At 50.9% G+C, this 57479-nt stretch carries 56 protein-coding genes (1 of these 56 cut by a window edge); 28 read left to right on the top strand and 28 right to left on the bottom strand.

The features are described from left to right. Both J4685_RS13640 and xanP read right to left on the bottom strand, forming a co-directional pair. Window positions 1–561 carry the start of an AsmA family protein gene (locus J4685_RS13640; RefSeq protein ID WP_000766662.1) on the bottom strand. The gene continues 1149 nt to the left of window position 1, outside the view, so the window shows 561 of its 1710 coding nt (coding positions 1–561); it begins with the start codon at window positions 559–561; its stop codon lies off the left edge, out of view. 120 nt (window positions 562–681) lie between these two features. Continuing rightward, window positions 682–2073 carry a xanthine/proton symporter XanP gene (gene xanP / locus J4685_RS13635; RefSeq protein WP_000115428.1) on the bottom strand — a complete coding sequence of 464 codons (1392 nt, stop codon included), beginning with the start codon at window positions 2071–2073 and terminating at the stop codon, window positions 682–684. A gap of 227 nt (window positions 2074–2300) precedes the next feature. Here xanP and gltS point away from each other — a divergent pair, with 227 nt between their 5' ends. Beyond that, window positions 2301–3506 carry a sodium/glutamate symporter gene (gene gltS / locus J4685_RS13630; protein WP_000462250.1) on the top strand — a complete coding sequence of 402 codons (1206 nt, stop codon included), beginning with the start codon at window positions 2301–2303 and terminating at the stop codon, window positions 3504–3506. Between the two features lie 35 nt (window positions 3507–3541). Here the strand turns inward: gltS and recG are convergent, their stop codons facing one another. The 5 genes from recG to gmk are packed head-to-tail and all read right to left on the bottom strand — an operon-like array spanning window position 3542 to window position 9406. Then, window positions 3542–5623, bottom strand: coding sequence for an ATP-dependent DNA helicase RecG (gene recG / locus J4685_RS13625; protein WP_000016738.1), 2082 nt, complete (start codon window positions 5621–5623; stop codon window positions 3542–3544). A 5-nt stretch (window positions 5624–5628) separates the two neighbouring features. Then, window positions 5629–6318, bottom strand: coding sequence for a tRNA (guanosine(18)-2'-O)-methyltransferase TrmH (gene trmH, locus J4685_RS13620; RefSeq protein WP_001068432.1), 690 nt, complete (start codon window positions 6316–6318; stop codon window positions 5629–5631). Window positions 6319–6322: 4 nt separating this feature from the next. Then, window positions 6323–8434 carry a bifunctional GTP diphosphokinase/guanosine-3',5'-bis pyrophosphate 3'-pyrophosphohydrolase gene (gene spoT / locus J4685_RS13615; RefSeq protein ID WP_046598864.1) on the bottom strand — a complete coding sequence of 704 codons (2112 nt, stop codon included), beginning with the start codon at window positions 8432–8434 and terminating at the stop codon, window positions 6323–6325. 18 nt (window positions 8435–8452) lie between these two features. Next, window positions 8453–8728 (bottom strand): DNA-directed RNA polymerase subunit omega, encoded by a 276-nt coding sequence (gene rpoZ, locus J4685_RS13610; protein ID WP_000135058.1) that lies wholly within the window; start codon window positions 8726–8728, stop codon window positions 8453–8455. A gap of 54 nt (window positions 8729–8782) precedes the next feature. Next, window positions 8783–9406, bottom strand: coding sequence for a guanylate kinase (gene gmk / locus J4685_RS13605; RefSeq protein ID WP_000046966.1), 624 nt, complete (start codon window positions 9404–9406; stop codon window positions 8783–8785). A 256-nt stretch (window positions 9407–9662) separates the two neighbouring features. Between gmk and ligB the strand changes: the two genes are divergently transcribed. Beyond that, window positions 9663–11348 (top strand): NAD-dependent DNA ligase LigB, encoded by a 1686-nt coding sequence (ligB, locus tag J4685_RS13600; protein ID WP_001241850.1) that lies wholly within the window; start codon window positions 9663–9665, stop codon window positions 11346–11348. Here the strand turns inward: ligB and J4685_RS13595 are convergent. After that, window positions 11345–11962: a trimeric intracellular cation channel family protein gene (locus tag J4685_RS13595; protein ID WP_000924334.1), complete on the bottom strand. Its 618-nt coding sequence runs from the start codon at window positions 11960–11962 to the stop codon at window positions 11345–11347. The genes ligB and J4685_RS13595 overlap by 4 nt on opposite strands. 247 nt (window positions 11963–12209) lie before the next feature. Beyond that, window positions 12210–13094 (bottom strand): HARLDQ motif MBL-fold protein, encoded by an 885-nt coding sequence (locus J4685_RS13590; protein WP_001083231.1) that lies wholly within the window; start codon window positions 13092–13094, stop codon window positions 12210–12212. Between the two features lie 73 nt (window positions 13095–13167). On the opposite strand from J4685_RS13590, the gene J4685_RS13585 reads away from it, so the two are divergent. Further along, on the top strand, window positions 13168–14070 hold the full coding sequence (locus J4685_RS13585) for a LysR family transcriptional regulator (protein ID WP_001050861.1): 903 nt from the start codon (window positions 13168–13170) through the stop codon (window positions 14068–14070). 49 nt (window positions 14071–14119) lie between these two features. Here the strand turns inward: J4685_RS13585 and J4685_RS13580 are convergent, their stop codons facing one another. Further along, on the bottom strand, window positions 14120–14983 hold the full coding sequence (locus J4685_RS13580; RefSeq protein WP_000621352.1) for a YicC/YloC family endoribonuclease: 864 nt from the start codon (window positions 14981–14983) through the stop codon (window positions 14120–14122). A gap of 125 nt (window positions 14984–15108) precedes the next feature. Here J4685_RS13580 and rph point away from each other — a divergent pair, with 125 nt between their 5' ends. Together rph and pyrE are read left to right on the top strand one after the other, a co-directional pair. After that, on the top strand, window positions 15109–15825 hold the full coding sequence (rph, locus tag J4685_RS13575; RefSeq protein ID WP_001247078.1) for a ribonuclease PH: 717 nt from the start codon (window positions 15109–15111) through the stop codon (window positions 15823–15825). A gap of 78 nt (window positions 15826–15903) precedes the next feature. After that, a complete protein-coding gene (gene pyrE, locus J4685_RS13570) occupies window positions 15904–16545 on the top strand; it encodes an orotate phosphoribosyltransferase (protein ID WP_000806168.1) in 642 nt (213 codons plus the stop codon). Between the two features lie 77 nt (window positions 16546–16622). On the opposite strand, the gene slmA is transcribed toward pyrE, so the two are convergent. The 3 genes from slmA to coaBC form a co-directional block, all read right to left on the bottom strand. Next, window positions 16623–17219 carry a nucleoid occlusion factor SlmA gene (slmA, locus tag J4685_RS13565; RefSeq protein ID WP_000818595.1) on the bottom strand — a complete coding sequence of 199 codons (597 nt, stop codon included), beginning with the start codon at window positions 17217–17219 and terminating at the stop codon, window positions 16623–16625. A 107-nt stretch (window positions 17220–17326) separates the two neighbouring features. Then, on the bottom strand, window positions 17327–17785 hold the full coding sequence (gene dut, locus J4685_RS13560; protein WP_000976078.1) for a dUTP diphosphatase: 459 nt from the start codon (window positions 17783–17785) through the stop codon (window positions 17327–17329). Then, complete coding sequence (gene coaBC, locus J4685_RS13555; RefSeq protein WP_000050172.1) at window positions 17763–18983, bottom strand: bifunctional phosphopantothenoylcysteine decarboxylase/phosphopantothenate--cysteine ligase CoaBC; 1221 nt, start codon at window positions 18981–18983, stop codon at window positions 17763–17765. The genes dut and coaBC overlap by 23 nt, the downstream gene beginning before the upstream one ends. A gap of 175 nt (window positions 18984–19158) precedes the next feature. Here coaBC and radC point away from each other — a divergent pair, with 175 nt between their 5' ends. From radC to mutM, 4 genes are all read left to right on the top strand, one after another. Further along, window positions 19159–19824, top strand: coding sequence for a RadC family protein (gene radC / locus J4685_RS13550; RefSeq protein ID WP_000380130.1), 666 nt, complete (start codon window positions 19159–19161; stop codon window positions 19822–19824). Between the two features lie 217 nt (window positions 19825–20041). Beyond that, on the top strand, window positions 20042–20278 hold the full coding sequence (gene rpmB / locus J4685_RS13545; RefSeq protein WP_001519051.1) for a 50S ribosomal protein L28: 237 nt from the start codon (window positions 20042–20044) through the stop codon (window positions 20276–20278). 20 nt (window positions 20279–20298) lie between these two features. Then, window positions 20299–20466, top strand: a complete 168-nt coding sequence (rpmG, locus tag J4685_RS13540) for a 50S ribosomal protein L33 (RefSeq protein WP_001051798.1) — start codon at window positions 20299–20301, stop codon at window positions 20464–20466. 97 nt (window positions 20467–20563) lie between these two features. Then, the gene (mutM, locus tag J4685_RS13535; RefSeq protein WP_001114515.1) at window positions 20564–21373 is read left to right on the top strand and encodes a bifunctional DNA-formamidopyrimidine glycosylase/DNA-(apurinic or apyrimidinic site) lyase; all 810 of its coding nucleotides are present in this window, start codon (window positions 20564–20566) and stop codon (window positions 21371–21373) included. A gap of 27 nt (window positions 21374–21400) precedes the next feature. On the opposite strand, the gene coaD is transcribed toward mutM, so the two are convergent. Further along, window positions 21401–21880, bottom strand: coding sequence for a pantetheine-phosphate adenylyltransferase (coaD, locus tag J4685_RS13530; protein ID WP_001171888.1), 480 nt, complete (start codon window positions 21878–21880; stop codon window positions 21401–21403). 8 nt (window positions 21881–21888) lie between these two features. Then, window positions 21889–23166, bottom strand: a complete 1278-nt coding sequence (gene waaA, locus J4685_RS13525; RefSeq protein ID WP_000891592.1) for a lipid IV(A) 3-deoxy-D-manno-octulosonic acid transferase — start codon at window positions 23164–23166, stop codon at window positions 21889–21891. 408 nt (window positions 23167–23574) lie between these two features. On the opposite strand from waaA, the gene rfaQ reads away from it, so the two are divergent. From rfaQ to J4685_RS13475, 10 genes are all read left to right on the top strand, one after another. Then, a complete protein-coding gene (rfaQ, locus tag J4685_RS13520; protein WP_071601178.1) occupies window positions 23575–24645 on the top strand; it encodes a lipopolysaccharide core heptosyltransferase RfaQ in 1071 nt (356 codons plus the stop codon). After that, window positions 24642–25766, top strand: coding sequence for a glycosyltransferase family 4 protein (locus J4685_RS13515; RefSeq protein ID WP_001261577.1), 1125 nt, complete (start codon window positions 24642–24644; stop codon window positions 25764–25766). Before rfaQ ends, J4685_RS13515 begins: the two co-directional genes overlap by 4 nt. After that, the gene (gene rfaP / locus J4685_RS13510) at window positions 25759–26556 is read left to right on the top strand and encodes a lipopolysaccharide core heptose(I) kinase RfaP (protein ID WP_000229833.1); all 798 of its coding nucleotides are present in this window, start codon (window positions 25759–25761) and stop codon (window positions 26554–26556) included. The genes J4685_RS13515 and rfaP overlap by 8 nt, the downstream gene beginning before the upstream one ends. A gap of 55 nt (window positions 26557–26611) precedes the next feature. Further along, the gene (locus tag J4685_RS13505) at window positions 26612–27592 is read left to right on the top strand and encodes a glycosyltransferase (protein WP_001280097.1); all 981 of its coding nucleotides are present in this window, start codon (window positions 26612–26614) and stop codon (window positions 27590–27592) included. Between the two features lie 13 nt (window positions 27593–27605). After that, complete coding sequence (gene waaB / locus J4685_RS13500) at window positions 27606–28685, top strand: lipopolysaccharide 1,6-galactosyltransferase (protein WP_000683987.1); 1080 nt, start codon at window positions 27606–27608, stop codon at window positions 28683–28685. Window positions 28686–28690: 5 nt separating this feature from the next. Next, the gene (gene waaO / locus J4685_RS13495) at window positions 28691–29704 is read left to right on the top strand and encodes a lipopolysaccharide 3-alpha-galactosyltransferase (protein WP_000088490.1); all 1014 of its coding nucleotides are present in this window, start codon (window positions 28691–28693) and stop codon (window positions 29702–29704) included. 17 nt (window positions 29705–29721) lie between these two features. Then, window positions 29722–30732 (top strand): lipopolysaccharide 1,2-glucosyltransferase RfaJ, encoded by a 1011-nt coding sequence (rfaJ, locus tag J4685_RS13490; protein WP_000376862.1) that lies wholly within the window; start codon window positions 29722–29724, stop codon window positions 30730–30732. 22 nt (window positions 30733–30754) lie between these two features. Next, a complete protein-coding gene (rfaY, locus tag J4685_RS13485) occupies window positions 30755–31453 on the top strand; it encodes a lipopolysaccharide core heptose(II) kinase RfaY (RefSeq protein ID WP_000582809.1) in 699 nt (232 codons plus the stop codon). Between the two features lie 149 nt (window positions 31454–31602). Beyond that, window positions 31603–32412 (top strand): 3-deoxy-D-manno-oct-2-ulosonate III transferase WaaZ, encoded by an 810-nt coding sequence (gene waaZ, locus J4685_RS13480; RefSeq protein WP_000536022.1) that lies wholly within the window; start codon window positions 31603–31605, stop codon window positions 32410–32412. 99 nt (window positions 32413–32511) lie between these two features. Next, window positions 32512–33657 (top strand): lipopolysaccharide N-acetylglucosaminyltransferase, encoded by a 1146-nt coding sequence (locus tag J4685_RS13475; RefSeq protein WP_000591815.1) that lies wholly within the window; start codon window positions 32512–32514, stop codon window positions 33655–33657. 55 nt (window positions 33658–33712) lie between these two features. On the opposite strand, the gene rfaL is transcribed toward J4685_RS13475, so the two are convergent. From rfaL to rfaD, 4 genes are read right to left on the bottom strand one after another with little or no spacing between them, the layout of a single operon-like run. Beyond that, complete coding sequence (gene rfaL, locus J4685_RS13470; protein ID WP_000958455.1) at window positions 33713–34927, bottom strand: O-antigen ligase RfaL; 1215 nt, start codon at window positions 34925–34927, stop codon at window positions 33713–33715. A gap of 39 nt (window positions 34928–34966) precedes the next feature. Beyond that, a complete protein-coding gene (gene rfaC / locus J4685_RS13465) occupies window positions 34967–35920 on the bottom strand; it encodes a lipopolysaccharide heptosyltransferase RfaC (protein ID WP_001264608.1) in 954 nt (317 codons plus the stop codon). Then, entirely contained in the window at window positions 35920–36966 is a 1047-nt protein-coding gene (gene rfaF / locus J4685_RS13460; protein WP_000699208.1) for an ADP-heptose--LPS heptosyltransferase RfaF, read from the bottom strand. The genes rfaC and rfaF overlap by 1 nt, the downstream gene beginning before the upstream one ends. A 2-nt stretch (window positions 36967–36968) precedes the next feature. Continuing rightward, window positions 36969–37901, bottom strand: a complete 933-nt coding sequence (rfaD, locus tag J4685_RS13455) for an ADP-glyceromanno-heptose 6-epimerase (protein ID WP_000587771.1) — start codon at window positions 37899–37901, stop codon at window positions 36969–36971. Window positions 37902–38103: 202 nt separating this feature from the next. Between rfaD and kbl the strand changes: the two genes are divergently transcribed. The 3 genes from kbl to J4685_RS13440 all read left to right on the top strand — a co-directional run bounded on the left by kbl (window position 38104) and on the right by J4685_RS13440 (window position 41864). Beyond that, window positions 38104–39300 (top strand): glycine C-acetyltransferase, encoded by a 1197-nt coding sequence (kbl, locus tag J4685_RS13450; RefSeq protein WP_001213790.1) that lies wholly within the window; start codon window positions 38104–38106, stop codon window positions 39298–39300. A 9-nt stretch (window positions 39301–39309) separates the two neighbouring features. Next, on the top strand, window positions 39310–40335 hold the full coding sequence (gene tdh, locus J4685_RS13445; protein WP_000645990.1) for an L-threonine 3-dehydrogenase: 1026 nt from the start codon (window positions 39310–39312) through the stop codon (window positions 40333–40335). 494 nt (window positions 40336–40829) lie between these two features. Further along, window positions 40830–41864 (top strand): glycosyltransferase, encoded by a 1035-nt coding sequence (locus tag J4685_RS13440; RefSeq protein WP_000798197.1) that lies wholly within the window; start codon window positions 40830–40832, stop codon window positions 41862–41864. Here J4685_RS13440 and J4685_RS13435 read toward each other — a convergent pair. Genes J4685_RS13435 through gpmM form a run of 3 tightly spaced genes read right to left on the bottom strand, consistent with a single transcriptional unit; the run spans window position 41851 to window position 45654 of the window. Then, window positions 41851–42813, bottom strand: coding sequence for a divergent polysaccharide deacetylase family protein (locus J4685_RS13435; RefSeq protein ID WP_001135517.1), 963 nt, complete (start codon window positions 42811–42813; stop codon window positions 41851–41853). The two genes, J4685_RS13440 and J4685_RS13435, sit on opposite strands and share 14 nt — an antisense overlap. 3 nt (window positions 42814–42816) lie before the next feature. Further along, window positions 42817–44076 (bottom strand): murein hydrolase activator EnvC, encoded by a 1260-nt coding sequence (gene envC / locus J4685_RS13430; RefSeq protein ID WP_058814511.1) that lies wholly within the window; start codon window positions 44074–44076, stop codon window positions 42817–42819. 33 nt (window positions 44077–44109) lie between these two features. Further along, window positions 44110–45654 carry a 2,3-bisphosphoglycerate-independent phosphoglycerate mutase gene (gpmM, locus tag J4685_RS13425; RefSeq protein WP_000116576.1) on the bottom strand — a complete coding sequence of 515 codons (1545 nt, stop codon included), beginning with the start codon at window positions 45652–45654 and terminating at the stop codon, window positions 44110–44112. Window positions 45655–45901: 247 nt separating this feature from the next. Between gpmM and J4685_RS13420 the strand changes: the two genes are divergently transcribed. The 5 genes from J4685_RS13420 to cysE all read left to right on the top strand — a co-directional run bounded on the left by J4685_RS13420 (window position 45902) and on the right by cysE (window position 49099). After that, the gene (locus J4685_RS13420) at window positions 45902–46333 is read left to right on the top strand and encodes a rhodanese-like domain-containing protein (RefSeq protein WP_001156179.1); all 432 of its coding nucleotides are present in this window, start codon (window positions 45902–45904) and stop codon (window positions 46331–46333) included. Between the two features lie 85 nt (window positions 46334–46418). Further along, on the top strand, window positions 46419–46670 hold the full coding sequence (grxC, locus tag J4685_RS13415; protein WP_001273795.1) for a glutaredoxin 3: 252 nt from the start codon (window positions 46419–46421) through the stop codon (window positions 46668–46670). Between the two features lie 43 nt (window positions 46671–46713). Continuing rightward, complete coding sequence (gene secB / locus J4685_RS13410) at window positions 46714–47181, top strand: protein-export chaperone SecB (protein WP_000003370.1); 468 nt, start codon at window positions 46714–46716, stop codon at window positions 47179–47181. Then, on the top strand, window positions 47181–48200 hold the full coding sequence (gene gpsA / locus J4685_RS13405; RefSeq protein ID WP_001076596.1) for an NAD(P)H-dependent glycerol-3-phosphate dehydrogenase: 1020 nt from the start codon (window positions 47181–47183) through the stop codon (window positions 48198–48200). The genes secB and gpsA overlap by 1 nt, the downstream gene beginning before the upstream one ends. 77 nt (window positions 48201–48277) lie before the next feature. Further along, window positions 48278–49099, top strand: a complete 822-nt coding sequence (gene cysE, locus J4685_RS13400; RefSeq protein WP_001112110.1) for a serine O-acetyltransferase — start codon at window positions 48278–48280, stop codon at window positions 49097–49099. 82 nt (window positions 49100–49181) lie between these two features. Here cysE and J4685_RS13395 read toward each other — a convergent pair whose 3' ends face one another. Together J4685_RS13395 and J4685_RS13390 are read right to left on the bottom strand one after the other, a co-directional pair. Next, on the bottom strand, window positions 49182–50492 hold the full coding sequence (locus J4685_RS13395) for an MFS transporter (protein ID WP_001092104.1): 1311 nt from the start codon (window positions 50490–50492) through the stop codon (window positions 49182–49184). Window positions 50493–50565: 73 nt separating this feature from the next. Then, a complete protein-coding gene (locus tag J4685_RS13390) occupies window positions 50566–51762 on the bottom strand; it encodes an L-talarate/galactarate dehydratase (RefSeq protein ID WP_001218250.1) in 1197 nt (398 codons plus the stop codon). Window positions 51763–52080: 318 nt separating this feature from the next. Here J4685_RS13390 and J4685_RS13385 point away from each other — a divergent pair, with 318 nt between their 5' ends. Next, a complete protein-coding gene (locus tag J4685_RS13385) occupies window positions 52081–53085 on the top strand; it encodes a LacI family DNA-binding transcriptional regulator (protein WP_023211803.1) in 1005 nt (334 codons plus the stop codon). A 67-nt stretch (window positions 53086–53152) separates the two neighbouring features. Here J4685_RS13385 and trmL read toward each other — a convergent pair whose 3' ends face one another. The 4 genes from trmL to lldP all read right to left on the bottom strand — a co-directional run bounded on the left by trmL (window position 53153) and on the right by lldP (window position 57306). Next, a complete protein-coding gene (gene trmL, locus J4685_RS13380) occupies window positions 53153–53626 on the bottom strand; it encodes a tRNA (uridine(34)/cytosine(34)/5-carboxymethylaminomethyluridine(34)-2'-O)-methyltransferase TrmL (protein ID WP_000932334.1) in 474 nt (157 codons plus the stop codon). 64 nt (window positions 53627–53690) lie between these two features. Continuing rightward, the gene (lldD, locus tag J4685_RS13375; RefSeq protein WP_000586998.1) at window positions 53691–54881 is read right to left on the bottom strand and encodes an FMN-dependent L-lactate dehydrogenase LldD; all 1191 of its coding nucleotides are present in this window, start codon (window positions 54879–54881) and stop codon (window positions 53691–53693) included. Beyond that, complete coding sequence (gene lldR / locus J4685_RS13370; RefSeq protein WP_000635445.1) at window positions 54878–55654, bottom strand: transcriptional regulator LldR; 777 nt, start codon at window positions 55652–55654, stop codon at window positions 54878–54880. The genes lldD and lldR overlap by 4 nt, the downstream gene beginning before the upstream one ends. Then, the gene (gene lldP, locus J4685_RS13365) at window positions 55651–57306 is read right to left on the bottom strand and encodes an L-lactate permease (RefSeq protein WP_001055309.1); all 1656 of its coding nucleotides are present in this window, start codon (window positions 57304–57306) and stop codon (window positions 55651–55653) included. The genes lldR and lldP overlap by 4 nt, the downstream gene beginning before the upstream one ends. Window positions 57307–57479 lie beyond the last annotated feature (173 nt).

The raw sequence follows: 57479 nt of genomic DNA, 5'->3' as shown, positions 1-57479 counted from the left end.
GCCTTCAATAAGCACATTCGTGGCGGGAACGTCGTTTAACGTCAGCGAACCGGCGCTCAGTTGGATCTGGGCTTTATTGCCCAATACCCGACCGGCTTCGGGGCGCCAGGGCATAACGCCGCCGTTAACGCGCTGGGCGCTCAACCGCCATTCGCTACCGGGACTATTGAGCGCCATATTGCGAAGTTGCAGGCGGTCGGCCTCAAACGGGAAAGGGGCGGTTTGCACTGAAATATTCAGCGTGCCGTCCTGTAACAGAATCGTGTCGACATGCAGCGGCGCGGTTAACTGGCGAATGCTCAGACCGATATCTACGGTTTTCGCGACCAGGGTAGCAGGCTGACCATCACGACCAAAGGTCACATTCTCCAGTAAAAGATGGGATGGGGCGGAAAAACGATGATCCATCACGTCGAATGTGAGGTGATAACCGCTGTTCTCTGATACCCAGTTGCTGACATGATCTGCGCCCCAGCGCGTTTGCAGCAGAAAATAAAAGCCGAAAATCACCACTAAACAGGCGATCAGCACGTAGAGAAGCAACCTCCCAATCAATTTCATGGTCTTCCATCCCGTGAAATGCACATAGGGGATTTATGCACGATTTGCGTGCAATCCTCAAGACAGGAATGGTGAAAGAGCGTTACAGCAGCGGCGAATCGTGTCGCCGCCGCAGGGTTTTTACGGTTTTTCCGGCGGGAGAATCAGGTTCAGCACGATAGCCGTGATGCCGCCAGCGGCAATTCCGGATGAGAGCAGATTTTTCACCCATTCCGGCGCGAACTGCAGGATCTGCGGCTGTTGCGAGACGCCAAGACCCACGGCCAGCGACAGGGCGATAATCAGAATCGCGCGGCGGTTCAGCGGCTCACGCGAGACAATACGCACCCCGGAGGCGGCAATGGTGCCGAACATCACTAACGTGGCGCCGCCGAGCACCGGTTCCGGGATATGCTGCACAAAACCGCTTACCGCCGGGAACAGGCCGAGCACAATCAGCATCAGCGCGACGACAAATCCCACATAGCGACTGGCGACGCCGGTCAACTGAATTACGCCGTTGTTCTGACCGAAACAGGAATTCGGGAACGTATTAAATACCGCTGAAACAAATGAGTTCAGGCCGTTAGCCAGTACGCCGCCCTTTAGCCGTTTCATGTACAAGGGGCCGGATACCGGCTGCTCGGAGACATCAGAGGTGGCGGTGATGTCGCCGATGGTCTCCAGCGACGTAATCATAAAGACCAGCATCAACGGCAGTAACAGGTTCCAGTCAATGCCCAGACCATAATACAGCGGGGTCGGCACCATCAGGATATCCTGTGAGACCGGCGCGTTATTCTCAGGCAACATGCCCATAAACCAGGCCAAAAGATAGCCTGCCGCCATGGCAATAACCAAAGAAGCCACGCGCAGGTAGGGATTACGCTGCCGATTCAGCAAGATAATAATGGCCAGGACGACGCCGGCCAGCAGCAGGTTTTTCGGTGCGCCAAAGGTGTTGTCGCTCATGGCGGCATAGCCGCCGCCGATGGAGGTTAGCCCCACCTGAATCAGCGACAGGCCAATAATCATTACCACGACGCCGGAGACTAACGGCGTGATAATCCGGCGCGCCAGATGTAGAATGCGAGAAAGCACCATCTCGGTGCAGCTTGCCAGCATCAGCGTGCCGAACAGCGCCGCCATCATCGTCGGGACGTCCGCGCCGCCGGTTTTCAGCGCGGTACCGCCCATAATCAGCGGGGCGACAAAGTTAAAGCTGGTTCCCTGGATGGATAACAGCCCCGATCCTACCGGCCCCCACGCTTTGATTTGAATAATAGAGGCTACGCCGGAGGCGAACAGCGACATGCTGATAATGTGCTGCGTATCCTGCGCCGGTAAACCCAACGCCTGGCAGATTAACAGCGCTGGCGTGATTACCGCGACAAACATGGCCAGCAGATGCTGACAAGCGGCAAAAAGGGTTTGAGGGAGCGGCGGGCGATCTTCAAGACGGTAAATTAATTCGCTGTTTTGCGTCTGCGCAACCGGTTGCGCATCTGCCGGCTCGATGGCGTTAACGGACATCAGGGACATTCTCGTGGTGGAAAAGCGGTGATTTTATCTGACCAGATGGTAAAAGCAAACGATTGCGAGCGAATATTCTTAATATTTAAAAAAGATAAATGCACCTTTTTATATAACTTTTTGCCTTTTTCTGCTTAAAATCCATGCCGAAGACTCGCAAAGAGCTAAAAAACTGACTCAGGAAATGATTTGTGCGCACGTGTCACAGCGCACTACAGGAGCTTTAAATGTTTGAACTCGATACCTTATCGACCCTTGTCGCCGCCACGCTGGTGCTGCTACTGGGTCGCAAGCTGGTCCAGTCTGTCTCCTTACTGAAGAAATATACGATTCCGGAACCAGTGGCGGGGGGGTTACTGGTCGCGGTTGCTCTGCTTGTGCTGAAAAAAAGCGTCGGTTGGGAGGTCAACTTTGATATGACCCTGCGCGATCCGTTGATGCTGGCGTTTTTCGCGACGATCGGCCTTAACGCTAACCTTGCCAGCCTGCGCAAGGGGGGACGCGTTGTTGGCGTCTTCCTGGTCGTCGTGGTCGGATTACTGCTGATGCAGAATGCCATCGGTATCGGCATGGCGAGTCTGTTGGGGCTGGACCCGTTAATGGGGCTGATTGCCGGGTCAATTACGCTGTCCGGCGGACACGGTACCGGCGCGGCGTGGAGTAAACTGTTTGTCGAACGTTATGGTTTTGCCAATGCCACCGAAGTTGCGATGGCATGTGCAACCTTTGGCCTGGTGCTGGGCGGGTTGATTGGCGGCCCGGTAGCGCGTTATCTGGTGAAACACTCCACCACGCCGGATGGAATGCCTGACGATCAGGCCGTGCCGACAGCCTTTGAAAAGCCGGATGTGGGTCGTATGATCACCTCTCTGGTGCTAATCGAAACTATCGCCCTGATTGCTATCTGTCTGACCGTGGGCAAAATCGTAGCGCAGCTACTGGCGGGAACGGTGCTTGAACTGCCGGTCTTCGTTTGTGTGCTATTTGTTGGGGTGATCCTCAGCAATGGCCTGGCGCTGGTGGGTTTTTATCGCGTATTTGAGCGTGCTGTTTCGGTGCTGGGGAACGTGAGTCTGTCACTGTTCCTAGCAATGGCGCTGATGAGCCTGAAGCTGTGGGAACTGGCGTCGCTGGCGCTGCCGATGCTGGCGATTCTGGTGGTACAGACCATCTTCATGGCGCTGTACGCGATCTTCGTTACCTGGCGCATGATGGGGAAAAACTACGATGCGGCGGTGCTGGCGGCGGGTCACTGTGGTTTTGGCCTGGGCGCAACGCCGACCGCCATTGCTAATATGCAGGCGATTACCGACCGTTTTGGCCCCTCGCATATGGCGTTCCTGGTGGTGCCAATGGTCGGCGCGTTCTTTATCGATATCGTCAATGCGCTGGTGATTAAGCTGTACCTGATGTTACCGATTTTCGCGCAATAAGGGTTTGTACGGCGGCATTAAAGCCGCCGTGCTCACTAGGCGTTGGAATAACGTTCGGTTTCCGGCATCCAGCGCTCAATCAGCGCTTGTACCTGCTGCGGATAACGTTCGTGAATATGACGGGCAATACGCTGAACTTCGGGGATTATGGCCTGATCGCGCAGTAAATCTGCAACTTTAAATTCGGCGTTCCCTGTCTGGCGCGTGCCCAGTAATTCCCCCGGGCCGCGAATCTCTAAATCTTTTTGCGCAATCACAAAGCCGTCGTTGCTGTCGCGCAATACCTGTAAACGCTTCTGCGCCGTTTTCGACAACGGCGATTTATAGAGCAGCACGCAGTGCGATGCGACCGCGCCACGGCCAACGCGCCCTCTGAGCTGGTGTAACTGCGCCAGGCCCAGTCGCTCCGGGTTTTCAATAATCATCAGGCTGGCGTTAGGAACATCGACCCCCACCTCAATCACCGTAGTGGCGACCAGCAGATGCAGTTCGCCCTGCTTAAAGGCCTGCATCACCGCCTGTTTTTCGGCGGGCTTCATGCGGCCGTGTACCAGGCCGATATTCAACTCCGGTAACGCCAGCTTGAGCTCCTCCCAGGTGGCTTCCGCTGCCTGCGCTTCCAGCAGGTCTGACTCTTCAATCAGCGTACAGACCCAGTAGGCCTGACGGCCTTCGGTTGTGCAGGCGTTGCGCACACGATCAATGATTTCATGGCGACGGGTATCCGGAATCGCAACGGTAGTGACAGGGGTACGGCCCGGCGGTAGCTCGTCAATCACCGAGGTATCGAGATCGGCGTAGGCAGTCATCGCCAGGGTGCGCGGAATGGGCGTTGCGGTCATAATCAACTGATGCGGATGAAAGCCCTGCTGCTGGCCTTTTTCCCACAATGCCAGCCGCTGGTGGACGCCAAAGCGGTGCTGCTCATCGATAATGACCAGCGCCAGCCCGTTAAACTGCACCTGTTCCTGGAAGATAGCGTGAGTGCCGACAATCATCTGCACCTGACCGCTGGCAATAGCCTCTTGCTGCGCCTGGCGCGCTTTACCTTTTTGCTTACCGGCCAGCCAACCCACTTCAACGCCCAACGGTTCGAACCAGTTGCGGAAATTATTTGCGTGCTGTTCAGCCAGCAGTTCGGTCGGTGCCATCAGCGCCACCTGCTTACCGTGGGCAATAGCGCGCAAGGCGGCAAGCGCCGCAACCAGCGTTTTCCCTGAGCCGACGTCGCCCTGAACCAGACGCATCATCGGCACATCGAGCGCCATATCACGTTCGATCTCTGCCACCACCCGCGCCTGTGCGCCGGTAGGCTTAAACGGCAGCGCCGCCAGCAGCTTGTCTTTCAATATGTTGTTGGTACTTAGCGGCTGAGCGTGGTAGCGCTGCGCGCCTGCGCGAAGCGCCAGCATACTGAGATTATGCGCCAGTAGCTCTTCAAGAATAAGCCGCCGCTGCGCCGGGTGTTTGCCGGTTTCTAAATCGGCGAGCTGGAGTGTCGGCGGCGGGCGATGCAAGGTACGTAGCGCCTCCGGCAGGCTCATCATACCCTGTGCCAGTTCCGGCGGTAGTAGTTCGGCAATGGCGCAGGTGTCGAGCAACTCCAGCGCCTGATCGGTAAGCTTGCGCAGTGTCGCTTGCTTCACGCCCTCGGTGGTCGGATAGATGGGGGTGAGCGTTTCCTGAAGTTCCGGCGTGCTGAGATCGCCCTGCAGGCGATATTCCGGATGGATCATCTCTGCGCCATACTTGCCGCGTTTCGCTTCCCCGTAGGCCAGCACACGTAGTCCCGTCGCCAGGCTGTTTTTCATCGCCGCGTTAAAATTGAAAAAGCGCATGGTAAGAATGCCGGAACCGTCGCTAATCTGGCAGGTCATCATCCGACGACCGCCGAAAGTGATATTGCAGTTCAGCACTTCACCTTCAACGGTGGCGTAGATGCCAGGCAGCAGTTCGCCAATAGGGTAGAGATGGGTACGGTCTTCGTAACGCAGAGGGAGGTGGAGCAGGAGGTCCTGCACGGTATGCAGGCCAATTTTCGCCAGTTTACTGCTTTGCGCTGCGCCGACGCCTGTCAGGGAATTGAGCGGAACAGCGTCTAACAAGCGGCCTGACATGGTGATTACCCTGCCGCCTGCATCGTCGCCCACCAGTCAGCATCGGCGTCGATTTCGCCCTGCTGATTGACGCGAGGATAAGGCAGACCTTTACGTTTAGCTACTTTCGCCAGCACCGGATAACCACCCTCAAACAGCAGGCGCTGCTGTTCATCTTCCGGCAACATGCTATTTTCACGCAGATACATGCCCGCGTTCTGTCGCTGGCGCTGGGCTTCATAAAGAATGAGCGCGGAGGCGACGGAAACATTCAGCGACTGTACCATGCCGATCATCGGAATGATGATATCCCGATCCGCCAGGTCTAATGCTTCCTGAGTAATACCGGTTTTCTCCTGACCCATCAGAATACAGGTCGGGCGCGTGTAATCAATCTCGCGAAAGTCTACGGCCTTATCAGAAAGATGGGTTGCCAGAATCTGCATTTCCCGACCTTTCAAATGGGCTACCGCATCGCCAATGGTACGGTGAGTTTTTACCTGTACCCAACTGTTGCTGCCCGCCGCCGCGGAAGCCATGGTGCGCATCCGGCTACCAGGCCAGATGGCATGGACTTCATGGACACCAACGGCATCTGCGGTACGAATGATTGCAGAAACGTTATGAGGTTTGTGGACTTGCTCCATGCAGACCGTGAGATCAGGCTGACGCCTGGCGAGCATTTCGCATATACGCGCATAACGTTTTGGATTCATAGCGCTAGTTTCGGTTACGGGTGACTTTAATAACGTCTGGCATCACGCGGATTTTGCGCATGATATTCGCCAGATGTACGCGATCGCGTGCGGTAAGGCGAATAAAGGTACTATAGACGCGACCATCTTTTTCTTCAGTATTCAGGCTTTGAATATTGGAGGTGGTGGTATTAATCGCCGCCGTCAGGTTAGCCAGCGCGCCCTGATGGTTAAACATTTCCACCTTGATTTCGGTAATGAATTCCTGCTCCGTCTCTTTGTCCCATTCGACCGCCATAAATTTCTCTGGCTCTTTCTGGTATCCACGGATATTACGGCAGGATTCATGGTGGATCACCAGTCCTTTACCTGGGCTGACGTGAGCGATGATCGGGTCGCCTGGGATCGGACGACAACACTTCGCAAAGGTGATAAGCACGCCATCCGCGCCTTTAATCGGCAGGTGGCCGTGATTCGATTGCGCAACGGTCGGCACCACGGCTTCGCCTTGCTGCAGATTTTTCGCGACCACTACGCTCATCGCGTTGCCGAGACCGATTTCCGCCAGCAGATCGTCAAGCGTTGCCAGCTTCATACGATCCAATTCGCGCTGAATATTTTCCTGCGGAATTTCCGCCAGCTTACGACTGCCGCCTAAAGCATGGTTAAGCAGACGACGGCCCAGGCTTACGGAGTCATCACGTTTGAGGTTTTTCAGCAACTGACGAATTTTAGCGCGCGCTTTAGAGCTGACGACAAAGTTCAGCCAGGCGGCGTTGGGACGCGCGCCCGGCGCGGTAATAATTTCGACGGTCTGACCGCTGCTAAGCGGCTGTGACAGCGGATAAGGCTGCCGGTCGACACGCGCGCCGACGCAGGCGTGGCCGATGTCGGTATGCACTGCATAGGCAAAATCCACCGGCGTAGCGCCAGCGGGCAGTTCGACAATGCGCCCTTCCGGGGTGAAAACGTAAATCTCATCCGGGAAGAGATCGGATTTTACGCTTTCGATAAATTCAAACGAACTACCGGCGCTCTGTTGTAGCTCCAGCAGGCTCTGCATCCAGCGCTGGGCGCGGATCTGCGCCGTGGTGCTGGTCTCACCGTGCTCTTTATACGCCCAGTGCGCCGCAACCCCCATTTCCGCCATCTGATCCATGTCTTCGGTACGGATCTGGACTTCAACAGGAACGCCGTGCGGGCCGATCATCGAGGTGTGCAAAGACTGATAGCCGTTCGCTTTGGGAATGGCGATATAGTCTTTCACGCGTCCCGGACGCGGCTTATAGAGACTGTGCATCTGGCCGAGTACGCGATAGCAGGTATCGGAGTCATGAACGATCACGCGGAAAGCGTAAATGTCCATGATCGAGTGAAAACGCTGCTCTTTGAGCACCATTTTGCAGTAGATCGAGTAAAGATGTTTTTCGCGACCGCTAACGCGACACGGAATTCCCGCCTCTTGCAAACGTCCTTCGATTTCAGAGAGGATTTTTTGGATCATCTCTTTACGGTTGCCGCGCGCCGCTTTTACCACTTCTTTAATGACGCGGTAACGATTGGGATACAGCGCTTCAAAACCCAGCTCTTCCAGCTCGGTTTTAATATGATGAATACCTAAACGGTGCGCCAGCGGGCTGTAGATTTCGAGGGTTTCACGGGCAATACGACGACGTTTATCCGGGCGTAACGAGCCCAGCGTGCGCATGTTATGGGTACGGTCAGCAAGCTTAATGAGGATGACGCGGATATCCTGCACCATCGCCATAATCATTTTGCGAAAGTTTTCGGCCTGCGCCTCTTTCTTATCGCGGAACTTGAGCTTATCAAGTTTCGACACCCCCTCTACCAGCTCGGCAACGCTTTTACCGAAAAGCTGTTCCATGTCCTGATAGGTGGCGGGGGTATCTTCAATCACGTCATGCAGCAGAGCGGCCATCAGCGTTTCGTAGTCGAGTTTCATCTCGGCCAGAATACAGGCCACCGCTACCGGGTGCGTGATATAGGGTTCACCGCTTGAACGTGTCTGGCCCTCGTGAGCGTCACGTGCAACGAGATACGCCTGCCGAAGAGGCTTAATCTGGTCTTCCGGCAGGTAGGTTTGAATCAGTTGATTCAGGCTTTCAAACAGATACAAGGGCGACCCGCTTTGTGATTAACGACGACCTTCAGCAATAGCGGTAACGGCTTGTAATTCAGCGGCTTCCTGCTCTTGCTGTTCCTGGCGCTCGCGGACGTCGAGGATCTGGTTGTTAATCAGACCTTCTTCGATTTCGCGCAGCGCGATAACGGTAGTTTTATCGTTTTCTTCCGGTACCAGCGGATCCTTTCCGCCTACCTGCATCTGACGAGCGCGACGCGCGGCGACCAGTACCAGGTCAAAACGGTTACCAATTTTCTCTACAGCGTCCTGAACAGTTACGCGTGCCATACTTAAAATGCTCCACAGGTGAAGAAATGACTGGGCATGATACTGAAAGTGGGTTCAGTCTGCCAACAATTTGCTGATTAAAGCGTCATGACGCTGCTTTTGGCGGCTCATACGCAGACGTTCAGCGCGAATGATGGTTTTCAAGTCGCTTAACGCGGTATCAAAGTCGTCATTCACAATAAGATAATCATATTCGGCGTAATGGCTCATTTCTGCAACCGCTTGCGCCATTCGTTTGGCAATGACTTCTTCGCTATCTTGCCCGCGGCCGCGTAAACGGCGATCCAATTCGATCTTTGATGGCGGCAAAATAAAAATGCTGCGTGCTTGCGGCATCTTTTCGCGAATTTGCTGGGCGCCCTGCCAGTCGATATCCAGAAAAACATCAACGCCAGTTGCCAGCACTTGCTCAATGGTTTCGCGCGAAGTGCCGTAGTAATTGCCAAACACTTCCGCGTGCTCCAGAAACGCCTCCCTGCCAATCATGGTTTTAAACTCATCATGATTTACAAAGAAATAGTGCTCACCGTGCACTTCACCCGGACGCGGCGCGCGCGTGGTATGTGAAACGGAAACCTGAGTGTCGTACAACGGTTGGGTTTTTAATAAAGCCTGAATCAGGCTGGATTTACCCGCGCCACTGGGGGCAGAAACAATATAAAGCGTACCTTGAGCCATGAGTATCTTACGTCTGTGATTATCGAAATAGAGCCTTGATACGGGCTTATTATACACATCGCCGTTATGCGACGTAGTCTTTGTCACACTTTTTGCGCCAGATTATTGCATTTTGCGTCCCTTTTTCCGCTTTTATCGCGTCGTTGCAGCAACCCACCAAAAAATCTGGAAAGCGGCTCGGATGGTGCATTTTTACCTGTCGGTTTTTATTCACTAAAGCGCTATACCTGCCGGGCAATGTGCGCAGGAGGTTGTGATGAGATTATGGAAAAGTATGGCGTGGGGAATTTTATTGTGGCATTCGCAGAGTGGGGCGCTTTGCCCGGCCTGGCCGCCAGCAAGGGCCGCTGAAGAAATCACCCGTTTACAGCAACAGCTCGCTGACTGGAATGACATCTACTGGAAACAAGGTGTTAGCGCGGTTGACGATAGTGTGTACGACCAACTCAGCGCAAGGCTGGTTCAGTGGCAACGCTGTGTTGGTCAGGATGTTTCATCTACTCCGGTTTCACCGCCGTTAAACGGTACAACAATGCACCCTGTTGCGCACACGGGCGTACGTAAACTCGCGGACCGACAGGCGGTAGAACAGTGGGTGCGCGGGCGCAGCGAGCTTTGGGTACAGCCAAAAGTGGATGGCGTAGCGGTAACGCTGGTTTATCAAAACGGTAAACTGACCAGGGCCATTAGCCGGGGTAACGGACTACAAGGCGAGGACTGGACGCCAAAAATTCGCCTGATCCCCTCTATACCGCAGACAACACAAGGCGCGCTAGCTAACGCGGTGTTGCAGGGCGAAATCTTTCTACAGCGCGAGGGACATATCCAGCAACGGATGGGCGGGATGAATGCGCGCTCGAAAGCCGCAGGAATGTTAATGCGCCAGGATAACGCCTCCGCGCTAAATTCGTTGGGTATTTTTATTTGGGCGTGGCCGGACGGTCCGGCAAATATGCCCGAAAGATTAAGCCAACTTGCTAAGGCTGGATTCAGTCTGACGAAGAAATATTCTCTGGCGGTAAAAGATGCCAGCGAGGTCGAGCGGGCGCGCCAGTCATGGCTGACGTCAGCATTACCCTTTGTGACGGATGGCGTAGTGATACGCATGGCTAAAGAACCCGCGTCACAATACTGGCGACCCGGGCAGGGCGACTGGCTGGCAGCATGGAAATATCCGCCAGTAGCGCAGGTCGCGCAAGTGAGCGCTATTCAGTTCTCGGTGGGGAAAAGCGGCAAAATTACCGTAGTAGCGTCGCTTGTCCCCGTTATATTGGATGATAAGCGGGTTCAGCGGGTCAATATCGGTTCTGTGAAGCGTTGGGAAGCGTGGGATATTGCGCCGGGCGATCAGATCCTGGTGAGTCTGGCCGGGCAAGGCATTCCTCGGCTTGATGAGGTCGTCTGGCGGAGTCGTGAGCGGAGTAAGCCTGTGCCGCCAGGTAGCCATTTCAACTCGCTGACCTGCTTTTACGCGTCGGCAACGTGTCAGGAACAGTTTATCTCCAGGCTGGTATGGCTGGGGTCACGGTCGGCGTTGGGTCTGGACGGAATGGGTGAAGCTAGCTGGCGGGCTTTGCATCAGACGCATCGCTTTGAGCATATCTTCTCCTGGCTTGCCCTGACGTCAGCGCAAATAGCCAACACGCCAGGCGTTGCTAAAGGAAAAAGCGAGCAGATATGGCGGCAATTTTACCTGGCGCGCCGGCAGTCATTTACCCGCTGGATCATGGCGATGGATATCCCCTTAACGCAGGCCGCATTACAGGCCAGCGGCGATCGCTCATGGGAGCAGTTATTAATGCGAACAGAGCAACACTGGCGGCAATTGCCAGCGACGGGCGAGCGCCGTGCCGGGAGAGTTATCGACTGGCGGAATAATCCGCAGATCAACGCGCTGAGCAGATGGCTGGCTGCTCAGCATATTCCCGGATTTGGGTCTTAGTGTCCTTCATGACGGTAATAAAATACCGGCAGGCCAAGTTTAAGACGTAGCGCTAATAACCTTGCTGTAAAGCCAAACAGTAGCGTAGAGATAACGACGACATCCGGATTCATGACGTAATGTTGTAGCGCAATATAGAGCACCGCCGAGGCGAACGAAATGCCGGCATACAGCTCTTTTTGAAACACCAGTGGAATGCGTTTGCAGAACATATCGCGGAGCACGCCGCCAAAGACGCCGGTAGTGACGGCGGCTACCACGGCGATAATTGGCCCTTCGCCCATATCAAGGGCTATCTGAGCGCCAATAATAGAGAAAACCACCAACCCCAGCGCGTCAAGTACCAGGAAAAGCTTGCGTAAATAGGGCATGACGGGAGCAACAATGGTGGTCAATACGGCGGCAGTCGCCACAATAATGACATATTCGGGATGCTTCACCCAACCCAGCGGATAGTGACCGAGCAGAATGTCGCGAACCGAGCCTCCACCAATGGCGGTGGCGGTAGCAATAATAATTACGCCGAATGTATCCATGCGACGACGACCCGCAGCGAGTGCGCCCGTCATGGCCTCGGCAGTGATGCCAATTAAATAAAGAACGTGCAACAGCATGATTTCCCCCTAATTTACTGGGGGCGAAGATTAACGATTTGTGCGCTGTATCACGATTGAGATTTTCTAAGGCATTACACGATTAATAAATTTTAGTAATGATTCTAAATTTATGATTAATAATTATTTATTATAAATATCAATAAATTGAACATCATTTTTGTGGTTTATTGTATACGAGGTTTTTCTGTTTTGACTTAGATAAATTACCTGAACGGCGCCCTGGACGCGCCGCCGGTGAGTCATTTCATTGTGGCTGCTGTGCGGTAAGTTGTGTGATGAAGCGCTGACGCGAGCGTTCCACATACTGTTGCAAGCCATTGGAATCAAAGAATGCCTGTGTATCGCCGTTGCGAAGTTGCTGTCGTTTCTCCAGTAGCCCGAAGCGGTCACCTTTGTTGGCAATAAAGATATCAACATGCTGGGCGGCCAGTGTTTTAAAGCTGCTCTGAATATCAGTAACCAGGTCAGGGTAATTTTTGTTGTTAATCAGCAGATAGTCAGGTGTGGCGAGACTATCTGCGTAAATTAGCGTCTTGCCGTTGCGGAGCGTTACGCGCCAGGAGGTTGAGCCGGGCAGATGTCCAGGCGTGAATAGTGCTGTCACGGTTACCCCTCCGAGGCTGATGCTTTCCTGGTTGTGGATAATTTTATCAGTGGTGACGGGCGGGAAGGGGAGCGCATCGCCAAGCGCAAAATCCTGTCGTCCACCCCTCGCCATCTGATCGGCGTTGGGTTGACTGGCGACCAATTGTGCGCCGCTCCACGCTTTCAAACGTGCCATGCCCCCCGCTTGATCCAGCCGCGCATGGCTGCTCAACAGATAGCGCACGTCAGTGAGGCGAAATCCTGCCGCTTCAATATTCGCTTTAATTTGCGGTGCGCTTTCATCCAGCCCCGCATCAATAAGAATATGCCCTGCCGGAGTGGTCAGCAGAATAGAAGAGAGATTTTCCGTACCGACATACCACACGCCTTCTGTGATTTGAAACGGCTTCATAGGCTTAGCCCACGCTTTAAACAGTGATAACGGAGGCGCGGGTGATAACGGTTGTGAAGGATCTAATGCCGCCATGGCAGGAAGTGCTGATGTTGAAAATATACATACAAAGAATAATACATAGCGATTCATAATGTTCTCCTGATTGAAGCGCCCGCAGTATACCTGGCAGTAATTTAGTCAGGTTCAATAAGAGAGACGTTTAATGAACTTGCTGCAAATGGATATGAACCTGTTAAAAGTACTGTATGTGCTGCTGGAGACGAGCTCTACGGGGAAAACGGCGCAAAAGCTGGCTTTGTCGCCTTCTGCGGTGAGTCATGCGCTAATGAGATTGCGCGATGCGCTAAACGATCCGTTGTTTCGACGGGAGGGGAACCGCCAGATTGCTACGCCTTATGCGCAGGCGCTGCGTGACAAGTTGGCGCCAGTGTTTGTTTCGCTTAATGAGGAGCTGTTTGGCGATAAAGAGAACGGCTCCCGTTGTTTCCGGGTGGTACTTCCTCCCGCATTGAACGCGCTGCTTACGCCCGTTCTCGCAGAGAAAGGTCATCTTCATCAGGCGGTGATCGAGTGCCTTCCTTTTGCCCGCCGACCCTGGCGTGATGAACTGTTGGATAGCTCGGTTGATTTGGTGCTGGCAATTGGCGACCATCAAAAGCAGGTCAGCGCTCTGCATTACGAGCGGGTGGGGACGACGCGTTTGATCGCGGTTTATGGCGCGCCATTGCGTTCACGTCTGGAGAATGCCGCAGCGTTGAATTTTGCTGATCTGCAGCATTATCAACACATTTACTGTTTGCCGTGGACAAAAGAGAACAACGAACTGGACAGGCAGCAGGCTCGTGCCGGGTTTGAACGTCCGTTGGCGTTTGTTTGTCATGATTACAGTCAACTTGCGCCTGCTGTCCAGTCGGCGCCGCTAATGGCGATTGTACCGCGCCCCTGGTATGAAAATTTATCCGATAAGCGCGGTCTTTTTGTCCTGCCGCTTGCCGGGGAGCAGGCGGAAGGCGCTATTTTTATGCAGTATCGGGCTTCGACGGTAGAGTGGAAGCGACGCCTTATCGACGCTATTCGCCGGAAATTAAAAACGTACTACCGATAAACGCGAGAGCCCGCATAAGGCGGGCTCTGTGACATATTGAGCGCCAGAATTATTCAATATTCTGGATCTGCTCGCGCATTTGCTCGATCAACACTTTTAATTCAATAGCGGAGTTAGTTACATCAGCGTTGATGGATTTAGAGGCCAGGGTGTTCGACTCACGGTTAAATTCTTGCATCATGAAGTCCAGACGGCGACCTACCGCCTCTTTTTTCTTCAGAATGTTGTAAGTCTCTTTGACGTGCGCTTCGAGACGATCCAGCTCTTCCGCCACATCAATGCGCTGCGCCATCATCACCAGCTCTTGCTCCAGACGGTTGTTTTCCAACTGAACCTGAGCATCTTCCAGCTTCGCGACCAGGCGTTCACGCTGCCATTGCAGGATTTCCGGCATATGCGCGCGGACTTTCGCTACTTCGGCGCTGACGCCTTCCAGACGTTGTTCAATCAGCGCTTTCAGCGCCTGGCCTTCCGTTTCGCGCGCGACGATAAAGTCATCCAGCGTACCGTCCAGTGCGGCTAAAATTTCTGCGGCAATCGCGTCCAGATCCTGCTCTTGCGCCGCCATGACACCTGGCCAGCGCAAAATATCAACCGGATTGATTTCCCCTTCGTCGCTCTGCATTTTGACCCAGTTTGCGGCGCTAACTAATTGTTTCGCGAGCTTTTCATTCAGAATAAGCTCGCCTTGCGCGCTGGCATCGGGTTCAAAACGCAGCATACATTCGACTTTGCCGCGCGTCAGGCGTGTACGAATGCGTTCGCGCACGACGGGTTCAAGACTACGGAACTGTTCCGGCAGACGAAAGTAAGTTTCCAGATAACGCTGGTTTACCGAGCGCATTTCCCAGGTCGCGCTACCCCATTCACCCTTGATTTCACGCCGGGCGTAGGCGGTCATACTGCGGATCATAGATGTTCCCGTTTTTAAAGGAGAGATGAGGGGATTATAGCTATCCATGCCTTGTCAGGATAGGAATAACCATCGGAAGTCCGTATAATGCGCAGCCACATTCGTTTTAAGCCGGAGATCTCAATATGCGTCCAGCAGGCCGTAGCGCTAATCAGGTGCGTCCCGTAACCCTGACCCGTAACTATACAAAACACGCTGAAGGCTCGGTACTGGTCGAATTTGGAGATACCAAAGTGTTGTGCACTGCCTCCATTGAAGAAGGCGTTCCACGTTTTCTGAAAGGACAAGGCCAGGGGTGGATCACCGCAGAGTATGGCATGTTACCTCGCGCTACCCATACCCGTAATGCGCGCGAAGCGGCAAAGGGTAAGCAGGGCGGTCGTACTATGGAAATTCAGCGTTTGATCGCGCGTGCGCTGCGTGCGGCGGTCGATCTGAAAACGCTCGGCGAATTTACCATTACGCTGGACTGCGATGTAATCCAGGCAGATGGCGGTACGCGTACAGCGTCTATTACCGGTGCCTGCGTGGCGTTGGCGGATGCGCTGAATAAATTGGTTGCCAACGGTAAGCTGAAAACCAATCCGATGAAAGGCATGGTGGCGGCGGTTTCCGTAGGCATCGTTAACGGCGAAGCGATCTGCGATCTGGAATATGTTGAAGATTCCGCCGCAGAAACCGACATGAACGTCGTGATGACTGAAGACGGCCGCATTATTGAAGTTCAGGGTACCGCGGAAGGCGAGCCGTTCAGCCATGAAGAACTTCTCACTTTGTTGGCGCTGGCCCGAGGGGGAATTGAATCCATTGTGGCGACGCAGAAGGCGGCGTTAGAAAATTGATTTTAAGGCGACTGAAAAGTCGCCTTTTTTTTGTCCGTAAATTTCGTAAATGATGAAAGTAAGAAAAGGAGCGAATCCATGAAACCGTATCAGCGCCAGTTTATTGAGTTTGCGCTTAACAAGCAGGTACTAAAGTTTGGCGAGTTTACGCTGAAATCCGGGCGCAAAAGCCCCTATTTCTTCAACGCCGGGCTGTTTAATACCGGGCGCGACCTGGCGTTGTTAGGCCGTTTTTATGCCGAAGCGCTGGTGGATTCCGGTATTGAATTTGATCTGCTGTTTGGCCCCGCGTACAAAGGTATTCCGATCGCGACGACGACGGCGGTTGCGCTGGCGGAACATCACGATAAAGACCTGCCGTACTGCTTTAACCGCAAAGAGGCAAAAGATCATGGCGAAGGCGGGAGTCTGGTGGGCAGCGCGCTACAGGGCCGCGTGATGCTGGTGGATGACGTGATTACCGCAGGTACGGCGATTCGCGAGTCGATGGAGATTATTCAGGCGCACAGGGCTACACTGGCTGGCGTACTGATTTCGCTGGATCGTCAGGAACGTGGCCGCGGCGAGATTTCCGCGATTCAGGAAGTGGAGCGCGACTATGGTTGTAAGGTTATCTCCATCATTACGCTGAAAGACCTGATTGCCTATCTGGAAGAAAAACTTGATATGGCTGAGCATCTGGCGGCTGTGCGAGCATACCGGGAAGAATTTGGCGTGTAAGCGAATTGCCCGGTGGCGCTTTACCGGGCCTATATTTCTGTCGCCTGGATAAGGCGTGAGCCACTATCCAGTCAGCGTTACTGCAACTGCGCGGCAATGAGCGGCCAGCGGGCGTCGAAATCGTCCGTTGGGCGGTATTTAAATTCGCTACGCACGAACCGTGAAAGCATACCTTCACAGAAGGCTAACAGCTGGCTTGCCAGCAGATTTTCATCCGTCGTGTAGCCTTCGCCTTCACGCATTCTTTTTTCTCGTAGCACCTGGCGGAGCTGCGCTTCGATGCGTTCAAAAAGCTGATTAATGCGCCCCTGCAGGCGATCCTGTTCAAACATCAGCGCATGCCCGGTAAGAATGCGCGTCAGGCCAGGGTTGCGTTCGCCAAAACCCAGAATCAGTAACACAATCAGGCGCAAACGCGTGCTGGTGTCTTTTTCATCTTTTAAAATCAGATTGATACGGGTAATCAGACTATCTTCGATAAACTCAATCAGGCTATCGAACATGCGGGTCTTGCTGGGAAAATGGCGGTATAGCGCCGCTTCGGAAACGCCGACCGAGGCCGCCAGTTTTGCCGTCGTGATGCGTTGGCTTCCATCGCTGGATTCAAGCATCAGCGCCAGTGACTGAAGTATTTCTTCGCGACGATTCCTTTTCGCAGTTTGTTTTTCTGCCATGTTACAAAATACCCCTGAAAATAAGCACTTGCCAGGCGAGCACCCACGCTATAACCGCAAACTCAGCGCTTGCGGCAGTATTATGACGTTATGGGGATGCGTAAAATTTACTTACGGCCAGAATGACCGAAGCCGCCCTCGCCACGTTCGGTGGCGTCAAATGCTTCCACCAGATTAAATTCGGCCTGAACGACCGGAACAAACACCATTTGCGCGATACGTTCGCCCGGTTCAATGGTAAAACTGTCCTGACCACGGTTCCAGATCGAAACCATCAGTTGCCCCTGATAATCGGAATCAATCAGCCCGACCAGGTTGCCCAGCACGATACCATGTTTATGGCCCAGGCCAGAACGCGGCAACATGACTGCCGCCAATGATGGATCGGCGATATGAATGGCCAGTCCGGTAGGCACCAACGTCGTTGCGCCAGGCGCCAGTTCTACGGCGTCGTCGAGACAGGCGCGCAGGTCAAGCCCGGCAGAACCAGAAGTAGCATAAGTCGGCAGCGGAAACTGCTGACCAACACGCGGGTCCAGAATCTTAACGTCGATTTTTTTCATCATAACGGGTCACGATCTCGTCGAGTAATAATTGGCCCAGGAGTTCTTTTCGCTCAAGCGGTAAGACTTTATCTCCATCCTGCCAGAAAAGGTGTAAAGCGTTTTTATCGCTATTAAATCCCTGATTTGAAAGAGAAACATCATTTGCACAAATCAGGTCAAGGTTCTTACGGGTACGTTTTTGCCGGGCGTATTCTTCCACATTATTCGTTTCCGCGGCAAACCCAACAACGTAGGGGCGATTGTCACTGAGTGCGGCCACCCCGGCGACAATGTCCGGGTTTTTGACCATTTTTATTATTAATTCATCACTTTGCGCCGCCTGTTTTTTGATTTTTTCACTGGCAATAGTCTCTGCGCGATAGTCAGCCACGGCGGCGCAGCTAATGAAAATATGCTGCTGTTGAACGGCGGCCTGAACAGCGGCTTCCATGTCCAGCGCGGTTATGACATCAACCCGTTTTACAAAAGGCGGCGTCGGTAACGAAACGGGACCGGAGACCAGCGTGACATTTGCGCCGCGACGCGCTGCGGCCGCCGCAATAGCGAAGCCCATTTTACCGGAGCTGTGGTTGGAAATATAACGCACCGGGTCGAGCGGTTCGCGCGTCGGGCCTGCCGTAATCATGATATTAAGATGTCGCAGATCGTTGACGGCAGCGAAATGCGCGGCGGCCTTATCAACGATAGCTAATGGGTCCAGCATTCGGCCTGGGCCTACATCGCCGCACGCCTGACTGCCGCTATCCGGCCCCCAAATGAACAGGCCGCGAGAGGCGAGCACCTCCAGATTATGTTGCGTGGCGGCAGCGCGGTACATCTGTTGGTTCATGGCCGGAAGAACGGCCACCGGGGCTGGCGTCGCCAGGCAGATGGTGGAGACTAAATCATTAGCCATACCCGATGCTACACGGGCGATCAGATCGGCGGTCGCGGGGGCAAGAATCACCAGGTCGGCCCATTTCCCCAACTCGATATGCCCCATCGCAGCTTCGGCGGCAGGGTCAAGCAGACTGTCGGATACGGGATAGCCCGACACGGCCTGTAAGCTCAGGGGGGTAATAAAGGCTTTTGCCGCCTCGGTCATTGCCACGCGCACGTCAGCGCCGCGCTCACGTAAACGGCGCACCAGCTCCGGCGTTTTATACGCAGCGATACCGCCGCTAACGCCGAGAACAATTTTTTTACCGGCCAGGCTCATCATGTCTTTCCTGTTGGGTGACTTTGAAAGGCGGCTATTTTATCACAATCTCTACGGCGTCGTGTCTTTGCCTGCGCTCCACTTTGCGAGGCGCTACGCAAGAACAAAATCGGGGCGTCGATCTCTCCCAAAGGCTGTGCCACTATGCCGCTTCCTTAAAAAAGGAGGTGCGCGTATGGATACGTTGGACGAATTATTGCCGCGTGAAAAAATGCTCAGATCCGGCATTGCTTCCCTCAGCGACGTGGAACTGCTGGCGCTTTTTTTACGTACCGGCACGCCGGGAAAAGATGTTATGACGTTGGCAAAAGAGATATTGCAGCACTTTGGGTCGCTGTATGGCCTGCTGTCGGCGGACTTTGCGCAGTTTCGCGGCGTAAACGGCATCGGCCTGGCGAAATTCGCGCAGTTGAAAGGCATTGCTGAGCTGGCAAGGCGCTATTACAGCGTGCGCATGAATGAGGAAAGTGCGTTGCTGAGTCCGGAAATGACGCGGGAATTTCTGCAAAGCCAACTGACGGGCGAAGAGCGTGAGATCTTTCTGGTGATCTTCCTAGATGTCCAGCACCGGGTGCTTCAGCACAGCCGCCTGTTTTCCGGCACGCTTAACCACGTAGAGGTGCATCCGCGTGAGATTGTTCGGGAAGCGATTAAACTCAATGCTTCAGCGGTCATTCTGGCGCATAATCACCCTTCAGGCTGCGCAGAGCCAAGTAAAGCAGATAAACTTATCACTGAGCGCGTGATAAAGTGTTGCCAGTTTATGGATATCCGGGTGCTCGATCACCTGATAATTGGGCGCGGAGAGTACGTTTCTTTTGCCGAACGCGGCTGGATTTAAGATTCTTTGCGCGATCCATCGGGATCTTTGTCTGTTCGGGACTTGAGCATATCGCCGGGTCAGCGTATACTACGCCACCTTTGAGAATCTCGGGTTTGGCATTTGGGCCTGGCAATCGAGAGTTCAATAGAACTGCGCGATGACCAGGCTGTAAAGCCTGACGAGGCGCCGATACCCCATACGAAGCTCGAGCTAATTTGATTTTTGGAGAATAGACATGTCCCGAGTCTGCCAAGTTACTGGCAAGCGTCCGGTGACCGGTAACAACCGTTCCCACGCACTGAACGCGACTAAACGCCGTTTCCTGCCTAACCTGCACTCTCACCGTTTCTGGGTTGAGAGCGAGAAGCGTTTTGTCACCCTGCGTGTATCTGCTAAAGGTATGCGTATCATCGATAAAAAAGGCATCGAAACAGTTCTGTCTGAACTGCGTGCCCGTGGCGAAAAGTACTAAGTACTAAGAGGAAATAAATCATGGCTAAAGGTATTCGTGAGAAAATCAAGCTGGTTTCTTCTGCTGGTACTGGTCACTTCTATACCACTACGAAGAACAAACGTACTAAGCCGGAAAAACTGGAACTGAAAAAATTCGATCCAGTTGTCCGTCAGCACGTGATCTACAAAGAAGCGAAAATCAAATAATTCTCGCTTTGATGTAACAAAAACCTCGCTTCGGCGGGGTTTTTTGTTTTCTGGCCGTCCCCATATTAATGAGACCTGCCACACAGCCGGAGACGTTATGCCTGAATTACCCGAAGTTGAAACCAGCCGCCGGGGTATTGAACCTCATTTAGTTGGCGCTACTATCCTGCACGCCCATATCCGTAACGGTCGTCTGCGCTGGCCGGTTTCAGACGAAATTTATCGTCTGAGCGACACACCCGTCCTTAGCGTTCAGCGTCGGGCTAAATATCTACTGCTGGAGTTGCCTGACGGCTGGATAATTATTCACCTGGGGATGTCGGGAAGCTTGCGGATACTGTCGGAAGCGCTGCCGGCGGAAAAGCACGACCATGTCGATTTGGTGATGAGCAATGGCAAAATTCTACGTTATACCGATCCTCGCCGCTTTGGCGCCTGGTTATGGACCAAAGAGCTGGAAGGACATAACGTACTGGCGCATCTGGGACCGGAGCCGCTAAGCGATGAGTTTAATGGCGAATATTTGCAACAGAAATGCGCGAAGAAGAAGACGGCGATTAAACCCTGGCTGATGGATAACAAGCTGGTGGTCGGCGTGGGGAATATCTACGCCAGCGAGTCGCTGTTTGCCGCTGGTATTCACCCTGACCGCCTGGCGTCGTCACTCTCGACAGAGGAGTGCGACCTGCTGGCACGGGTGATTAAAGCCGTTTTGCTGCGCTCTATTGAACAAGGCGGGACAACGCTGAAGGATTTTCTGCAAAGCGATGGGAAGCCGGGCTATTTTGCCCAGGAGTTGCAGGTGTACGGGCGCAAAGGCGAGCCGTGTCGGGTATGCGGTACGCCGATAGTCGCAACGAAACACGCACAGCGCGCGACGTTCTATTGCCGTCACTGTCAGAAGTAAAATGCCAGGCCCGGCAAGGAAGGAAACTTATTTCAACTTATCCATTAGCGCCTGATGCACATTGTCCGGCAGAAAGTGGGTCACATCGCCCTGATGGCGCGCCACTTCTTTGACCAGCGACGATGAAATAAACGACCACTCTTTGGACGGCATCAGGAAAACGCTTTCCAGTTGCGGCATCAGATGGCGATTCATATGCGCCAACTGCATTTCATATTCAAAATCCGCCACCGCGCGCAGACCACGAATCAGGATATTCGCCTGTCTGTCGCGGGCGAAATTGGCCATCAGGTCGCTAAAACCCACCACCTCTACGTTACCCAGGTGTGCGGTCGCTTTTTGCGCCAGCGCCACACGTTCGTTCAGGGTGAACATGGGTTTCTTGCCGGGGCTGGCGGCGATGGCCAGAATGACATGGTCGAACATCTGCGTTGCGCGCGTCACAATATCGAGATGACCGTTAGTAATCGGATCAAACGTGCCTGGATAAATCGCCCGTTTTTGCATGACAGCCCTCAATGCGTTTTCGGTGGCAGATAAGGTTCCAGCAGTTGCAGCAGACGCTGGAGCGCGCCCTGATTTTGATACAGCACTTCAACTGCGTGACGTCCGTAGAAATTACGATAATCAGCGTCGGTCAGTAAAGAGGAAACTTCTTTTGCCAGCGTAGCCGCATCGGTAATCGTGATAAGCCCGCTCGCCTGCTCCAGACGGGCGCAAATATCTTTAAAGTTAAAGGTATGCGGACCCATCAGTACCGGAATCGCATGAGCGGCGGCTTCCAGCGGGTTGTGACCGCCGCGTTCAACCAGCGAACCACCAACAAAGGCGAGATCGGCAATGCCATAGAGCAACATTAATTCGCCCATGGTATCGCCTACCACGACCTGGGTGCTGGCGGACGGCACTTCGCCCGAAGAGCGAGTGATGTAGCTTAACCCTGCCTGACGCACAAGATTGATAGCATCCGGGAAACGCTCCGGATGGCGGGGCACCAGAATCAGTAATAAATTCGGGAATTGATGTAATAACGCCTGGTGAGCGGCGATAACGATACTCTCTTCGCCATCGTGGGTGCTGGTGGCAATCCAGACCGGACGGTGCGGCGCCCACTGGCTACGTAGCGTAACGGCTTTAGCCGCCAGTTGCGGTGTAACTGAAATATCAAATTTCAGACTGCCGGTGACCGTGACCTGATTGTTCTTCGCGCCCAATGCCACAAAGCGTTCGCCATCTTCTTCGTTTTGCGCGGCAATCAGGGTGATACGGCGCAGGAGCGTACGGACAAACTTGCCAAGCTTCGCATAACCCGCGGCGGAGCGGGCGGAAAGCCGCGCATTAGCGATAACCAGCGGAATATGACGTTTGTGCAGCGCAGCAATCAGATTTGGCCAGAGCTCAGTCTCCATGATCAATACCAGCTTAGGATCAATCTTATTGAGGAAACGATTGAGCGCATCGGGCAAATCATAAGGTAAGTAAACGTGCTGAACATCGTTGCCAAAGGCAGACTGGACGCGCTCCGAGCCGGTCGGCGTCATGGTCGTTACGGTAATAGGCAGATCGGGATAGCGATGACGTAGAGCGCGGACCAATGGGATGGCCGCCAGAGTTTCGCCTACCGAGACGGAATGCAGCATGATTCCGCCTGGTTTCAACGGACGGCGGTAGAATCCGTAGCGTTCACCCCAACGTTTACGATAGACCGGCGCTTTACGTCCACGCACCCAAAGCCGTATCCAGATCAGAGGCTGAATAAGGTAGAGAAGAGCGGTGTAAAGCAATTCGAGCATAGTAAATAGCTGACTTATGGATGTGCTGGGGATTCTATGTATTTAGCCTGGGCTTTACCATTACTTTTCCCATTTTTGCGCCAAATTGGCTCAGAAGCGAGGATTCCAGGCGCTGAACCCCATTATTTTTGCATTTTTACGCAATCCATTGAAATTTGCCGCCCTTGTTGCCCCAGACAATGGGAATGACCATTCACAAGAGGGGGATAAATTATTATCTCTTTGAATTTATAATTAAAAAAATGATTGTGTATAAAAATTATTCGTATCGGATTGCTGCGAAAGAAGTGTTACACTAGCGCATCTAAAATGAGTGCGGTATTAGCCATCGGGTTGCTGTGAAGCCTGGGGCGGTAGCGTGCTTTTTTCTGCTTATTTATCCGGACAATTTCAACCAAAGAGTCGCTTGTGGAAAAGCCATTTCGAAGAATTCTGATTATAAAAATGCGTTTTCATGGAGACATGTTACTTACCACTCCTGTCATCAGCACGCTGAAGCAGAATTATCCCGATGCAAAAATCGATGTGCTTCTTTACCAGAACACCATACCGATATTGTCGGAAAATCCGGAGATTAATGCACTCTACGGCATCAGTAACAAAGGCGCAGGAACAAAAGAGAAGATCAAAAACGCGCTATCGTTAATCAAAAAATTGCGTGCTAACTCGTATGATCTGGTCGTCAATCTCACCGATCAGTGGAGCGTGGCGCTTATTGTGCGTTTTTTAAACGCAAAAATAAAAATCTCGCAGGATTTCGGTAATCGTCAGTCTGCTTTATGGAAAAAAAGCTTTACGCATTTAGTACCTTATGCGGGAGAACATGCTGTTGAGCGCACATTATCCGCGCTAAAGCCGTTAGCGCTAAAACAGTATGTCACAGAAACCACCATGAGCTATCGCCCGGAACATTGGGAAAACATGCGACAACAGCTCAAACAACTTGGTGTGACCCGACAATATATTGTTATTCAGCCTACGGCACGGCAGCTATTTAAGTGCTGGGATAATGATAAATTCTCGCAGGTTATTGATGCCGTGCAGCGCCGCGGTTATCAAGTTGTACTGACGTCAGGCCCGGCCGCAGACGAGATGGCCTGCGTGGATGCTATTGCACGCGGCTGTGAGACAAAACCGGTTACTGGTCTGGCGGGTAAAACTCGCTTTCCTGAATTGGGCGCGTTGATTGACCATGCGGATCTCTTTATCGGCGTTGATTCGGCCCCTGGTCATATTGCCGCAGCAGTCAAAACGCCGGTCATTTGCCTTTTCGGCGCGACGGATCATGTGTTCTGGCGTCCCTGGACCGACGACATCATTCAGTTTTGGGCAGGAAATTATCAGCCGATGCCTGAACGGCATGAGCTTGATCGTAATAAAAAATACCTTTCCGTTATTCCGGCTGAAGATGTTATCGCCGCGACGGAAAAAATGCTGCCGCATGAGGCACGCACCATAGATTTGGACAGCCTGCTATGAGAGTTGCCTTTTGCTTATATAAATATTTTCCTTTTGGCGGTCTGCAGCGTGATTTTATGCGCATTGCCCAAACCGTGGCGGCGCGAGGGCATCAGGTTCGTGTTTATACTCAGTCATGGGAAGGGGAATGCCCGGATAATTTTGAATTAATCCGCGTGCCGGTTAAATCCCGGACGAACCACGGTCGTAACGCAGAATATTATGCCTGGGTGCAACACCATTTGCGTGACCATCCTGTCGATCGGGTGGTTGGATTCAATAAGATGCCGGGCCTTGATGTGTATTACGCCGCAGACGTGTGTTATGCCGAAAAAGTCGCACAGGAAAAAGGTTTTTTCTATCGCCTGACATCACGGTATCGGCATTATGCTGCTTTTGAACGCGCCACGTTTGAACACGGCAAGCCGACGCAACTATTAATGCTGACGAATAAGCAGATTGCTGACTTCCAAAAACATTATCAGACTGAAGCGGAGCGTTTCCATATTCTTCCTCCGGGGATTTACCCGGACAGAAAATATAGCCAACAGATCCCGAACAGTCGTCAAATTTATCGTCAGAAAAATGGTATCTCAGAACAGCAAAAATTACTGTTGCAAGTAGGGTCTGACTTTACCCGTAAAGGTGTAGATCGCTCTATTGAAGCGCTGGCATCGCTACCCGAATCTTTACGGCAAAATACGGTGCTCTATGTTGTCGGGCAGGATAAGCCGAAGAAGTTTGCAGCACTGGCTGAAAGAAGCGGCGTCGGCACGAATGTGCATTTTTTCTCCGGACGTAATGATATCGCGGAGTTAATGGCGGCAGCCGACCTTTTACTGCACCCAGCCTATCAGGAAGCTGCTGGTATTGTTTTGCTGGAAGCCATTACTGCTGGTTTGCCGGTGCTGACAACCGCGGTGTGCGGTTATGCACATTATATTGTGGATGCCAACTGTGGCGAAGCGATGACTGAACCATTCCGCCAGGATGCGCTAAATGAGGTTTTACTCAAAGCGCTGACACAGCCTTCCTTACGCAACGCCTGGGCTGAAAATGCGCGGTATTATGCTGATACCCAGGATTTATACAGCTTACCGGAGAAGGCCGCGGATATTATTACAGGTGATTTAGATGGTTGAGCTGAAAGCGCCGTTAACCACACTATGGCGCGGTAAAGATGCTTTTGAGGAAGTGAAAACGTTACAGGGCGAAGTGTTCAGAGAGCTGGAGACGCGTCGAACATTGCGGTTCGAGCTGGACGGCAAAAGTTACTTCCTGAAGTGGCATAAAGGCACTTCGCTGAAAGAAATTGTGAAGAACCTGATTTCGTTACGTATGCCTGTTCTGGGCGCTGACAGAGAATGGCACGCTATTCATCGTCTACATGAGCTGGGCGTTGATACGATGCACGGCGTTGGTTTTGGTGAAAAAGGCGTAAACCCGCTAACCAGAACATCATTTATTATCACCGAAGACTTAACGCCTACCATTAGCCTTAAAGACTACTGCGCTGACTGGGCTGTTAATCCACCGGACGCGCAGGTGAAGTGGATGATCATTAAGCGTGTTGCGACTATGGTACGTAAAATGCACGCCGGGGGAATTAACCATCGCGACTGTTATATTTGCCACTTTCTTCTGCATTTACCTTTCACTGGTCGCGAAGAGGATTTAAAAATCTCCGTAATTGACCTGCATCGCGCGCAGATACGCCAGCGCGTTCCCCTTCGCTGGCGTGACAAAGATTTAATTGGGCTTTATTTTTCTTCAATGAATATTGGCCTGACTCAGCGAGATATATTCCGGTTTATGCGTGAGTATTTCTCTCTCCCCCTGCGAGAGATTTTGCAAAAAGAATCGGGGTTGATTCATCAGGCAGATGTTAAAGCCGCTCGAATTAAAGAAAGAACAATAAGAAAAAATCTGTAATTATAATAATTATGCACTCAGTGAGTAATTTATGAGTGAGACAAGGATAGACAGAATGTCTGACATTAAAAGTTATATTTCAAACCAAAAAAACATAATTCAACATGATGATTTTTTTGGAAGAAGACTGGACATTGCTCTTTGCTTTGATCATGGTTTTATAATGCCGGCAGGTGTGGCAATATATTCCATTATCGAAAATAATAAAGATATTGACTTGCATTTTCATTTATTGATATCGGGTGTGTCGGAGTATGATTTATTACCTTTTCTTGAATTGAAACAACCTAATGTATCAATTACAGCATATCATATTAACAATAATTTCGATATTAATCCGGAAACGTTAATTCTGGGTATTCCATTATCTACATGTCTTCGTTTTTTAATTCCGGATGTTGTTAATAAAGGAATTTCAAAAATTTTATATTTGGATTGCGATATTATTTGTCATGGTTCATTATCTGAGTTAATTGATATTAATCTTGAAGGGGAAATCGCAGGAGTGATCTTAGACTCGCCGGATATGCAAAAAAGAGTAAAACAATTAGATTATGGGGTGGATTTTAATGGGTATTTCAATGCAGGCGTGATGTTAATTAATAACTATGAGTGGAGAAAAAATAACGTAACTCAAGAATCTTTGTCTATGATTAATTGTGGTAAGATTTTTAGATATGCCGATCAGGATGTTTTAAATATTTTACTCAATGGAAAGGTGAAGTATCTCCAAAGAAAATTTAACAATAAAACGACATTATCTGTTAACTTTGATGCTGAAGCTAAAAATATAGATAATACTATTATTATGCATTATGTGACTCCAAATAAACCATGGTATAAGATATTTAAAGCAAGATATTTTGATCGATACTTTAATGAATCCCCATGGAAAAATAACAGGAGGTTTTTTTCACCATCCCCAAGTGAAATACGCCTTAAAGCAAAAAGAGAAATGTCAGGTAAAAATTACTCTATAGGATTATATTACTATTTTTGCTATTTAATATCTAAAGTCTTTAGATTAAGGTTTTAACTCTGGGGTATATATGAAAATAGCATTTATTGGCGAAGCGGTATCTGGTTTTGGAGGGATGGAAACCGTTATTAGCAACGTTATCCATACGTTTGAAAATAGCTCTCCGAAAATCAACTGTGAAATGTTTTTCTTTTGTCGTAATGACAAAATGGATAAAGCATGGCTAAAAGAGATTAAATATGCGCAATCATTCTCAAATATAAAATTAAGTTTTCTTCGTCGAGCTAAGCATGTTTATAATTTTAGTCAATGGTTGAAAGAAACGTCACCAGATATTGTGATATGTATTGATGTCATCTCATGTCTTTATGCCAATAAAGCACGAAAGAAAAGTGGTAAACAGTTTACTATTTTCTCGTGGCCGCATTTTTCGCTCGACCATAAAAAACATGCAGAATGTATAACGTACGCGGATTATCATCTGGCCATCAGTAGTGGTATTAAAGAACAGATGATGGCACGGGGTATCTCAGCGCAAAATATTAGCGTCGTTTATAATCCTGTCTCTATTAAAACAATCATTGTGCCGCCGCCTGAGCGCGATAAACCCGCTGTATTTCTCTATGTAGGGCGTCTTAAATTTGAAGGACAGAAAAGAGTTAAAGATTTATTTGATAGCTTAGCTCGTACGACAGGGGAATGGCAGCTACATATTATTGGTGATGGCTCAGATTTTGAAAAGTGCCAGGCCTATAGTCGGGAGCTTGGTATTGAGCAGCGTGTGATCTGGTATGGTTGGCAAAGCACGCCGTGGCAAGTTGTACAGCAAAAAATAAAAAATGTCACCGCGTTACTACTTACCTCTGCATTTGAGGGATTTCCTATGACCCTGCTGGAAGCAATGTCATATGGAATTCCGTGTATTAGTTCTGATTGTATGTCTGGTCCGCGCGATATGATTAAACCCGGCTTGAATGGTGAGCTTTACACCCCGGGGGCTATAGATGATTTTGTAGGACACCTTAATCGTGTTATTTCTGGTGAAGTAAAATATCAGCATGATATTATTCCCGGCACGATTGAGAGATTTTACGATGTGCTATATTTTAAAAATTTTAATAATGCGATATTCTCGAAATTACAAAAGTGATCACTATGAGCAGAAAATATTTTGAAGAAGAAGTCATTCAACAGACTTTAGATTATAACTATGCACAACATAGTGATGCTGATAAATTTAATATAGCTTATGGGATTGATAAAAACTTTCTTTTTGGCTGTGGTGTCTCTATTGCATCGGTTCTCCTCGCTAACCCAGAGAAGACGTTAGCTTTCCATGTTTTTACCGATTTCTTTGACTCTGAAGACCAGCAGCGATTTGAGGCATTAGCAAAACAGTACGCTACGCAGATTGTTGTTTACCTAATCGACTGTGAGCGCTTAAAATCGCTACCCAGTACCAAAAACTGGACCTATGCAACATACTTTAGATTCATTATCGCCGATTATTTTTCAGATAAAACAGATAGAGTACTTTATCTGGATGCAGATATTGCATGTAAGGGGAGTATTCAGGAACTTATTGATCTTAATTTCACTGAAAATGAGATTGCTGCTGTCGTTGCTGAAGGCGAGTTGGAATGGTGGACTAAGCGCTCGGTTAGCCTGGCAACGCCTGGGCTGGTTTCTGGCTATTTTAATGCCGGTTTTATTTTAATTAACATACCTCTTTGGACCGCAGAAAATATCTCTAAGAAAGCGATTGAAATGCTAAAAGATCCGGAGGTAGTACAGCGTATAACGCACCTTGATCAGGATGTATTAAATATATTGTTAGTGAATAAAGCGCGTTTTGTTGATAAAAAATTTAATACACAATTTAGTCTTAACTATGAATTAAAAGATTCAGTTATTAATCCAGTTGATGCTGAGACTGTATTTGTTCATTATATCGGACCAACGAAGCCCTGGCATAGTTGGGGGGCTTACCCCGTGTCACAATATTTTTTACAGGCTAAGAGCAACTCACCATGGTCTCATTGTGCACTTTTAAATCCAGTGACTAGCCATCAGTTACGTTATGCGGCAAAGCATATGTTTAATCAGAAGCATTATACTTCGGGTATAAATTATTATATAGCCTACTTTAAACGTAAACTTCTTGAATAAAACCCATAGGTGATGTAATGGATTCATTTCCTGAGATAGAAATAGCTGAATATAAAGTTTTTGATGAAAGTAATAATAATGATGATAACGTATTAAACATTTCTTATGGCGTTGATGAAAACTATCTTGATGGTGTGGGGGTATCAATCGCTTCAGTTGTATTAAACAATAATATTCCGCTCGCTTTTCACATTATTTGTGACTCATACTCCCCGTGTTTTGTAAAATATATAGAGCGTTTAGCCGTACAGCATCACATAAAAATTTCTCTTTATCTTATTAAAGTAGAAAGCCTTGAGGTATTGCCTCAAACTAAAGTATGGTCGAGAGCAATGTATTTTCGTTTATTTGCTTTCGATTATCTCAGCAAGAAGGTAAATACCTTACTTTATTTGGATGCCGATGTTGTATGCAAAGGATCTTTGCAAGATCTTCTACAGCTTGATTTGACAGAGAAGATTGCTGCGGTCGTAAAAGATGTTGATTCCATCCAGAATAAGGTAAATGAGAGATTAAGCGCTTTTAATTTACAAGGTGGTTATTTTAACTCCGGCGTGGTTTTTGTTAACCTGAAACTATGGAAAGAGAATGCCTTAACTGAAAAGGCATTTTTACTTCTGGCAGGTAAAGAAGCTGACTCTTTTAAATATCCCGATCAGGATGTTTTGAATATTCTCCTACAGGATAAAGTCATTTTTCTACCGCGACCATATAATACCATTTATACTATCAAAAGTGAGTTGAAAGATAAGTCACATAAAAAATATAGCAAGATAATTAATGATAATACTGTTTTAATCCATTATACGGGCGCTACAAAACCATGGCATGCCTGGGCAAATTATCCTTCAGTTATCTATTATAAAAATGCACGACTGAACTCGCCCTGGAAAGATTCTCCTGCAAAAGATGCGCGTACCATAGTTGAATTTAAGAAGCGATATAAACATCTTCTCGTGCAGGGGCATTATTTTAAAGGCCTTCTGGCTGGAAGCGCATATCTTTATCGTAAACTTTTCCACAAATAATTCCCCTCCCTAAATCTCCATTATGATTATTGAAAAAAAGATTAAAAACTATACCGTCTTTGTCAAAAAAGACGGTGAAAAATACATTGAGATATTCAAAGATTTTCTATCTTATAATCATCAGGTTATTAAAGTTTTTCGTAATATAGAAGATACAAAAGTTGTATTGATTAATACAGACTACGGAAAATATATTCTCAAAGTATTTAGTCCAAAAGTAAAAAATACTGAACGCTTTTTCAAATCGTTAGTAAAAGGAGATTACTACGAAAAGCTTTTTCATCAGACAGATCGCGTGCGGCGTGAAGGGTTTGCGGCGCTTAATGATTTTTACCTGCTGGCGGAAATTAAAACATTACGCTATGTAAAAACATACGTGATGATAATTGAGTATATTGAAGGTATTGAACTTGTTGATATGCCAGAAATTTCTGACGAGGTGAGAGGGAAAATCAAACAGTCGATATATTCTCTGCATCAGCATGGTATGGTTTCGGGCGATCCCCATAAAGGTAACTTTATCCTGCAAGGCAATGAGATCAGAATTATCGATTTGTCCGGAAAAAGACCTTCCAGACAACGAAAAGCAAAGGATCGTATTGATTTAGAAAGACATTATGGTATCAAAAATAATGTGAGAGATATCGGATTTTACTTATTGATTTATAAGAAAAAACTTCGAAATTTCTTGCGTCGTATTAAGGGTAAGGAAAAGCGCTGATCAATGTAGCACGTTTGGTTTAATTTAAGGGGCTGACTGACTTTTATTTGCTGCAGCGTTATGACATACTTGAGAGAATTTGAGATGTAATATTAGTTATTGAATATAACATTTATTTATAGGTTGCATGATAAACATACGAGTTTTTTATGGGCAGCGTTAACTTCATAACTCACGCCGATGTTCTGCAACTTATTGCGAAAAGAACGGCTGAAGATTGTATTATTTTTCTTTCTGGTCCTACGTCCAGAAAGACGCCGCTGTCCTTGTTACGAATGAAAGATGTCATTGCAGTCAATGGTTCTGTTCAATATTTGCTAAACAATAACGTCAAGCCATTTTTGTACCTTCTGACGGATGTTCGCTTCCTCCATCGTCGGCGCGAAGATTTTTATAACTTTAGCCGTAACAGTCAGTTCACTATCGTCAATCTTGATGTGTATGAACAGGCTTCAGTGGATGATCAAAAATATATTGAAGAAAACTGTTTAATTATTCGCTCCTTTTATCGCCGAGAAAAAGGGGGCTTTTTAAAGAAAATTAAATTTAATATCCTCAGGCGGGTTCATAAAGCATTACTTATTTCAGTTCCCCTTTCGAAAAGAGGGCGACTGGCTGGATTTTGCAAGGATATCAGCATCGGATATTGCTCTTGCCATACTATTGCTTATACCGCTATTCAGGTTGCCTATTCCCTCAAGTATGGCCGTATTATATGTTCTGGGCTTGACTTAACAGGAAGTTGCCCACGTTTCTATGACGAATCTACCAGCCCTATGCCATCTGAGCTTAGTAAAGATCTGTTTAAAATACTGCCATTTTTTACTTTTATGAGAAAAAATGTGAGTGATTTAAATATCTTTAATTTATCAGATGATACTGCAATTCATTACGATATTATTCTATATATTACAGCCTCGGAACTTGAGGATGAAATATATTACGATAAAATTGTCTAGATACTAGATAAATCATTATTTTGCGTTGCTTCGGCACGCATTTCTTTTTGTATAACATTTCTTTTTCTATAAAGTTAACTATTCTGGATTATAGCTATTATGATTAAAAAAATCATATTTACTGTTACTCCTATATTTTCAATTCCTCCTCGTGGCGCGGCTGCGGTAGAAACCTGGATTTACCAGGTTGCAAAACGATTATCAATACCGAATGCTATTGCTTGTATAAAGAATGCCGGCTATCCTGAATATAATAAAATAAACGATAACTGTGATATTCATTACATTGGGTTTAGTAAAGTTTATAAGCGTCTTTTTCAGAAATGGACTCGTCTCGACCCACTACCCTATTCCCAGCGCATCCTTAATATTAGAGATAAAGTGACTACCCAGGAAGATAGCGTCATTGTTATTCATAATAGTATGAAACTGTATCGGCAGATCAGAGAGCGCAATCCGAAAGCAAAACTGGTTATGCACATGCATAACGCATTTGAACCAGAACTTCCTGATAAGGATGCAAAAATTATCGTGCCCAGTCAGTTTCTTAAAGCGTTTTATGAAGAAAGATTGCCCGCCGCTGCTGTTAGTATTGTGCCTAATGGTTTTTGTGCTGAGGCTTATAAAAGAAACCCACAAGATAATCTTCGTCAGCAATTAAATATTGCAGAAGATGCCACTGTTCTCTTATATGCCGGGAGAATTTCGCCTGATAAAGGCATCCTGTTGCTTTTGCAGGCGTTCAAACAATTACGTACCTTAAGAAGTAATATTAAACTTGTCGTTGTTGGCGACCCTTATGCAAGCCGCAAGGGTGAAAAAGCAGAGTATCAAAAGAAAGTACTGGACGCTGCAAAAGAGATTGGAACGGATTGTATTATGGCTGGGGGGCAATCTCCTGACCAGATGCATAACTTCTATCATATAGCCGATCTGGTTATCGTGCCATCTCAGGTTGAAGAAGCATTTTGCATGGTGGCTGTAGAAGCGATGGCAGCAGGAAAAGCGGTTCTTGCCAGCAAAAAAGGGGGGATTAGCGAATTTGTGTTAGATGGCATAACGGGCTATCACCTCGCAGAACCTATGTCGAGCGACAGTATAATTAATGATATTAACCGTGCGCTTGCTGATAAGGAACGCCACCAGATTGCCGAAAAAGCAAAATCCCTGGTGTTTTCAAAATACAGTTGGGAAAATGTAGCGCAGCGTTTCGAGGAACAAATGAAAAACTGGTTTGATAAGTGATTGAGTCCTGATGATGGAAAACGCGCTGATACCGTAATAAGTATCAGCGCGTTTTTTATCTATTTCTTAGCGCCAGCAGAAAACCGGTAATGATACCAATTTGAGCAATATCGACCTGTTCAAAATTGCCACGAACGATATAAAAACCGACGAAAGATAAAAATAGCAAGAGATGAGCATTGTAGGGGCTTATCTCTACTTTCCTGAAGGTAGAGCTGGCTGTTTCCCTGATGATAGCACCATATAAATAGGCCAGGCTCGCCAGACCCAATATGCCTGCACTAAACCAGATGTACAGAATGGTATTATGCGGACCGATAGATTCTTTAAAGGTCCACGTTGGATAATCGACAACGCGTTTATTATAAACACCATCATACACATCATTACCATAGCCGTAGCCCTTGATCGGGTTTTCCTGAATCAGTATCCACGCGGTGCCCTGGGTTCCGTTAGTATAACGATATGAGCTATCTGTCTGCTGTAATTTATACAGTAAATGTTCTGGGTCTGGTTTGTTATTATGTTGAGTGATAACCAAAGCGCCGATAATGGCTAATAAAATGGCACCAATTCCTATTAACTTCCATTGGCGATTCAGTATTGCCCACAGAACACCTACTATAAGCACCGCCAACCATGCCCCTCGCGATAGGGTTCCCAGGATAAAGAAAAGGTAGATAGCGCTAAGCACCAAAAAAACCAACTTAATTGCATTTTTTCTAAACAGCCAAATATTCAATAATGCTGGAAATAAGAAAACCATGGAATCGGACATATGTCGATGCGCATAGCTTATGAATGGCATAATCCCTTTATTATAGTCCTCGATATACAGAATACTCTCTGCAAGGCAGCGAAGTCCTAAACTTGTTAAAAAGGAGAAAAGTACTATTTTCGCAACCGTTTCTTTTGTTTCATCTTTTAATAGTACGGGAATTAATAAAGTATATAATAAGAAACCCTCCAGTACCGTATTTTCAAATTCCTTGAAACTTTCTTTCATATCTGGCGATATGAGTATGGAATAAACAAGGATTAATGATAATACTGCTACGCTATAAAATACGCTATTTTTGAAAAGAGGGGGGAAACTTTTCGGTGAGCGTGAGACCTGATAAATCGCGGTGATAACCATAAGTATGATTATCAAATGTTTATAACGCGTAATACCATCCAGAAAATACGTGGCAACAAAAAGAAAAACCAGCGCTTTATTCCAGATCGGCTTCCATTTCTCTTTATTTAACGTTAATGATGTGGTTAGCATCTTTTCTCCACAATAGGTTTGGGATGAGACAGAGTCTCTTTAATGAATCTTTCCAAATACGCTTGTGGCATCTAAATTCGCCAGGTTTTGTTCTGGTGAGCAGCATGCCATTTGGTTCTTCCCATAACCTCCAATTAACCCAGGGTCCGTTGGGCCATATAGCGTAATATTCGGTCTGTCGAGCGCCGCGGAAAGATGGCTCAGGCCGGTATCAACCGATACGACAAATTTTGCGCCAGCCAGCACTCTGGCGACCTCCTCCAGGCTCATGCGCGGTAACACATCCACATAGTCAAAGCCTTCGGCCAGTCGTTTAGCCCGGGCCTCCTCATGAGGCGCGCCCCAGGGAAGTTTTATCCGTAATCCGGTGTTGCCCACCAGGCCGATAAGCTCGCGCCAGTTTGCTTCCGGCCAGTGTTTATCATCGCGGGTCGTGGCATGTAAAAACACCGCATATGGATCGCTAACCGCCTGCTGACAATGCAGAAAATGTTTTGCGATGGCATAATCGCCCTGCGACTGCGGTTTATCGTATCCCAGGCTTTTGGCGAACAGCTCGCGCGTCCGTTCAACCGCATGTTGTTGCTTTGCGATATGGTGTTTACGGTTATAAAACAGGCTGGCCAGCGGTTCGCGGGCGGTACTCCAGTCCATACCGTGCTTTATCCCATGCGCCAGACGCGTCACCAGCGCCGCGCTTTTTACCAGCCCCTGCGCATCAATCACAGCGTCGTATTGGTATGCGCATACCGCCCGATGAAAGGCTATGCGTTCCGCTTTAATGGGCGCGGAAAACCAGGCCTTGCGCCATCGGCGAATAGCGACGGGAATCACGCGATCGACAGCACTGTGCCAGGACGGAATTTGCGCAAACCCTTCTTCGACAACCCAATCAAATTGAATCCCCGGAATCGCCTGTTGCGCGTCGGTAAGCGCAGGCAGGGTATGTAATACGTCGCCCATCGATGATGTTTTAACGATCAAAACCCGCATTAAACGCCCTCTTCCGACAACAGCGAATGAAGCTCTTCCAGAACCCGTTGCGGCGTGATATCGATCAGGCTCTGGTGATAGCCTTGCGCCGTATCGCCTTTACGCACTTTGTGGTAACCCGTAATGAGACGAATCACCCGGGCCTTATGAGACAGCGGCGGCGTGAAATCCGGGCTACTTGGGCCATACAACGCGACCAGCGGGCGGTCGAGCGCCGCCGCGACGTGCATCAGTCCGGAATCGTTAGTGACGATGGCTTTACAGGCGGCTATCAGAATGACGGCCTGTTCCAGCTGGGTTTCCCCTGCCAGGTTGCGACACCATGCCTGTTGCTCGCTATTCAGCGCCGCCAGGATCTCATTTCCGGCTTCATGGTCTTTTGCCGAGCCAAACAGCACGACCTGATACCCTTCGTTAATGAGCTGCTTTGCCAGTTCGGCGTAGTGATAGTGCGGCCAACGTTTTGCCGGGCCAAATTCTGCTCCGGGGCAAAAGCCGATTAGAGGACGTTCAGAAGATAGCGAAAAATCGCTGCACATCAGCGATTTTTCACCCTCGCTAACCTGGAGCTGCGGCCAGAGCAGCGGCTGCGGCAGATCTTTCGCCGTGCGCATCACGCCCTTGTCATAGGCCAGCGCCACGTAGCGCTCCACCATCAGCGGCCAGGCGTCTTTATCAAGGACGCGCGCATCGTTCAGCAGGCCATAGCGCATTTCGCCACGCCAGCCGGTACGGTGCGGGATATTGGCAAAGAAAGGAATCAGCGCCGATTTAAACGAATTTGGCAGCACCCAGGCGCGATCGTAGCGCCTCTCTCGCAGGCTATGGCCCAATCTGCGGCGCTCGCCGATTTCCAGTGCGCCGTGGCCCAGCGGCATGGGTATCGCCTCGTTAACTTCCGGCATACGCGATAACAACGGACGGCACCAGGCTGGCGCCATCACGTCGATTATCGCCTGGGGATAGCGCGCTTTAAGCGTGCGATAGAGACTTTGCGACATCATCATGTCGCCCACCCAGGACGGGCCAATAACCAAAATTTTCATACTTACGCGTCGCGGTTCAGCCAGGCCATATACTCCGTGACGCCTTCGGCGACGGTCTTAAAGGGTTTGTCGTAGCCCGCGTTGCGCAGATTGGTTAAATCCGCCTGCGTAAACGCCTGATAGCGACCTTTCAGCTTATCCGGGAACGGAATGTATTCAATGCTGCCTTTTTTATGGTATGCCAGCGTCGCGTCGGCGACGGCCTGGAAAGATTCCGCACGGCCTGTGCCCAGGTTAAAGATGCCGGACTTGCCGCTTTCCAGGAACCACAGGTTAACGGCGGCCACATCGCCCACGTAAACGAAGTCGCGCTTGAAGTTTTCGCTGCCTTCAAACAGTTTCGGGCTTTCGCCGTTGTTTAACTGTGTATTCAGATGAAATGCCACGCTTGCCATGCTGCCTTTATGGCCTTCACGTGGTCCATAGACGTTGAAATAGCGGAAACCGACAATCTGCGAGTTCGCTTCTGGCAGGATCTGGCGCACATATTCATCAAACAGGAACTTAGAATAGCCGTAAACGTTAAGCGGTTTTTCGTATTCGCGCGATTCGATGAAATCAGACGTGCGACCGCCATAGGTGGCGGCAGAAGAGGCATAGAGGAACGGGATTTCGCGCTCAAGACAATAGTGCAGCAGCTCTTTGGAGTATTGATAGTTATTATCCATCATATACTTGCCGTCCCACTCGGTGGTGGAAGAGCAGGCGCCTTCATGGAAAATAGCTTCGATATCGCCGAGCTCTTCTCCGGACATAATCTGGATCAGGAAATCTTCCTTATCCATATAGTCAGCAATGTTCAGATCCACCAGGTTTACAAACTTGGTGCCGTCTTTCAGGTTATCCACCACCAGAATATCGGTGATACCTTTATCATTCAGGGCTTTAACGATATTGCTGCCGATAAAGCCCGCGCCGCCGGTAACGATGATCATAACTGTAACCTTTGAATTATGGTGTCAGAGACTGTCTCAGACATGAATGCTTTTATCATATCACTATTCATCCATTCACTGATAACCCGTGAGGATACGCGTGATTTATGCTGCATTTTAAAGAAGTGATGACGCGTCATCTCGTATCAACGTATCGCTTTGGGTAATATGTGCTGAAATTTGCCCAGTCTGGAGAATCGCAATGCGTGGGGATTTTTACAAACAGTTAACCAACGATCTGGAAACCGCCCGGGCGGAAGGATTGTTTAAAGAAGAGCGCATTATTACGTCTGCGCAGCAGGCGGATATCACCGTGGCGGATGGAAGCCATGTTATTAACTTTTGCGCCAATAACTATCTCGGGCTGGCGAATCATCCTGAGCTGATTAATGCCGCAAAAGCGGGCATGGACAGCCACGGTTTCGGTATGGCGTCCGTGCGTTTTATCTGCGGCACCCAGGACAGCCACAAAGCGCTGGAGCAAAAGCTGGCAAGCTTCCTCGGCATGGAAGATGCGATTCTGTATTCCTCCTGTTTCGACGCTAACGGCGGCTTGTTTGAGACGTTGCTGGGCGCGGAAGACGCCATTATCTCCGACGCGCTGAACCACGCGTCTATCATTGACGGCGTGCGTTTGTGTAAAGCGAAGCGCTATCGCTATGCCAACAACGATATGGCTGAGCTGGAAGCGCGGCTGAAAGAGGCGCGTGAGGCCGGCGCGCGTCATGTCCTGATCGCCACCGACGGGGTGTTCTCAATGGATGGCGTCATCGCCAATCTGAAAGGCGTCTGTGATCTGGCCGATAAATACGATGCGCTGGTGATGGTTGATGATTCTCACGCGGTAGGCTTTGTCGGCGAAAACGGTCGCGGTTCCCATGAATACTGCGACGTAATGGGCCGCGTAGATATTATTACCGGTACGCTGGGCAAAGCGTTAGGCGGCGCATCCGGCGGCTATACCGCGGCGCGTAAAGAGGTCGTTGAGTGGTTGCGTCAGCGTTCCCGCCCATATCTGTTCTCCAACTCCCTGGCGCCGGCGATCGTGGCGGCTTCTATTAAAGTGTTGGAGATGGTGGAAGCGGGCGCAGAACTGCGCGATCGCTTGTGGGCGAACGCCCGGCAGTTCCGTGAGCAGATGTCTGCCGCGGGATTTACGCTGGCAGGCGCGGATCACGCCATCATCCCGGTAATGCTGGGAGATGCGGTTGTCGCGCAGAAATTTGCCCGCGAACTGCAAAAAGAGGGCATTTACGTTACCGGTTTCTTCTATCCGGTCGTACCAAAAGGTCAGGCGCGTATTCGTACCCAGATGTCTGCGGCGCATACGCCTGAGCAAATTACGCGTGCGGTAGACGCGTTCACGCGTATTGGTAAACAACTGGGCGTGATTGCCTGAGGATGTAAGATGAAAGCGTTATCCAAACTGAAAGCGGAAGAGGGCATCTGGATGACCGACGTTCCGGAACCGGAAGTCGGCCATAACGATTTGCTGATTAAAATCCGTAAAACAGCCATCTGCGGCACTGACGTTCACATCTATAACTGGGATGACTGGTCGCAAAAAACCATCCCGGTTCCGATGGTCGTGGGGCATGAATATGTCGGCGAAGTGGTCGGCATCGGTCAGGAAGTGAAAGGCTTTAAAATCGGCGATCGCGTCTCCGGCGAAGGTCATATCACCTGCGGTCATTGCCGCAACTGCCGTGGCGGTCGTACTCACCTGTGTCGCAACACCACCGGCGTGGGCGTCAACCGTCCCGGCTGCTTCGCGGAATATCTGGTCATCCCGGCGTTCAATGCGTTTAAAATCCCGGATAACATTTCTGATGATTTAGCCTCTATTTTCGACCCGTTTGGTAATGCGGTGCATACGGCGCTGTCTTTCGATCTGGTCGGCGAAGATGTACTGGTATCGGGGGCGGGGCCAATCGGCGTAATGGCCGCCGCGGTGGCGAAACATGTCGGCGCGCGTCATGTGGTGATTACTGACGTCAATGAATACCGTCTGGAGCTGGCGCGTAAAATGGGCGTCACCCGCGCGGTCAACGTCGCGAAAGAGAGCCTGAACGACGTCATGGCGGAGCTGGGAATGACCGAAGGGTTTGATGTGGGTCTGGAGATGTCCGGCGCGCCGCCGGCGTTTCGTACCATGCTGGACACCATGAATCACGGCGGTCGTATTGCGATGCTGGGGATTCCGCCATCAGATATGTCTATCGACTGGACAAAAGTTATCTTTAAGGGCTTGTTCATTAAAGGTATTTATGGTCGTGAGATGTTCGAAACGTGGTACAAAATGGCGGCGCTGATCCAGTCCGGTCTGGATCTGTCACCGATTATCACCCATCGTTTCTCTATTGATGATTTCCAGAAAGGTTTTGACGCCATGCGTTCAGGCCAGTCAGGAAAAGTTATTCTGAGCTGGGATTAATATGTATATACCCAAAATAATTCGAGTTGCTTAAAGGCGGCAAGGGAGTGAGTCCCCAGGAGCATAGATAACTATGTGACTGGGGTGAACGACAAATCTGCCGGGAGCAGATTTGAACGTCGCTTGCGACGGCCCGTCAGGACGAGGCCCATGGATGGGCCGAGTAATCCGTAGCCAACACATAAGCAACTTGAAGTATGAAGGGTATAGAGACCCGATGATATTTATCGGGTCTGATATACGTTTCATCGTAAAAGGTTGGTGTCATTCACCAACCTTTTTTGTTAGGGAAAATCTGGAAAGCCGTAAAGAATTGTCATAGACATCAAGCATTCGTAATTGCGCTTTACTCTTATTTTACTCGCTAACGTCACGCTCTACTCTGGGTTTTGTGCTTGCTTTTTACTGTAAAAATTAATTATGGCGGCTTAATAGTTTCTTAATAGAGCCACAGTATAAAGGCAGGGTAAATTAAGGTTTTTCTGGTAATCGTTATGAAAAATAGTAAAACCAAAGTGAGTATCATTGTCCCGTTATATAATGCGGGAGCGGATTTTAATGCTTGCATGGCGTCGTTAATCGCGCAAACGTGGTCGGCGCTGGAAATTATTATTGTGAATGATGGATCGACGGATCATTCCGTTGAGATAGCAAAACATTACGCGGAACATTACCCGCATGTTCGACTGCTTCATCAGGCCAATGCTGGCGCATCTGTCGCCCGTAATCTTGGCCTGCAAGCGGCGACCGGCGATTACGTCGCCTTTGTCGATGCGGATGACCTGGTCTACCCGAAGATGTATGAAACGCTGATGACTATGGCGCTTAACGATGATCTGGACGTTGCGCAGTGTAATGCGGACTGGTGCGTCCGAAAAACCGGGCATGCCTGGCAATCTATTCCGACCGATCGTCTGCGTTCCACCGGGGTATTAAGCGGACCGGATTGGTTGCGTATGGCGCTGGCCTCGCGGCGCTGGACGCATGTTGTCTGGATGGGCGTTTATCGACGTGCGTTAATTATCGATAACAATATTACTTTCGTTCCCGGACTGCATCATCAGGACATATTATGGTCGACGGAAGTTATGTTTAATGCCACGCGCGTACGTTATACCGAACAATCATTATATAAATATTTCCTGCATGATAATTCGGTAAGCCGTTTGCAAAGACAAGGCAATAAAAATCTTAATTATCAGCGGCATTATATTAAAATTACGCGATTATTAGAAAAGCTCAATCGTGATTATGCCCGTCGTATTCCGATTTATCCGGAATTTCGCCAGCAAATTACCTGGGAAGCGTTACGCGTTTGTCATGCGGTACGTAAAGAGCCTGATATTTTGACCCGCCAGCGTATGATTGCCGAAATTTTTACTTCTGGCATGTATAGACGGATGATGGCTAACGTCTGCAGCGCGAAAGCGGCTTATCAGACGCTGCTCTGGTCCTTCCGGCTGTGGCAATGGCGCGACAAAACTTTGTCGCACCGTCGTATGGCCCGTAAGGCGCTCAATTTGTCTTAGCGCTCACGTTTTTAGGCGCGGCGATTTTCCCCCAGCCTTGCCACTGGTGCTGAAACCAGACAATCACGGAACTTTGCGTAATGCTCTCGCCGATGACGCTGAAAAAGCGCGTAGCGTAGACCGGTTGCAGCGGTTTTTTCGGCTTGCACATCTTCACGCCGCGGAAGGGATTGCGCGGCGCGTCAATTTTCTGCGGCGTCACACCAGGTCGGGACGTATCTACCTGCGGTTCGTTGAGCAGGCTGCCTGGGCGTACCAGGGTGATATCCGCCGGCAGGCGATAAACCATCTGTTGCAGCACGCGAACCGTTGCGGGATGTGGATGACCAATCGCGATAGCGGAACCGTTGCGACGGGCCAGTTCGATAGCGCGATTAAACTGACGACGGATATCCGCCTCGTTTTGCGTATCGTCGAGGAACACTTTGCGCTTGATCACTTTCACACCCGTACCGGATGCCGCGCGCATCGCCTGGCTATTGCCAATCGTCATGCTGTCGAGAAAATAGAGATTGTAATGTTCCAGCGCCTGCATAACTTTTTGCATACCGAACAGGCTGGAAGTCATTGCGCTGCCCATGTGGTTATTAAGCCCAACGGCATACGGCACGTTGTTTACCGCCTCGCGGATAATGCGCTCGATCTCATCGCTGCTCATATCTGGTCGCAGCGTATCCTTCTCCAGAGGCTGTTTGCTTAGCGGCGCCATCGGCAGATGGATTAACACCTCATGCCCGCTATTGTGCGCTTTAGTTGCCATTTCGCGCGCATGCGGCGCGTTGGGCAGTACGGCGACGGAGATGTTTGGCGGCAGCGCCAGAACCTGGTTTTCCGTGTGCGGGCGATAGCCAAAATCATCAATCACGATGGCGAGCTTGCCAGCGAAAACGGGATGTGCAAACGCCAGCAAAGTGGCCAGCGTGAGAATGGAGCGACGAAACTGAGGCAAAACTTATCTTCCCAACCACGGCTGTGGATTGACGGCCTGACCCTGGCGACGAATTTCGAAATAAAGCGAGGGTCTACCCTGACCGCCGCTACTGCCCACAAGGGCGATAGGTTGTCCGGCGCGCACCTGCGCGCCTACGCTGACCAGCGCGCTCTGATTATAGCCGTAAAGGCTCATATCGCCTTTACCATGCTCCACGACCACCACCAGACCATAGCCTTGCAGCCAGTCCGCCAGAATCACCCTGCCGTCGGCGATGGCTTTGACCTCGGTGCCTTCCGACGCGCCGATCACCATCCCCTTCCAACGTAGCTCACCCTGCAGCCGTTCGCCATAGCGATGCAATATCGGGCCGCGTACCGGCCAGTATGCCTGACCGCGAGGCGCGCCCAGACCGCCGGTGCGGGACATTAGCGAACGCTCGCTTTCCGTCGGCTTATAGGTGCTGCCTTTACGCGAGGCTTCCTGCTGCTTATCGCGTACCGCCTGCGCTTCGCGGGCTTCACGCTCCGCTCGCGCTTTGGCCGCCGCTTCCGCCCGCGCGATACTGTTGCGTAGGCGTGATTCGTTGGCGCGCAGTTCGCTTAACTGTTGCTGGCCTTGCTGAATAGACGACTCCAGTCCGGCAAGCGTTTTCTTACGTTCATTACGCGCCTGCTCCAGCTTGGCCTGCTGAGCGCGCTGTTCATACAGCAACGTTTGTTGTTGGCTTTGCTTCTCTTCCAGCTCGGCTTTTTGTGTGGCGACCTGTTCGCGAGTCTGTTTCAGTTCGGCGATAGTCTCCTGGCGCGCCTGGTTCAGATAGCCGAAGTAGGCCTGCAGGCGTTGCCCACGCTGGCTTTCTTCTCCGCTAAGAATAAGCTGAATGCCGGTGTGTTCGCCCTGGCGGAAAGCGGCGTCCAACTGTGCGGCGAGATTACGCTCCTGGCTGGCTTTTTGCTGCTCCAGTTTGGCAATTGAGGCGTTCATCTCATCAATTTGCGCGTTTAACTGATCCAGAGTGCTTTGCGTTTCGCGCAGCTTACGCGCTGCGGCCGAGATGGCCTCTTCCTGGGCTTTAAGTTGTGCCAGGAGGCTGGCGCGCTGCTGCTGCTGCTGGCGTACGTCGCGTTCTTTCGCGGCGATATCGGCCTGAATAGATTTGAGTTGATCACGGTCATCCGCGTGGGCGGAAAAGGCGCACAACAATACGCCAGCGCTAAGTACGCTGGCGTAGAACAAAGGCCTGACTGAAAACGTTCTTGGTTTCACGGCCTGTTGAATGGTGTTAATCGCCTTTCCCCTCATGGGGAGGGATTATTCCACGATGAACAGCGGCTTACCAGTCATCTCTTGCGGGATTTCCATCCCCATCAGCGACAGCATGGTAGGCGCAATGTCTGAAAGTTTGCCGCCTTCGACCGCCTTCACGTTTTTCTCGCCGACATAAATCAGCGGCACCGGCAGGTTGGTGTGGGCGGTATGCGCCTGACCGGTCGCCGGATCGCGCATCTGCTCCGCGTTGCCGTGGTCCGCGGTAATCAACAGTTGTCCACCAACGGACTCAACCGCTTTTGTTACCTGTTCAATGCAGTTATCCAACGCTTCCACCGCTTTGATGGCGGCTTCCATCACGCCGGTATGACCGACCATATCGCCGTTTGGATAGTTACAAATGATGGTGTCGTACTTACCGCTTTCGATCGCCGCGACCAATTTTTCAGTCAATTCTGCAGAGCTCATTTCCGGCTGCAGGTCATAAGTGGCCACTTTCGGGGAGTTGATCAGAATACGCTCTTCACCAGCAAACGGTTCTTCTACGCCGCCGTTAAAGAAAAAGGTTACGTGCGCATATTTTTCCGTTTCGGAAATACGCAGCTGAGTTTTGTCGTTTTTCGCCATCCATTCGCCAAAGGTATTCGCCAGCGACGCTGGTGGGTAGGCAACGGCAGTTTTGATGTCGGCGGCGTATTCGGTCAGCATCACGAAGTTCAGATTAACCACTTTCTTACGCGCAAAGCCGTCGAAATCAGCGTTAACGAAAGCGCGGGTAATTTCGCGCGCGCGGTCAGCGCGGAAGTTCATGAAAATCAGCGTGTCGCCGTCTTCCATCGCCGCATCAGCCTGGCCCTCGGCGCGGATAACGGTCGCTTTGACAAACTCATCGTTTTCATCACGAGCGTAAGCGGCCTGCAGGCCAGCCACAGCGGTATCCGCCTGGAATTCGCCCTGCGCCAGGGTCATCAGATCATACGCTTTTTCCACGCGATCCCAACGGTTGTCGCGGTCCATAGCGTAGTAACGACCGACGATAGACGCCACGCGGCCTTTGCCCAGCGCGGCGAATTTGTCTTCGAATTTTTTCAGCGAGGCTTCAGCGCTGCGCGGCGGCGTATCGCGACCGTCGAGGAAGGCGTGCAGATAGATTTTTTCTGCGCCGCGCTCTGCGGCCAGTTCCACCATCGCCATAATGTGATCTTCGTGGCTGTGGACGCCGCCCGCGGACAGCAGACCCATAATATGAACCGCTTTACCGGCGTTTTTCGCCTGGTCTACCGCATTGGTCAGGACTGGGTTAGCAAAGAAAGTACGTTCTTTAATTTCAACGTCCAGACGCGTCAGGTCCTGATAAACGATGCGGCCTGCGCCCAGGTTCACGTGGCCCACTTCGGAGTTGCCCATCTGGCGGTCAGGCAGACCCACTTCCAGACCGGATGCGTCGATCAGGGTATGCGGACGTTTTGCCCACAGAGCATCCATCACCGGGGTTTTGGCGTTTAAGATAGCGTTATCCTGCTGTTCTTCACGGTAGCCGTAGCCATCCAGAATCACCAGTACCATAGGTTTTTTAGAAACCGACATTGCGACAACCTCATACTCAATAGACAAAATAATTGCGTAATTTTACTACAGCTGAATCGATAAAATAGCCTCAGAAGATCAAAGAAAGGGATCGCGCTGGCGTGAGAAGGCAAGTAATAGCGTGATTTTTTTTCGTAGCGCCCCGCAAAAATGCATTCCAGTGCACGCTCTGGCTGTATTTGCGCCACTGCGCAGGTATACTCCTTTCCTGGTTTTTTAATCACTACGTCGGGAGTTGTTACCCCCCATGCAAGAAATTATGCAATTTGTTGGCCGTCATCCCATACTGAGTATCGCCTGGATTGCGTTACTGGTGGCGGTTTTATTTACCACGTTCAAGGGTCTGACTTCAAAAGTTAAGGTGATTACACGCGGCGAAGCCACGCGCCTTATCAACAAAGAGGACGCCGTTGTTGTGGATTTACGTCAACGTGACGATTTCCGTAAAGGCCATATCGCTGGCGCGACCAATTTGCTGCCGAGCGAAATCAAAGCCAACAATGTTGGCGAACTGGAAAAGCACAAAGACAAGCCGATTATCGTGGTCGACGGTTCTGGTATGCAGTGCCAGGAATCCGCTAACGCGCTGACAAAAGCCGGCTTTGAAAAGGTCTTTGTGTTGAAAGAAGGCGTAGCAGGCTGGAGCGGCGAGAATCTGCCTCTGGTGCGCGGTAAGTGATTACCCGTCGTTTTCATGACGCAAGGGGAATGACTTGCCCTTGCGTCGACATGAAATCCATCGGGTAAAAAATAGGAGCGAAGTCATGGCCAATATTGAAATCTACACCAAAGCAACCTGCCCGTTTTGCCATCGTGCAAAGGCGCTGTTAAACAGCAAGGGCGTGAGTTTCCAGGAAATTGCGATTGACGGCGACGCCGTGAAGCGTGAAGAGATGATCAAACGTAGTGGCCGAACGACGGTTCCGCAAATTTTTATTGATGCACAGCACATTGGCGGTTGTGACGACTTGTATGCGCTGGATGCGCGTGGTGGACTGGATCCGCTGTTGCGTTAAGGCGTACTCAAGTATTTAAGGACAACACTAAAGGGTTTTACACATGTCAGAACAAAATAACACTGAAATGGCTTTCCAGATCCAACGTATCTATACCAAGGATGTTTCTTTCGAAGCGCCAAACGCACCGCATGTTTTCCAGAAAGATTGGCAGCCAGAGGTTAAACTAGATCTTGATACGGCATCTTCCCAACTGGCGGATGATGTTTATGAAGTTGTGCTGCGTGTTACCGTAACGGCTTCCCTGGGGGAAGAAACCGCGTTCCTGTGCGAAGTTCAGCAGGCCGGTATTTTCTCCATCAGCGGTATTGAAGGCACTCAGATGGCGCATTGCCTGGGCGCATACTGCCCGAACATTCTGTTCCCGTATGCTCGCGAGTGCATCACCAGTCTGGTTTCACGCGGTACGTTCCCGCAACTGAACCTTGCGCCGGTCAATTTTGATGCGCTGTTCATGAACTATTTGCAGCAGCAGGCTGGCGAAGGTACTGAAGAACATCAGGATGCCTGATGAACCAAAGTAATGCGTCAATGACAGTCATCGGTGCCGGCTCGTACGGCACCGCTCTCGCCATCACTCTGGCGAGAAACGGCCACCAGGTTGTCCTGTGGGGCCACGACCCAAAACATATCGCGACCCTGGAGCACGATCGCTGCAACGTCGCGTTCCTTCCCGATGTGCCTTTTCCCGATACGTTACACCTGGAAAGCGACTTAGCAACCGCGCTGGCGGCCAGTCGTAACATTCTGGTGGTGGTGCCAAGCCATGTTTTCAGCGACGTGCTGCGGCAGATTAAACCGCTGATGCGTCCGGATGCGCGTCTGGTATGGGCGACCAAAGGCCTGGAAGCGGAAACGGGGCGCCTGTTGCAGGATGTCGCTCGCGAAGCGTTAGGCGATCAAATCCCGCTGGCGGTGATTTCTGGCCCGACGTTCGCTAAAGAATTGGCGGCGGGTTTGCCGACGGCAATCTCTCTGGCCTCAACCGATGAGACCTTTGCCGACGATCTCCAGCAACTGTTGCACTGCGGAAAAAGTTTTCGCGTCTATATCAATGCGGATTTTATCGGCGTGCAGCTTGGCGGCGCGGTGAAAAACGTGATTGCGATTGGCGCGGGGATGTCTGACGGCATCGGCTTCGGCGCGAACGCCCGCACGGCGCTAATCACGCGTGGACTGACCGAAATGTCGCGGCTTGGCGCAGCGCTTGGCGCCGATCCCGCCACCTTTATGGGGATGGCGGGTTTAGGCGATCTGGTGCTGACCTGTACCGACAACCAGTCGCGCAACCGTCGTTTTGGCATGATGCTTGGCCAGGGCATGGACGTTAAAGGCGCGCAGGATAAGATTGGCCAGGTGGTCGAAGGCTATCGCAATACGAAAGAAGTTCGTGAATTGGCGCACCGTTTTGGTGTTGAAATGCCAATAACCGAGGAAATTTATCAAGTTTTGTATTGCGGAAAAAACGCGCGCGAGGCAGCATTAACGTTATTAGGTCGCGCCCGCAAGGAAGAGCTGAGTCGCCACTAGCCGTAAGGAACTGTTTGCATAAACGACCCAACCCGCACAGAACGGGTTGGTCGTTTTCTGCCCGTCTGGAGTAAGCCATGCCGTGTGAAGAACTGGAAATCGTCTGGAAGAATATTAAAGCTGAAGCCCGCGCTTTAGCTGACTGTGAGCCTATGTTGGCCAGTTTTTATCACGCCACGCTACTCAAGCATGAAAATCTGGGCAGTGCGCTGAGCTATATGCTGGCAAATAAACTGGCATCGCCCATCATGCCCGCTATCGCTATCCGTGAAGTAGTTGAAGAAGCCTATGCCGCCGACCCGGAAATGATCGCGTCGGCAGCCTGCGATATTCAGGCCGTGCGCACTCGCGATCCGGCGGTGGATAAATACTCCACGCCGCTGTTATATCTGAAAGGCTTTCATGCGCTACAGGCCTACCGCATTGGTCACTGGTTGTGGAATGAAGGTCGCCGCGCGCTGGCCATCTTCCTGCAAAATCAGGTTTCGGTCTCGTTTCAGGTGGATATTCACCCGGCAGCGAAAATTGGCCGTGGGATTATGCTCGACCATGCCACCGGTATTGTGGTGGGGGAGACGGCGGTTATTGAGGATGATGTGTCGATCCTGCAATCCGTCACCCTGGGCGGTACCGGGAAAACGAGCGGCGATCGCCATCCTAAAATCCGCGAAGGCGTGATGATTGGCGCGGGCGCGAAAATTCTCGGCAATATCGAGGTGGGGCGCGGCGCGAAAATTGGCGCAGGTTCCGTCGTTTTACAGCCTGTCCCGCCGCACACTACCGCCGCAGGCGTTCCGGCGCGTATTGTCGGCAAGCCGGGCAGCGATAAGCCGTCGATGGATATGGACCAGCATTTCAACGGGATACACCATACGTTTGAGTATGGCGACGGCATCTGAATTGCGCGGTACAACTAAAAAACGCTGTTCCGATGGAGTGCAATCCCGGAACAGCGGAGCGAAGAATTCGCAATGTGGACAATCAGGCTGCGGATGATGTCAGCGTGATGCGATCCAGCGGGCCGACGATAAACAGATATGAAATGAGACCAATAAGTCCCATCGAGCCAACGTATAAAATGGCAAAGTCGAACGACTGAGTATTGGCAAGAATCACGCCGATGACCAGCGGCGTAACGATGCTTGCCATATTGCCGCACATGTTAAATACGCCGCCGGCAATACCCAGAACTTCCTTCGGCGAGGTGTCGCTGAGTACGCACCAGCCCAGGTTACCAAACCCTTTGGCAAAAAAGGCCAGACTCATCGCCGCAATGACCACAAATTCTGAAGAGGTGTAGTTGGCGATCACAATTACGCAAGAGAGCAACATACCGCAGATAACAGGCAGTTTCCGCGCGACGGTAAGGCTATAGCCGCGTTTGAGTAGCCAGTCGGAGAACACGCCGCCGAGCAGGCCGCCAATAAAACCGGCAATGGCTGGAATACTGGCCACAAAACCGACTTTCAGAATCGACATGCCTTTCGCCTGGTACAGGTAGGTCGGGAACCAGGTCAGGAAGAACCAGGTGATAGAGGTGACGCAGAATTGCCCGATGTAAACACCGATCATCATCCGGTTAACACAGACGGTTTTAATCTGCGCGAACGTTATTTTCTGCGGCTCCTTTTTACAGCCCAGAGAGGGCTCGCCACCACCGCTACGAATATAGTCAATTTCCGCTTGATTAACTTTTGGATGGTGCATCGGATCTTTGACTTTCATTAACCAGAATATACCGAGCATCACGCCAATAGCGCCAATATAATAGAAGACAAAATGCCAGCTTAAATTATGCAGAATGATCGTCATTAGCGGGGTGATAATGCCCAGCGAGATATATTGCGCAGCCTGATAAACTGAAGTAACGAAACCTCGTTCATTATTGGGAAACCATTGTACGCTTAAACGACTGTTCGCCGGAAAGGCAGGCGCTTCAATCGCGCCCATCAACAGACGTAGAATAACCAGTACAATTAATGGGCTGCCATACAGATAGATCGTTCCCTGAAACATGGTTACTAACGACCAGCCAATCAATGCGCAACCGTAAACCAGTCGTGAACCGTAGCGGTCTAATAGCCAACCGCCGGGTAGTTGCATAATGACATAGGCAATACCAAATGAGGAGAAAGCCAGGCCCATCGCTTCCGGATCAAAACCTAATTCTTTACTCATTATTGGGGCAACTACGGATAGAGTTGCGCGATCCGCATAATTAAATACGGTAGCAAGAAATAAAAATATAAGAATGGTATGACGCACTTTTGTGCGCTTTATTATTGTGTTCATTATCTACTCCTCAGATAAGGGCAGAATGCATCCTGTAAGGTAAGAGAGGCGGGACGGATTCCCGCCAGTCGGGTTAAGGGCGTTTGCCAAATTCACATGTTAATTGTGTCCAGCGGCGCGCTTGTTCACTGAGCGTAAAACCCAGACCATGACGATCGGAAATCCACATGCGGCCATCGCGCAGCTCAAGTTGCTCGTTGAATAATGGGTTCAGCCACTCGAAATGTTCCAGCCACGGCTCCAGGGGATACGCTGCGGAAAGGTGCAGGTGTACTTCCATCGCAAAGTGCGGCGCCAGCTTACGCCCGTGTTTCGCCGCCAGATGCATAATCTTCAGGAACGGAGAGATACCGCCGACACGCGGCGCATCTGGCTGAACGAAATCGCTGGCATTGCCCAGAATCAACTGCTCGTGTTCCCGGAAACTGGTCAGCATTTCCCCGGTGGCGATAGGCGTATCCAGCGCGGCAGCAAGCTGGGCGTGGCCTTCGATGTCGTAAGCATCTAATGGTTCTTCAATCCAGATAAGATTGAACTGTTCCATTTTACGCCCCATGCGGATAGCCGTTTCGCGATCCCACTGCTGGTTAGCGTCAACCATTAACGGGAACTCATTCCCAAGCGCTTCACGTACTGCGGTTAAGCGGCGAATATCCTCAGCGCAGTTGGGTTGTCCGACTTTCAACTTAATACCGCCAATGCCATTTTCGCGGGAAATCACCACATTTTTCAGCACTTGATCGAGCGGTGTATGCAAGAACCCTCCCGAAGTGTTGTAACACTGAACGGAGTCGCGGTGCGCGCCCAACAGTTTTGCCAGTGGCAGACCGGCACGTTTAGCCTTCATATCCCATAAGGCGATATCGATAGGGGAGATAGCCTGTACCGCCATCCCGCTACGCCCCACCGAGGCTCCGGCCCACAGCAGCTTGGTGTATATTTTATCGATATCATTGGGATCTTCGCCCAGTAGATTATCGGCTATCTCTTTGGCGTGAGCATAAATACCCTGGCCGCCAGCACGTTTGGAGTAGCTAAAACCAACGCCCTCAAAGCCATCGCGACTGCGGATTTCGGCAATGATGATTGCCACTTCGGTCAAAGGTTTCTGGCGACCGGTCAGTACCTTCGCGTCACTCACTGGCGTCGCCAGCGGTAGAAAAGCCAGTGATAGCTTCACCCATTCGATACGATCGCCGGTTTCTGCCGCGGTTCTGGTATTCGCCGCTTTTGCATACGTTACGGCGTCGGAATTTGCGCTTAAAGCCATTTTTTTTCTCCTGATAATCACAAAATGATTGCGCTAACATTTTTATTATTAAGCGAGCGCAGGATCCAGAAAGTTGATGTTGATTTGAACATTTGATCACATATGTCGTATAAAAAGCAGGATTTATTGCAAAATGGATCACGATCCAAAAATATCTGGGGAAATGCATAATATAAAATGATGGCGCTATCATTTTGTAATGACTGAGCTTGATAAGCTACTGTATTTACGGCCTTTCCTGATGCGAAGCTGGCAATAGCCGCAGGCATGATGAATAATGCGCGGATAAATCAGCCAATCTTTGCAGGGGCATCAGACGTGAAGAGAACCAAATCACCTCGTGCGCCGACGCTGGAAGATGTAGCACGTAGCGCCGGGCTGTCTCCGATGACAGTCAGCCGGGCATTGAATTCGCCACAACTGGTTCGCCCCAAAACGGTTGAGAAAGTCATGCAGGCGGTTCGCGTCACAGGCTACATACCCAACGCGTTAGCCGGTGGTCTGGCGTCGCGACGGAGTAAATTAATCGCTGTCGTCGTGCCGCAAATTAACAACAACATGTTTGTCGATACCATCCAGTCGCTGAGCGATGAACTGGCCCGACGCGGATATCACATATTGCTGTGCGTGGCGGGATATACCGAACAAACGGAAGCGGAATTGGTGGCGACACTGCTTTCCCACCGCCCCGATGGCGTGGTGCTTACCGGGATCCATCACACGATAGAACTGAAAAAGGTCATCCTGAACGCGGCTATTCCGGTGGTGGAAATTTGGGACTTAACGCCCACGCCGCTTGATATGCTGGTCGGTTTTTCCCATGAAAAAGTCGGGCAGGCGACGGGGGAGTATCTTCTGAGTAAGGGCTATCGTCGTCCCGGCTTGTTGTGGACCGCCGATCGCCGAGCCGCGCAACGTAAGCAGGGGTTATGTAGTGTTCTTCAACGCCACGCTATTCATGCCGTACCGCAGGTAGATGTCCCCCTTCCGGCATCGCTTTCACTGGGGCGCAGCGGTTTAAGCCAGCTTTTTGACGAAGGGACGTTTGATGTCATTGTTTGCAGTTCTGATACCCTGGCACAGGGGGCGATGATGGAGGCGGAAAGCCGTGGTTTGCGCATCCCGCATGATTTAGCGGTTATTGGTTTTGGCGACCTTGATTTTGCCGCCAGCAATCGACCGTCAATTACTACCGTAAGCGTTGACAGACGCGCCATTGGCCAGCGCGCCGCTACGCTGTTGGCCGATCGTATTGAACAGAAACCGTGCGCAGAAGCTATTGTGGATATTGGCTTTCATTTGATTGAGCGAGAGTCCGCATAAAAGGGAACATGCCATCGGGATCGGCCAGGCCGGATCAGGTGTTAGCCGCCATCCGGCATTGAATATATTACGACCGCAATACCGCGCCGGGATATCCTAACTGGCGCCACGCTTCATACACCACCACCGACACCGCATTCGACAGGTTCATGCTACGGCTATCCGGCATCATCGGAATGCGAATCTTCTGCTCTTTAGGCAACGCATCGAGAATGCTGGCGGGCAGGCCGCGCGTTTCCGGGCCAAACATCAAATAATCGCCATCCTGATAGCTTACGGCGCTATGGGCGGCCGTACCCTTTGTCGTCAACGCAAACAGGCGCTGCGGGTTTTCGGCGGCGACAAAGGCGGCATAATCGTGATGGCGCTGAACCGCGGCGAATTCGTGATAGTCCAGCCCTGCGCGGCGTAAGCGCTTATCATCCCAGGTAAACCCCATCGGTTCGATGATGTGCAGACGAAAGCCGGTATTGGCGCAAAGACGAATGATGTTGCCGGTATTCGGCGGGATTTCTGGTTCGAAGAGTACGATGTTAAGCATGATGCCCCCTTAAATGCGGGGGGCAGAATAGCAGAAATTTACCGGGCTCTCACGCGCCAGGCGTTCAGGCGGCATCGCCTTTGCTCATTGGCGCCAGCGCGGCGGGCAAACTTTTCCCCAGTTCCTGCACCAGTGAATCGCCACTGATTTCGCTAATGGATTTCGCGCCGGTCAGGGTCATGGCGACTTTCATCTCTTTCTCGACCAGGTCCAGCAGGTTGGCGACCCCCGCTTTTCCTGCCGTCGCCAGCGCGTAGAGATAGGCCCGACCCAGCAGTACGGTATCGGCCCCCAACGCAATCATACGCACGACATCCAGCCCGTTACGAATCCCGCTATCCGCCAGAATGGCGATATCGCCTTTCACCGCATCGGCAATGGCGGGCAGGGCGCGGGCGGAAGAGAGCACGCCATCGAGCTGGCGGCCGCCGTGATTCGACACCACGATACCGTCAGCGCCGAAACGTACCGCATCGCGGGCATCTTCTGGATCGAGGATCCCTTTGATCACCATTGGGCCGTCCCAGAATTCGCGTATCCACTCCAGATCTTTCCAGGAGATGGACGGATCGAAGTTATTTGCCAGCCAGCCGATATAGTCCTCAAGGCCGGTCGGTTTACCCAGATAGGCGGAAATATTGCCTAAATCATGCGGGCGACCGTTCAGGCCGACATCCCACGCCCATTTAGGGTGCATCACCGCCTGCCAGTAACGGCGCATGGCCGCGTTTGGGCCGCTCATCCCGGAGTGGGCGTCACGGTAGCGCGCGCCCGGCGTTGGCATATCCACGGTAAAGACCAGCGTGGAGCAGCCCGCCGCTTTCGCACGTTCAAGCGCGTTGCGCATAAAGCCCCGGTCACGCAGCACATAAAGCTGGAACCACATCGGGCGCTGAATGGTTGGTGCAACTTCTTCAATCGGACAGACGGAGACGGTGGAAAGGGTGAACGGAATGCCCTTTGCGTCTGCGGCGGCGGCGGCCTGTACTTCGCCGCGACGGGCGTACATGCCGCACAGACCTACCGGCGCTAATGCCACCGGCATCGACAACGTTTCGTTAAACAGGGTCGTTTCCAGGCTTAAATCGGACATATTTTTCAGCACACGCTGGCGCAGAGCGACTTGCGACAGGTCTTCCACATTTCGGCGCAGGGTATATTCCGCATACGCGCCGCCGTCGATGTAGTGGAAGAGGAAAGGAGGCAACGTGCGCTGAGCTGCGGCGCGATAATCGCTGGCTGCTGAAATAATCATGATTTATTCTCCCTGGTCATCTCATTATGGTCGCCGGGCAGGCGGGTAATACGCGCCTGGCGGGCCTGGTCTTCATCAAATCGTTTAATCGTAGTGTGGACAAAACTGAGGTGCGCCATCATCGCTTTACGCGCGCCCTCGGCGTTACCGTCTAGAATGGCATCCATCACCGCCTGGTGTTGTTCCGTCAGCTTTGAGAATACGGGCGGAACGAGATACATACGCTGGCGACTCTGTTTGACGGAGGATTGCAGGACGTCGAAGAAACCGCGCATGGTTTGCAACAGCACCACATTGTGCGAGGCTTCCGCGATCGCCAGATGAAAGCGCACGTCGGCCTGGGAGGCGAGATCCGGGTCTTCGCTGAGCGTCGCATCAAAGCAGAGTCTGATTTTCTCTTTGTCGGCAGCGGTGGCACGCATGGCGGCGTGCCAGGCCGTACTGGCTTCAATGGCGTGGCGGGCTTCCAGAATGTCGAAACTGTAGTTCGGATCGTTCGCCATCAGCATTTTCAGCGGCTGCACGATATTCTGTTCAGACCAAGTTTCGTGCTGCCAGCGGACAAATGTCCCGCCGCCGCGACGACTCACCAGCACGCCTTCGCTGACCAGCTTCGCCAGCGCTTCGCGTAAAGAGTTGCGTGATACGCCAAGCTGTAGAGCCAACTGGCGCTCGGCGGGCAATTTCATGCCCGCTTCCAGGTTTTGTTCTTCAATCAGTGCCCGCACGCGAGAGGCAATCTCGTCTGACAGGCGTTTTGGTATCACAATCACGGAATCATCCAGGTTAAAACATAGGCCTGAAGCGTAGTGATCACGCCCACCATACAGGTGAAGATCAGGCTGTGTTTGACAGTAAAACGGAACAGATCGGACTCTTTCCCTACCAGTCCCACCGCCGCGCAGGCGATGGCGATAGACTGCGGCGAGATCATCTTCCCGGTTACGCCTCCAGTGGTATTCGCCGCCACCATCAGCACATCAGAGACGCCGATTTGCTGCGCTGCGGTAGCCTGTAGAGAGGCAAACAGCGCGTTAGATGAGGTATCCGAGCCGGTCAGAAATACCCCCAGCCAGCCGAGGAACGGTGAGAAGAACGTGAAGGCGCTGCCGGTGTGCGCCAGCGCCAACGCCAGCGTGGAAGAAAGCCCGGAATAGTTCGAGATAAACGCGAACGCCAGCACCATACCGATGGAGTAAATCGGCAACGCCAGCTCTTTCAGCGTGCTGCCAAAGGTCTGGATTGCGGCTGAGGGTTTCATTTTCAGCCAGACGATAGACAACAGCGCGGCAAACAGGATTGCAGTGCCGGTGGCGGAGAACCAGTCAAATTTATACACCGCAGCGTAAGCAGTCGCTTCGTGTACGACCGGCGGCATACGGGCGACCAGTTTATCGAGATACGGTACCGGAACGTTAATTACCCAGTCATACAGCGCGCCGCCGGGGGCAAACAGCGCTTTAAACGGCGGTACGCTCCAGAGAGTGACCGTGGCGGTCAGGAACAGAAACGGCGACCAGGCGCGAACAATTTGCCCTGTCGTATAGCGGGTGCGGGCCAGCGTCTGATCGACCTGCGACGCGCCCATATCGCCGAAGCGGAAGATGCGTACCGGCTGCCAACGTTTGAGGAACAGCGTCAGACACACCAGAGACACCAGCGAAGAGATGATGTCCGGCAGTTCCGGCCCGATAAAGTTGGAGCTGAGATACTGGGCGATAGCAAACGAACCGCCAGAGACCATCACCGCAGGCCAGGTTTCTTTCACGCCGCGCCAGCCGTCCATAATCGCCATAATCCAGAACAGCACGATAATGGTCAGGAACGGCAACTGGCGGCCTACCATCTGACCGATTTCAAAGCTGTCCAGGCCCGTGACCTGTCCGGCAACCAGAATCGGGATCCCCATCGCGCCAAAGGCGACTGGCGCGGTGTTTACAATCAGGCACAACCCTGCCGCATACAGCGGATTAAAGCCCAGACCCACCAGCAGCGCGGCGGTTATCGCCACCGGCGCGCCGAAACCCGCCGCGCCTTCAAGGAACGCGCCGAAGCAGAAGCCGACAATCAGCATTTGCAGACGTTGATCGGGGGTAATCGACAGAATTGACGAGCGAATAATGTCAAACTGCCCGGTCTTGACCGAAATTTTATAGACGAAGACCGCGGCGATGATTATCCAGGCAATCGGCCATAGCCCGTAGAAGAAGCCATACACGACCGATGCCAGCGCGTGATCGACCGGCATTTTATAGAACAGCAGCGCAACGGCGAGCGCGATAACCACCGTCCACGAAGCGGCAACGTAGCCTTTCAGCTTGAGTTTAATCAGGGCGAAAAAGAAGAACAGGATTGGGAGCGATGCGATCAGGCTGGAAAGCCAGATATTACCCGCCGGGTCATAGTTTTGTTGCCAGAGGTTCATTGCAGGTCTCCTGAGAACCACACGCATAATGGGATGAATCTTTGCTCATCTCGTTGGGGTCACATTATGTGTAAAAGTGGTCCTGCCAATATTGTTGTGTATGGATAATGACAACAAATAGTTAACCAGATGTTATTTATTGGCAACGGTATTGTAGAGTTAATTTAGTGAAA

Source organism: Salmonella sp. 32100201201700099SM, from assembly GCF_017572645.1.
GTDB classification, from domain to species: domain Bacteria; phylum Pseudomonadota; class Gammaproteobacteria; order Enterobacterales; family Enterobacteriaceae; genus Salmonella; species Salmonella enterica.
Note: the sequence above shows the minus strand (reverse complement) of the source record. Positions and strands in the feature narration are given on the sequence as shown.

What these genes read in the sequence shown, in the direction of transcription:
- rfaF (WP_000699208.1), bottom strand. Translation starts at nt 36,966, where the DNA reads ATGAAAATTTTGGTTATTGGCCCGTCCTGGGTGGGCGACATGATGATG.
- lldP (WP_001055309.1), bottom strand. Translation starts at nt 57,306, where the DNA reads ATGAACCTCTGGCAACAAAACTATGACCCGGCGGGTAATATCTGGCTT.
- mutM (WP_001114515.1), top strand. Translation starts at nt 20,564, where the DNA reads ATGCCTGAATTACCCGAAGTTGAAACCAGCCGCCGGGGTATTGAACCT.
- pyrE (WP_000806168.1), top strand. Translation starts at nt 15,904, where the DNA reads ATGAAACCGTATCAGCGCCAGTTTATTGAGTTTGCGCTTAACAAGCAG.
- ligB (WP_001241850.1), top strand. Translation starts at nt 9,663, where the DNA reads ATGAGATTATGGAAAAGTATGGCGTGGGGAATTTTATTGTGGCATTCG.
- waaB (WP_000683987.1), top strand. Translation starts at nt 27,606, where the DNA reads ATGAAAATAGCATTTATTGGCGAAGCGGTATCTGGTTTTGGAGGGATG.
- rpmG (WP_001051798.1), top strand. Translation starts at nt 20,299, where the DNA reads ATGGCTAAAGGTATTCGTGAGAAAATCAAGCTGGTTTCTTCTGCTGGT.
- cysE (WP_001112110.1), top strand. Translation starts at nt 48,278, where the DNA reads ATGCCGTGTGAAGAACTGGAAATCGTCTGGAAGAATATTAAAGCTGAA.
- rfaJ (WP_000376862.1), top strand. Translation starts at nt 29,722, where the DNA reads ATGGATTCATTTCCTGAGATAGAAATAGCTGAATATAAAGTTTTTGAT.
- gltS (WP_000462250.1), top strand. Translation starts at nt 2,301, where the DNA reads ATGTTTGAACTCGATACCTTATCGACCCTTGTCGCCGCCACGCTGGTG.
- rfaP (WP_000229833.1), top strand. Translation starts at nt 25,759, where the DNA reads ATGGTTGAGCTGAAAGCGCCGTTAACCACACTATGGCGCGGTAAAGAT.
- tdh (WP_000645990.1), top strand. Translation starts at nt 39,310, where the DNA reads ATGAAAGCGTTATCCAAACTGAAAGCGGAAGAGGGCATCTGGATGACC.
- waaZ (WP_000536022.1), top strand. Translation starts at nt 31,603, where the DNA reads ATGGGCAGCGTTAACTTCATAACTCACGCCGATGTTCTGCAACTTATT.
- secB (WP_000003370.1), top strand. Translation starts at nt 46,714, where the DNA reads ATGTCAGAACAAAATAACACTGAAATGGCTTTCCAGATCCAACGTATC.
- J4685_RS13440 (WP_000798197.1), top strand. Translation starts at nt 40,830, where the DNA reads ATGAAAAATAGTAAAACCAAAGTGAGTATCATTGTCCCGTTATATAAT.
- gpmM (WP_000116576.1), bottom strand. Translation starts at nt 45,654, where the DNA reads ATGTCGGTTTCTAAAAAACCTATGGTACTGGTGATTCTGGATGGCTAC.
- J4685_RS13390 (WP_001218250.1), bottom strand. Translation starts at nt 51,762, where the DNA reads ATGGCTTTAAGCGCAAATTCCGACGCCGTAACGTATGCAAAAGCGGCG.
- waaA (WP_000891592.1), bottom strand. Translation starts at nt 23,166, where the DNA reads ATGCTCGAATTGCTTTACACCGCTCTTCTCTACCTTATTCAGCCTCTG.
- rph (WP_001247078.1), top strand. Translation starts at nt 15,109, where the DNA reads ATGCGTCCAGCAGGCCGTAGCGCTAATCAGGTGCGTCCCGTAACCCTG.
- trmL (WP_000932334.1), bottom strand. Translation starts at nt 53,626, where the DNA reads ATGCTTAACATCGTACTCTTCGAACCAGAAATCCCGCCGAATACCGGC.
- rfaL (WP_000958455.1), bottom strand. Translation starts at nt 34,927, where the DNA reads ATGCTAACCACATCATTAACGTTAAATAAAGAGAAATGGAAGCCGATC.
- J4685_RS13395 (WP_001092104.1), bottom strand. Translation starts at nt 50,492, where the DNA reads ATGAACACAATAATAAAGCGCACAAAAGTGCGTCATACCATTCTTATA.
- trmH (WP_001068432.1), bottom strand. Translation starts at nt 6,318, where the DNA reads ATGAATCCAAAACGTTATGCGCGTATATGCGAAATGCTCGCCAGGCGT.
- J4685_RS13475 (WP_000591815.1), top strand. Translation starts at nt 32,512, where the DNA reads ATGATTAAAAAAATCATATTTACTGTTACTCCTATATTTTCAATTCCT.
- recG (WP_000016738.1), bottom strand. Translation starts at nt 5,623, where the DNA reads ATGTCAGGCCGCTTGTTAGACGCTGTTCCGCTCAATTCCCTGACAGGC.
- coaD (WP_001171888.1), bottom strand. Translation starts at nt 21,880, where the DNA reads ATGCAAAAACGGGCGATTTATCCAGGCACGTTTGATCCGATTACTAAC.
- grxC (WP_001273795.1), top strand. Translation starts at nt 46,419, where the DNA reads ATGGCCAATATTGAAATCTACACCAAAGCAACCTGCCCGTTTTGCCAT.
- lldD (WP_000586998.1), bottom strand. Translation starts at nt 54,881, where the DNA reads ATGATTATTTCAGCAGCCAGCGATTATCGCGCCGCAGCTCAGCGCACG.
- radC (WP_000380130.1), top strand. Translation starts at nt 19,159, where the DNA reads ATGGATACGTTGGACGAATTATTGCCGCGTGAAAAAATGCTCAGATCC.
- kbl (WP_001213790.1), top strand. Translation starts at nt 38,104, where the DNA reads ATGCGTGGGGATTTTTACAAACAGTTAACCAACGATCTGGAAACCGCC.
- J4685_RS13590 (WP_001083231.1), bottom strand. Translation starts at nt 13,094, where the DNA reads ATGAATCGCTATGTATTATTCTTTGTATGTATATTTTCAACATCAGCA.
- rfaY (WP_000582809.1), top strand. Translation starts at nt 30,755, where the DNA reads ATGATTATTGAAAAAAAGATTAAAAACTATACCGTCTTTGTCAAAAAA.
- J4685_RS13420 (WP_001156179.1), top strand. Translation starts at nt 45,902, where the DNA reads ATGCAAGAAATTATGCAATTTGTTGGCCGTCATCCCATACTGAGTATC.
- J4685_RS13595 (WP_000924334.1), bottom strand. Translation starts at nt 11,962, where the DNA reads ATGCTGTTGCACGTTCTTTATTTAATTGGCATCACTGCCGAGGCCATG.
- J4685_RS13585 (WP_001050861.1), top strand. Translation starts at nt 13,168, where the DNA reads ATGAACTTGCTGCAAATGGATATGAACCTGTTAAAAGTACTGTATGTG.
- gpsA (WP_001076596.1), top strand. Translation starts at nt 47,181, where the DNA reads ATGAACCAAAGTAATGCGTCAATGACAGTCATCGGTGCCGGCTCGTAC.
- waaO (WP_000088490.1), top strand. Translation starts at nt 28,691, where the DNA reads ATGAGCAGAAAATATTTTGAAGAAGAAGTCATTCAACAGACTTTAGAT.
- J4685_RS13515 (WP_001261577.1), top strand. Translation starts at nt 24,642, where the DNA reads ATGAGAGTTGCCTTTTGCTTATATAAATATTTTCCTTTTGGCGGTCTG.
- coaBC (WP_000050172.1), bottom strand. Translation starts at nt 18,983, where the DNA reads ATGAGCCTGGCCGGTAAAAAAATTGTTCTCGGCGTTAGCGGCGGTATC.
- J4685_RS13505 (WP_001280097.1), top strand. Translation starts at nt 26,612, where the DNA reads ATGTCTGACATTAAAAGTTATATTTCAAACCAAAAAAACATAATTCAA.
- slmA (WP_000818595.1), bottom strand. Translation starts at nt 17,219, where the DNA reads ATGGCAGAAAAACAAACTGCGAAAAGGAATCGTCGCGAAGAAATACTT.
- J4685_RS13580 (WP_000621352.1), bottom strand. Translation starts at nt 14,983, where the DNA reads ATGATCCGCAGTATGACCGCCTACGCCCGGCGTGAAATCAAGGGTGAA.
- xanP (WP_000115428.1), bottom strand. Translation starts at nt 2,073, where the DNA reads ATGTCCGTTAACGCCATCGAGCCGGCAGATGCGCAACCGGTTGCGCAG.
- dut (WP_000976078.1), bottom strand. Translation starts at nt 17,785, where the DNA reads ATGATGAAAAAAATCGACGTTAAGATTCTGGACCCGCGTGTTGGTCAG.
- rpoZ (WP_000135058.1), bottom strand. Translation starts at nt 8,728, where the DNA reads ATGGCACGCGTAACTGTTCAGGACGCTGTAGAGAAAATTGGTAACCGT.
- rfaC (WP_001264608.1), bottom strand. Translation starts at nt 35,920, where the DNA reads ATGCGGGTTTTGATCGTTAAAACATCATCGATGGGCGACGTATTACAT.
- rpmB (WP_001519051.1), top strand. Translation starts at nt 20,042, where the DNA reads ATGTCCCGAGTCTGCCAAGTTACTGGCAAGCGTCCGGTGACCGGTAAC.
- gmk (WP_000046966.1), bottom strand. Translation starts at nt 9,406, where the DNA reads ATGGCTCAAGGTACGCTTTATATTGTTTCTGCCCCCAGTGGCGCGGGT.
- rfaD (WP_000587771.1), bottom strand. Translation starts at nt 37,901, where the DNA reads ATGATCATCGTTACCGGCGGCGCGGGCTTTATCGGCAGCAATATCGTT.